Here is a 43,623-nt window from a genome sequence, read left to right on the forward strand (position 1 = left end):
GCCGCGGCCCCGCCCCGCGCCCCCCCCCCACGCTGCCCTCGGACTCAGCCGGTCGGCTTGACCAGCGGGAACAGGATGGTCTCGCGGATGTTCCTACCGGTGAAGGCCATGATGAGGCGGTCGATGCCGAGACCCATGCCGCCGGTGGGCGGCATCGCATATTCCAGTGCGGTGAGGAAGTCCTCGTCAAGCTGCATGGCCTCGGCGTCCCCGCCCGCGGCGAGCAGGGACTGCTCGGTGAGGCGGCGACGCTGTTCGACCGGGTCGACCAGCTCCGAGTAGGCGGTGCCGAGCTCGGTGCCGAACCCGATCAGGTCCCACTTCTCGGTGAGGAGCGGGTTGTCACGGTGCTGGCGGGTCAGCGGGGAGGTCTCCACCGGATAGTCCATGACGAACGTGGGCTGGACGAGCGTGTGCTCGACGAGCGCCTCGAAGATCTCCTGGACGAGCTTGCCCTGGCCCCACTTGGCATCCCAGTGGATCTCCCGGGCGTCCGCGAGCTTGCGTACGTACTCCAGGGGCGTCGCGGTGGTGATCTCCTCGCCCAGTGCCTCCGAGACCGACCCGTAGAGGGTTATCCGCGGCCACTTCGCCAGGCCGAGGTCGATCTCCTGCCCCTGGTGGACGACCACGGAGTGGCCGAGGGCCGCCACGACCGCCTTCTGGATCATCCGCTGGGTCAGGTCGGCCATGTCGTTGTAGTCGAGATACGTGCCGTAGGCCTCGAGCATCGTGAACTCGGGGTTGTGCGTGGAGTCCGCGCCCTCGTTGCGGAAGTTACGGTTGATCTCGAAGACCTTCTCGATACCGCCGACCACGAGCCGCTTGAGGTAGAGCTCGATCGCGATGCGAAGGTAGAGCTCCATGTCATAGGCGTTGATGTGGGTCTTGAAAGGCCGGGCCGTGGCTCCACCGTGGATCGGCTGGAGCATCGGCGTCTCGACCTCCAGGTAGCCCTCCTCGTGCCAGAAGTCGCGGATGGACCGCACCACGGCACTGCGGGTGTAGGCCAGCTTCCTGGCCTCGTCGTTGACGATGAGGTCGACGTAGCGCTGGCGGACCCGCGCCTCGGGGTCGGTGAGCCCGGCGTGCTTCTCCGGCAGTGGGCGCAGGCACTTCGAAGTGATCGCCCAGCGGTCGGCGAGGATGGACAGCTCCCCCCTGCGGGAGGTGATGACCTCACCCTCGATGCCCACGTGGTCGCCGAGGTCGACATCGCGCTTCCACGAGGCCAGTGCCTCCTCGCCCACCCGGTCCAGGGAGATCATGACCTGGAGATCGCCGGAGCCGTCGCGGATGGTGGCGAAGCAGAGTTTGCCACCGGTCCTGGACAGCATCACCCGGCCGGTGACACCAACCTTGTCGCCCGTCGCGGTGTCAGCGGAGAGATCAGCGTATTTCCGGCGGATCTCGGCGTTGGTCGCGGTGCGCGGGAAGTTCACCGGGTAGGGGTCGACGCCCTCGGAGCGGAGGCGGTCGAGCTTCTCCCGGCGCACGCGCATCTGCTCGGGCAGATCCTCGGCGGGGTTGGTCACTTCATCGGTCACAGTTCCAAAGGGTACCGATGTGGCGAACCTCATGAGGTCGCCGACCGCCGCGGGTCCTCCGGAGCGTCGCGGCGCCCTCCGGCCGTGACACCGCGCTCCGGGCGGTGTCACGGCACCGGGGTCACAACGCTCTCAGGTGGCGTTGCGGTGGTAGATCAGGCGCAGCCCGATCAGCGTGAGCCAGGGCTCGTGCATGTCGATCGAGCGCGCCTCGCCGACCACCAGCGGCGCCGCGCTGCCGGTGGCGACCACCGTGACGTCGTCGGGGTCGGCGGCGAGCTCGGCCGCCATCCGCTCGACGATCCCGTCCACCTGACCGGCGAAGCCGTAGATGATGCCGGCCTGGAGCGCCTCGACGGTGTTCTTGGCGATCACGGAGCGGGGGCGGACCAGCTCCACCTTGTGCAGCTGCGCGCCCGCCGCGGCGAGCGCGTCCACCGAGATCTGGATGCCGGGGGCGGTCACCGCGCCGACATACTCCCCCTTGGCGGAGACGGCGTCGAAGGAGGTCGCGGTCCCGAAGTCGACGATGACGCACGGCCCGCCGTACAGCTGGATGGCCGCCAGCGCGTTGACGATGCGGTCGCTGCCGACCTCCTTCGGGTTGTCCATCCGGACCGGCACCCCGGTGCGGACGCCCGGCTCGACGATCACCGCCGTCACGTCGCCGTAGTAGCGGCGGCACATCTCACGCATCTCGTTGAGCACCGATGGGACGGTGGAGCAGATCACGATGCCGTTGACGTCGGTGCCCTTGAGCAGCGGTGACTGCCCGAGCAACCCCTGGAGCACGACGGCGATCTCGTCCGCCGTACGCCGGGCGTCCGTGGCGATCCGCCAGTGCTCGATGACGTCCTCGCCCTCGAAGAGGCCGAGAACGGTGTGAGTGTTGCCGACGTCGATGGCAAGCAGCATCAGTTCCCCCGAAGGTCCAAGGCGATGTCCAGCGCCGGCGCCGAGTGCGTGAGCGCGCCCACGGCAAGGTAGTCAACACCTGTTTCGGCCACATCACGAGCGAGTTGAAGGGTCAGCCCTCCGCTGGACTCCAGCCGCGCCCTGCCGCCCACCAGCCGTACGGCCCGCGCCAGCTCCTCGACCGTGAAATTGTCCAACAGGATCTCCTCCGCTCCCTCGGCCAGCACCGGCTCGATCTGGTCGATCCTGTCGACCTCGACCTCGATCGGCAGGCCGGGGTAGGCGTCACGGACCGCCCGGAACGCCTCGGCGACCCCACCGGAGGCCACCACGTGATTGTCCTTGATCAGCGCGGCGTCCGAAAGTGACATGCGGTGATTGATACCACCGCCGCAGCGGACCGCGTACTTCTCCAGGGCGCGCAGTCCCGGCAGCGTCTTGCGGCTGTCCCTGATCCGGGCCCCGGTCCCCTCGACGGCCTGGACCCACCTACCGGTCAGGGTCGCGATACCGGAAAGGTGGGTGAGCAGGTTGAGCGCGGTGCGCTCGGCGGTCAGCAGATCCCTGGTGGGACCGGTGACGGTCATCAGCACGTCGCCCCTGGAGACGTACTCGCCGTCCTTGACCCTGCGCTCGGCCGTCAGGCGGCCTCCGCTGAGGTAGGAGAACGCGCCCTCGGCCACGGCCAGCCCCGCGACCACGCCGTCCGCGCGGGCGACCACGTCGGCGCTGTCGCGCCGGTCCGCCGGGATGGTGGCGACGCTGGTGACGTCACCCTCCGCCACGTCCTCGGCCGCCGCGACCTCAAGGACCGCGACCACCCCGACCGGGTCGAGACCCGCCTCGGTGAGATCGTTCTCCACCTGCGGCGGCAGCACGGTCGCTCGCCGCCCGTGCGGTACGTATGTCATGGTCGGTCCCTCCGCTGTCAGGGTCACGTCGAGGTGGCCCAGCCACAAGGCGTCGTCTCTCTCGGAAAAGTCCTCGCGCCAGTGCGACCCCCTGGTCTCCTGGCGGGCGCGGGCGGCCGCCACGAGCGCGGAGGCGACCGTCAGCAGGTTGGTGGTCTCCCACGCCTCGGTACACGGCTCGACCACCACCGGGGTCCATCTGAGGTTCAGCAGGGTCCTGGCGGCCTCTCCCAGCGACTCCCGGCTGCGCAGCACGCTCGCCCCCCGGCTCATGTGCCCCTGGATCCTGACCCGGGCCCTGGGGTCGATCAGGCCGGTGGGGCGGTCGTCGGGCACCGGTTCGCCGGCCGCGGCCCGCCCTTCGCGAACGTCGGCGTGGATGTCGGCGGCGATGCGACCGGCGAAGACCAGGCCCTCGAGCAGGGAGTTGGAGGCCAGCCGGTTGGCGCCGTGCACGCCGGTGCACGCGACCTCGCCGCACGCGTACAGACCGGGCACGCTGGTGCGGCCGTGCAGGTCGGTGCGGACGCCGCCGCTGGCGTAGTGGGCGGCGGGGGCGACGGGGATGAGCTGGGTGACCGGATCGACGCCGTGCTCCAGGCAGACCGCGTGGATCGTCGGGAAGCGGGTGCGCCACTTCTCCTCGCCGAAGTGGCGGGCGTCGAGATACACGTGGTCGGCGCCGGTGGCGCGGATCCGTCGCATGATCGCCTTGGCCACGACGTCACGGGGGGCGAGATCGGCCAGCTCGTGGACGTCCCGCATGAACCGGGTGCCGTCCGCGTCGACCAGTACCGCGCCCTCGCCCCTGACCGCCTCGGAGATCAGCGGCTGCTGGCCGCTCGCGTCCTCGCCGAGCCAGAACACCGTCGGGTGGAACTGGACGAACTCCAGGTCCCTGACGACGGCCCCCGCCCGCAGCGCGAGCGCCACCCCGTCCCCGGTGGAGACGACGGGGTTGGTGGTGGCGGCGTAGACCTGGCCCATGCCGCCGGTGGCCAGCACCACCGCCCTGGCCGTGACCGCGCCCACCCCGTCGCGCTCGCCCACGCCCATGACGTGCAGGGTCACCCCGGCGGCGCGCCCCTCGGCGTCCTTGAGGAGGTCGAGCACGAGGGCGTGCTCGATCACCTCGATCCCAGACCGCCTGACCGCCGCCACGAGCGCCCTCTGCACCTCGGCCCCGGTGGCGTCGCCGCCCGCGTGCACGATGCGATCGCGCCGGTGGCCGCCCTCCCTGGTGAGCTGGAGTTCCCCGGCCTCGTCGGTGTCGAACCTGGCGCCCATCGCGATCAGGCCGCGCAGCGCGTCGGGCCCCTCGGTCACCAGGACCCGGACGGCCTCCTCGTCGCAGAGGCCCACCCCCGCGAGGAGCGTGTCGGACAGATGCTCGGCGGGGGTGTCCCGCGGGTCGAGCACCGCGGCGATGCCACCCTGGGCCCAGCGGGTGGACCCGGACGACAGGACGTCCTTGGTGACGACCAGGATCTTCGCCTCGGGGTCCAGGCCGGCGTAGCGCAGTGCCAGGGTGAGACCCGCGATGCCGGAGCCCACCACGACCACGTCCGCCTGGACCGTCCATCCCGGAGCGGGAGCGGTCAACCTCTGGGGTATGGCCGGGATGCTCATTGCCGCCTCCTCGCGGAATCATAGAGGCCGTTCATTTCGTCAGCGTGACGATAACGCCATCCCCGGCGTGGCTGTTCCCCGGGGTGGGCATTCCGCCCGCCCTCCGGGACCGCCGCGCCCCTGGGCCGTGGGCGGCGGGAACGGGACCCCTCGTCGGGGGAACTCCGCCGCCGGGGCCGAGGGCACCGCGGACACGACCTCCGCGACCCGTCGCCCGCCGAGCGCGCGGCGGGACTTCACGCGGGGAACCGGGCGGCACCGCGTACGAGGGCCTCCAGAGCTCAGCGAAGGGTGAGCGTGACGTTGTCGATCAGCCGGGTGGACCCCACCCGCGCGGCCACCGCGAGGACCGCCTCGCCCGTGTGGCCGTCGCCGACCTCGGTGAAGGTCGCCGGGTCGACCAGGACCAGATAGTCGACGGCCAGCGACGGCTCGGCCGCCAGAACGGCGAGCGCGGCCCGGCGGATCTCCGCCGGCGTGCGCTGCCCGGCCCCCGCGTGCAGCGCGCGGGACAGGGCCAGACCGGCCACCCGGTCCTCCGGCGACAGGTAGCGGTTGCGGCTGGACAGCGCCAGCCCGTCCGGCTCGCGGACCGTCGGCGCCCCGACGACGGAGACCGGCAGGTTCAGATCGGCGACCATCCGGCGGATCATCGCGAGCTGCTGGGCGTCCTTCTGCCCGAACACCGCCACATCCGGCTGGACCAGGTTGAACAGCTTCAGCACCACGGTCAGCATGCCGTCGAGGTGCCCCGGCCGGAACTCTCCCTCGACGATCGAGCCCATCCTCCCCGCGGAGACGCCGACCTGCCTGTCCGGCAGGTACATGTCCTCGACCGACGGGGCGAACACCAGGTCCACTTCCTCGGCCGCGCAGACCTCCAGATCGGCATCGAACGTACGGGGATAGCGGGAAAAATCCTCGTTTGGGCCGAACTGAAGCGGGTTCACGAAGACGCTCACCGCCACGTGGGCCGCCCTCTGCCGGGCCAGCCGGATGAGCGAGCGGTGTCCCTCGTGCAGCGCGCCCATGGTCGGCACGAGCGCCAGCGCGCTCCCGCCCACGGAGGCGCCCGCGCCGATCCCCAGGGCTTCTCGCGCCTTGAGCAGCCCTGCGCGGTCGTCCGCCACGATCAATGGAACCTCCCGGGGGTGCTCCGGCCTGCCGGCCGGAGAGGGGGCGACGTTCATCGGAATTCCTGGAGAGTGGAGACCCCCGACCTCAAGCGTACGGAGGGAGAGGACGACACCTACCGGCTCCCCCCGTGGACCGCCCCCTCCGTCAGGCCGGTCTCAGGTCCACACGTTGCCCCCCAGGGCGTCCAGGAGGCGTTCGGCGGCCTCGGGCTTGAGCAACCCGGCCGCCAGGGCCCGATCGGCCGTGAGCCTGGCCAGCGCCACGTAGGCGTCCGCGGCCTCCGGGGCCGCGAGGATCAGCGCGTCCACGTGCCTGCGGACGGTACCCGCGTCACCTCGCACCACCGGGCCGGTCAGCCCCGAGATGCCGAGCCTCAGCACGTTCTCCAGCGCCGCGCCGAGCAGCGGGCCGAGCATCCGCCCCGGCTGCTCCACCCCGATCTTCTCCAGCAGTTCGGAGGACTCCGCGATGAGCGTCACCATGTGGTTGGCCGCTCCCGCGAGGGCCGCGTGGTAGAGCGGCCTGTCCTCGTCGGCGATCCAGACCGGCTCGCCCTCCATCTCGATGACGAGGGCCTCGGCCACCGGGCGGAGCCCTTCGGGCGCGGTCACCCCGTAGGAGATGCCGGTGAGGCGGCGCAGGTCGTCCTCACGGCCGGTGAAGGTCATCACCGGATGCAGCGCCAGCGGCAGCGCTCCGGCCTTGATCGCCGGATTGAGCACGGCCAGGCCGTACGCGCCGCTGGTGTGCGCCACCAGCTTGCCCCGCAGGTCCGCACCGGTCTCCACCAGGCCGGAGACCAACTCGGGCAGCGCGTCGTCGGGGACCGTCAGCAAGACGAGGTCCGCTCCGGCCACCACGTCCTGGGGCCGTACCGGGACGAGCCCGAGGCGCTCGACCGCACGCTCCCTGGAGTCGTCGGAGACACCGCTCGTCGCGACGATCCGGTGTCCCGCCCTGACGAGCGCCGCGCCGAGCGCAGAGCCGACCTTGCCGGCTCCGATCACTCCGACGGCCAGCCGTGCCGGGCGATCGACTGCGTCCATGACGTCACGTCCTTCGACCATGTGGGGCTTCGTGCCTGATTGACCAGCGTAACGGGCCGCGCCGCCGCAACCGCGTCAAGACGCGTGTTCCGGCGCGACGGCCCTGTTTCACCCCGGGAGCCCGGAAGCGGGCCCCGGGAGCGCATGAGACCCGCCGGGAGTCCGGCCCACCCGGTGATCGAGGTGACAGCGCGTCGACCTCCCGCCGGGATCCCCGAACCGGGCGACACACACCGTACGGGGCCCGCCCGGAGCCGTAGAACCCGGCCCACCCGGCGATCCAGGTGGCGACGCGCCGACACGGCGTCAACAACGATCGTGCGATCCGGTGACAGAATGCAGTCATGTACCCAGCCGAAGCGTCAGCGCGAGTTGATCTCGTTCCTCCGCCTCGGCGGGTAGCGTCTGAGAGTGTGTGGCTCACCTGGCGCGCCGCGATGGAGCACGCGCTCTACGGCGAGAGCGGCTTCTACCTCCGCGAACGACCCTCCAGTCACTTCCGGACCTCGGTCGGCGCCTCCCCCGTCTTCGCCGAGGCCGTGCTGCGCGAGCTGACCTCGGTCGACGAGGCGCTCGGCGGCCCCCAGGTGCTCGACCTGGTCGACATCGGCGCCGGTGAGGGCCTGCTGGCGGCCGGGGTGCTCGCCGCCGCACCGCCCGCGCTGCGATCGAGGCTCCGAGTGACCGCGGTGGATCTGGCGGCCAGGCCGCCGGCGCTGCCCGAGGAGATCGTCTGGGCGAAGGCCGCGCCGGACGGGATCTGCGGCCTGGTGATCGCCAACGAGTGGCTGGACAACGTTCCCGTCGACATCGTGGAGCAGACCGCCGACGGCCCCCGGCTGGTCCTGGTCAACGTCACCGACGGTGAGGAGCGGCTCGGCGGCAGACCGGCCGAGGCGGATCTCGCCTGGCTGGCCCGCTGGTGGCCGATGCGCACCACCGGTGAGCGGGCCGAGATCGGCAGGCCACGCGACCGGGCCTGGGCCTCGGTGATCGTGCGGTTGGCACGCGGCCGGGCGATCGCGATCGACTACGCCCACTCCCTGACCGACCGGCCGCCGTACGGCACGCTGGCCGGATACCGCGACGGGGCGATGGTCGCGCCGGTGCCCGACGGCTCGTGCGACATCACCGCCCACGTGGCGCTCGACGCCTGCGCGGCCGCCGGCGAGAGCGCCGGGGCCGTCACGACGGCGCTGACCACGCAGCGGGAGGCGCTGCGCGCCCTTTGCGTCACCGGGAACCGCCCGCCGGTCGAGCAGGCCAGGATCGACCCGCGCGGCTACCTGCACGCCCTCGCGCGGGCCTCCGAGGAGGCGGAGCTGATCGCTCCCGGCGGCCTCGGCGGCTTCGGCTGGCTCTCCCAGACCCGCCTCTGAGTGGGCCGGACGAGGATTCTTCCCGCCTCGTAGGGTCGGTGCCATGAGCACTCCCTCGACGCACGCCGTTCCCGCCGGGCCCACGGCCTCTCTCCGACTGGCCGTCCAGAACTCCGCCGCCTTCTGGACGGCTCTCGCCCGCACCCGGGGAAGCGAGCTGATCCGCCGCCCCGGCTTTCTCGGCTCGGACGGACGGGAGCGCGGCGGGCTGCGGATCCTGCTGCTCTCCCCGGCCCCCGGTCCGGACGATCTCGCCGAACTGACGGACCTGGCCCGGCGCCGGCTTTCCGACGGGGTCATCGTCGAGGACCCGTTCGGCTCGGTCGACATGAGCGCTCTGGGCCTGGCCCCGGGGCGGCTCCCCATCATGATCCGCCACCCCGGTCCGCTCCCCGCGCCACCGGCCGTGGAGATCACCCACGTGGAGACGGCGGCACAGCTGCGGACCGCGGAGAACATCGTGGTCCACGGATTCCCGCTGACCAACTTCCAGCCCTACCGCCCGGGTGACGCCTTCTCCGAGGACCTGCTGGGCCACCCCGGCGTCGATCTGTTCCTCGCCGCACGGGACGGGGTGCCCGCCGGAGCCTGCATGACCGTCGTCGACGGCACGGTCGGCGGGACCTACTGGGTGACCACCCTGCCCGGCCACCGCTCCCGCGGAGTCGGCCGGGCGCTCATGCACGCGGTCCTGGCACACCTGGGGGACCTCCCCGCCACCCTGACCGCGGCCAAGGCCGGCAAGCCGCTCTACGACTCCCTCGGCTTCGACACCATCACCGATGCGACCTGGTGGATGTGACAGGGCAACGGAACCCCGCTTGGGAGCCGAGCCGCGGTACCGGTCAAAAGTACGGCCGAGACGGTGCGAACCCTGCTTTTGACCGATGCCCGGTACCGGACCGGGTCCGCAGAATGCCTCCATGCCAAACGAAGACCCCCCTACGGCGCCGAATGTCGAGGGCCTGACCGGGCGCTACGGCAACGGGCCGGACCCTCGGAGGCGAGCCGACGGCCCGGGATTCCCCGGCCGCCCGCGTATCTCCGCGCTCGACGTGCTGCGCGGGTTCGCGCTGTGCGGGATCCTGCTGGTCAACGTCAAGCCGATAGCCAACGTCGACGTCGGCCATGTCGTCGTGGACTCGCCGGCGAGCCTGGAGGACGCCTGGCTGGGGCTGCTCGTCGATCAGCGCTTCTTCCCGATCTTCTCCCTGCTGTTCGGCGTCGGCTTCTCACTGCTGCTGAACTCCGCCACGGAACGCGTCGCCGGCCCCCGGCTGCTCCTGCTCCGCCGGCTCCTGGTGCTGCTCGGGGTGGGCCTGGCGCACATGTTCCTGCTGTGGCGAGGCGACATCCTCACCGTCTACGCCGTCATCGGCCTGCTGGTGCTGCTGCCCTCGACCTGGCTGCCCCGGTGGGCCGTGGCCGGTCTCGCCCCCGTGCTCCTCGCGGCACCGTTGATCGCCGGCCAGAACGGGATAGTTCTGGTCCCCGGGCTGTTCCTGCTGGGCTCGGCCCTGGTCAGGTACGGGGTGATCGACCGGATGGAGCGGTCCACCCGGGTGCCGGCCGCGCTGGGCCTGGTCTTCGCGGCGGGGGCGGTGCCCGCCCTGTGGTGGCAGATCGGGTCGGCCGGCGACGCGAACGCCCCGGGTTCCGGCCTCGCGATGGCCGTGACCGGGTTGCTGCTCGCCGGAACGTACGTGTGCGCGCTGCTGGTCCTGCTCAGGACTCCGCTCCGACCGGCGCTGCGGGCCGTCTTCGCGCCGCTGGGCCGGATGGCGCTGACCAACTACCTGACCGCCACGATCCTCGTGCTGGCGGTCGGTCGCGTCCTTGGCGGCTCACCGGAAAGCTGGTCGTCGGCGACCGTGTCACTGATCGCCGGCGCCATCCTCTCCGCCCAGTGGCTCCTCTCCGCCCTCTGGCTGCGCCGATACCGCTACGGCCCCCTCGAATGGCTCTGGCGCTGGGCCACCTGGGCCCAGCGCCCGCCCTTGCGCCGCTCCCCCTGACACCACCGCGCGGCGAGCCGGTTCAGACCCGTACGTCGAGGGCGGTGAGGCCGCGGATGATGTAGCCAGGGCCCCAGCCGGGCTCGGTGGCGAGTTCCAGCTTCGGTGCCTTACGGAGCAGGGCGCCGAAGGACTCGATCAGTTCGATCCTGGCCAGGGGGGCGCCCAGGCAGAAGTGGATGCCCGCGCCGAAGGAGATGTGCGGGTTGTCCACCCGGCCGGCGTCGAAGCGGTCCGGGTCGGCGAAGACCTCGGGGTCCCGGTTGGCCGAGCCGAACAGCAGCGCCACCTCGGTGCCGCGCGGGATGTCCACCCCGCCGACGGTGATGTCCTCCAGGACCCAGCGCTCGAACATCTGCAGCGGGGTGTCCCAGCGCATCATCTCCTCGATCGCGGTGGGCAGCAGGCCGTGGTCGGCGCGGAGCCGCTCCAGCTCGGCCGGGTTGCGGAAGAGCGACCACCAGCCGTTCCCGGTGACGTTGACCGTGGCCTCGTGCCCGGCGTTGAGCAGCAGCACGCAGGTGCCGACCAGTTCCTCCTCGGTGAGCTTGTCGCCCTCCTCGGCCACCAGGGCGAGCGCGCTGATCAGGTCGTCGCCGGGGTTCGCCCGGCGGGCGCGGGCCAGCTCGACGAGGTAGGCGGAGAACTCCTCGGCCGCGCGTACCGCGGTGCGCTGGGCCTCGACGGAGGGGTTCAGCTCGTACATCCCGCAGATGTCGGCGGACCAGGGGCGGAGCAGGTGGCGGTCGGCCTCGGGCACGCCGAGCATCTCCGCGATCACGGTCACCGGGAGCGGCTCGGCGACCTCGGAGATCAGGTCTCCGCCGCCGCGCTCGACGAAGCGGTCCACCAGCCCCCCGGCGATCTCGGCGACCTTGGGGCGGAGCGCCTCGACCATGCGCGGGGTGAACGCCTTGGAGACCAGGCGCCGGAGCCGGGTGTGCACCGGTGGCTCGACGTCGAGCATCCCGGCCCTGACCACCCGCCAGAACGGGTCCTGGAACTCGGGGTCGTCGGGCCTGCCGAACTCGGCGTGGGTCGCCATGTGCAGGTAGGAGCGGCCGAGCCGACGGTCGCGCAGCAGCGCGTTGACGTCGGCGTGCCGGGCGACCAGCCACTGGCCGGTCGGTTCAAAGAAGCTGACCGGCCGCTGCCGCCTCAGCTCGTCGTAGACGTCGTACGGATGGGCGACGAATTCCGGATTCCAGGGATCAAAGCGCACATGGACATCGTAATGTCGCCCCATGTGTCAATTGCCTGGTCCGGCCCCTGGAGCTGGGCCGACGCTCGACAGCCCGGCCACCGCCCCGCGACGGATGCGCTACGCCTCGGCCGGCTCGTCCGACTTCTCGGACCGGGCCGCCTTGGTGCGCAGCCGGATGTTCAGCAGCTCCACGATGAGCGAGAAGGCCATCGCGAAGTAGATGTAGCCCTTGGAGATGTGCTGCCCGAGGCCCTCGGCGATCAGCACGACGCCAATCAGCACCAGGAACGACAGGGCGAGCATCTTGATGCTCGGGTGCTTGTCCACGAAGCGGCTGATCGGGCCTGAGGCGAAGAGCATCACCAGGACCGAGACGATCACGGCCGCGACCATGACGCCGAGCTGGTCGACCATGCCGACCGCGGTGATGACCGAGTCGAGGGAGAAGATGATGTCCAGCAGCATGATCTGGACGATCACCGAGCCGAAGGTGGCGGCCGCCTTGGTGCCGCCGTGCCCGCCCTTGCCCTCCACATTGTCGTGGATCTCGATGACGCTCTTGCCGAGCAGGAAGAGCCCGCCGCCGAGCAGGATGAGATCTCGTCCCGAGATCTCCTGCCCCAGGACCTCGAAGAGCGGCGCCGTGAGTCTCACCACCCACGACAGTGCCAGCAGCAGCAGCAGCCGGCTGAGAAGGGCCGCGAGGAGACCCAGCTTGCGCGCCCTGTCCCGTTGCTCGGGCGGGAGCTTCCCCGCGAGGATCGAGATGAAGATGATGTTGTCGATGCCTAGCACGATCTCCAGAGCGACGAGGGTGACGAACCCTATCCAGATCTCCGGGTTGGTCACCCAGTCCAACATCTGAGCCTCCAGCTCGCCTTACTTGATCACTACCGGCACGACGAGATCCGTCGCTCGGCGTTATTCACCCACTACCAGGACAAACATCACGCGCCGCCGGATGCCACCCGGCTCACTGCCCAGACGAACGGGATCCGTCGTGAGTTCCCGAACCCAAGGGACATCACTTGCGAATCCCCGGCAGAGGTCGGTTATAGTTCCCCCGTAGGTCATGAGTGCCAGTGACAAGCCCCGGCTCGCTGGCCGGCAACCCTCGCGTCCGCGGCGGGGTGCCCCGGGTGAGGACCTGGTCCGGCACGAGGTGTGCCGGGCAAGCGCGGGCTCCAGGCACCTGTGCCACGGGTTGGGGTCCGATGACCTCGAAGGAGCCCTGGCGTGTCCATACTGACGATCTCCACCGCCGCAGCCGCCGACGCGGCCGCCCCCGGCACCGTCCCCGCGACCCGTACGTCCGGCGACCGGCCGATCCCCGCCGTGCTCGGTTCCGACCTGGAGGTCCCGGTCAGGGGCGGCAGGCTCGTCCGCTACGCCAACCTCGACTACGCCGCGAGCGCCCCCTGTCTGGAGCCGGTGAGCGCCGCCGTCGCCGCCGCGCTCCCGGCGTACTCCAGCGTCCACCGAGGCGCCGGGTACGCCTCCCAGCTGACCACGGCCCGCTACGAGCAGGCCAGGCAGACGGTGCGCGCCTTCGTCGGTGCCCGTCCCGGCGACTCGGTGATCTTCACCAGGAACACCACGGACGCGACCAACCTGCTGGCCCGCAGCCTGCCCGAGGGCACCACCGCCGTGGTCTTCGACACCGAGCACCACGCCTCGCTGCTGCCCTGGGAGCGTGCCCTGCGGCTGCCGGTCCCCGCCTTCCCCGGCGAGGCGGTCCGCGCCGCCGACGAGGCCCTGGCCTCGGTCGAAGGTCCCAGGCTGCTGGTCGTGACCGCCGCCTCCAACGTCACCGGGGAGCTGTGGCCGATCGCCGCGCTGGCCCACATCGCCCACCGCCACGGCGCCCGCGTCCTCGTCGACGCCGCGCAGCTCGTCCCGCACCGCCGCCTCAACCTGACCGCGCTCGACCTGGACTACGTGGTCTTCTCCGGTCACAAGCTCTATGCCCCGTTCGGCGCCGGCGCGCTGATCGGCCGTTCCGACTGGCTGGCCGACGCCGAGCCGTACCTGCGGGGCGGCGGGGCGGTGAGGGCGGTGAACGACGACGGGACCGAGTGGCACGACGACCCCGAGGCCCGCCACGAGGCCGGAACCCCGAACGTCCTGGGTGCCATCGCGCTGGCCGCGGCCTGCGACGCCCTGACCGCCACCGGCTGGACCCCGCTGGTCCACGAGGAGGAGCGTCTCCTCGACCGGCTGCGCGCGGGCCTCGCCTCCGTCCCCGGCGTGCAGGAGCTGTCCCTGTGGGGCCCCGACCACCCGCGCGTCGGCATCGTCTCCTTCGTGGTGAACGGCCGCACCGCCCGCGAGGTCGCCGAGTCCCTGTCCGGTGATTACGGCATCGGCGTCCGGGACGGCAAGTTCTGCGCCCACCCCTTCGTACGGCACCTGCTGGACGCCAAGGACGGCGGCTGCGACGACCCCACCGCCTCCGCGGTGCGCGCCTCCATCGGCATCGGCACCACCTCCGAGCACGTCGACCGGCTGATCGCCGCCCTGCGGGATCTTGCCTCGCGCGGCTGACGTGACAGCATGGACATATGACTGAGCCTCGCCGTGAACTGAACGTGGGGATGGGCGCGGGCGCCGCCGCCGTGCGGGAGGCGCACGGCAAGGAGCTCGCGACCGAGGACATGGTCCTCAACATCGGGCCGCAACATCCGTCCACGCACGGCGTGCTGCGGCTGCGGCTCACCCTGGACGGGGAGCGGATCAGCTCGGCCGAACCGATCGTGGGCTACATGCACCGGGGCGCGGAGAAGCTGTTCGAGGTGCGTGACTACCGGCAGATCATCGTGCTGGCCAACCGGCACGACTGGCTGTCGGCGTTCGCCAACGAGCTGGGCGTCGTCCTCGCGGTGGAGCGGATGCTCGGCATGGAGGTGCCGGTCAGGGCGGTCTGGACCCGCACACTGATGGCCGAGCTCAACCGGGTGCTCAACCACCTGATGTTCCTCGGCTCCTACCCGCTGGAACTCGGCGCGATCACCCCGATGTTCTACGCGTTCCGGGAGCGCGAGACCCTCCAGGCCGTGATGGAGGAGATCGCCGGCGGCCGGATGCACTACATGTTCAACCGGGTCGGCGGCCTGAAGGAGGAGCTGCCCGAGGGGTGGCTGGGCCGGGTCTCGACGGCCGTGGCCGACGTGCGGCGACGGCTGCCCGACATCGAGGGCCTGATCGCCGGAAACGAGATCTTCCTCGCCCGTACCCGCGGGGTGGGCGTGCTGGACCGCGAGACGGTCATGCAGTACGGCGTGAGCGGCCCGATCGCCCGTGCCTCCGGCGTCGACCTCGACCTGCGCAGGGACGAGCCCTACCTCGCCTACGGCGAGCTGCCGGTGAAGGTGGTCACCCGCTCCGCCGGGGACTGCCACGCCAGGTTCGAGGTGCTGCTGGAGCAGGTGAAGGTCTCCCTGGACCTGGCGGACGCCTGCGTGCGGCGGCTCCGCGAACTGCCCCAGGGGCCGATCAACCAGCGCCTGCCCAAGGTGCTGAAGGTCCCCGAGGGCCACACCTACGCCTGGACGGAGAACCCGCTCGGCCTCAACGGCTACTACCTGGTCTCGCGCGGGGAGAAGACACCGTGGCGGATGAAACTCCGGTCCGCCTCCTTCAACAACGTCCAGGTGCTGCGCGAGATGCTCCCCGGCAACCTGGTCTCCGACATGGTCGCCATTCTGGGCTCGTTGTTCTTCGTCGTCGGCGATATCGACAAGTGAGGCACGGTCAGGAGCGCATGATCGAACCCGGCGGAGACCAGCGGAGGACGACTCCCCCGACGGCACCCGCGTCCCCCGCCGATCCCGGCGACTCACCGGCCGTCGGCAGGCCACCGCGGGACCGGTACGTCGACTGGTTGCGCGCGTTCAGCCTGCTCGTCGTGGTGGTCTGGCACTGGGCTTTCACGATCCTCCAGTGGGGGCCGGACGGCCCCTCGCCGACGAGCCCGCTGGGCTTCACCTCGGGGCTGTGGATCCTGACCTGGCTGCTGCAGGTGTTGCCGCTCTTCTTCTACGTGGGCGGGTACGTCCACCTGCTGTCCTGGAACCGCGCCTGCGAAGGCGGGATGGGCATCGGCACCTTCGTGTGGCGGCGCATCCGCGGCCTCGCGATCCCGACACTGGCGCTGGCCGGAACCTGGATCGTGCTGGGCGCGCTCGTGACCTGGGCGTTCGGGATCAGGTGGATGAACCGGGTGGTCCTGCTCGTCATCAGCCCGCTCTGGTTCATCGGCGTCTACCTCGTGCTGATCGCCCTGCTCCCGGTCGCGCTCTGGCTGCACCGGCGCTTCGACGTGCTGATCCTGATCTGGCTGGCCGGGGCGGCGCTCGTCGTAGACGTGCTGCGGCTGCGCTACGGGTACGAGGCCGTGGGCTGGCTCAACATGATCATTGTCTGGGGGCTGGCCCACCAGGCCGGGTTCTTCTACGCGAGGGTGGTGGCACTTCCCCGCCGCTTCGACATCGCCATCCTGTGGACCGGGCTGTTCGCGCTCTTCGGCCTGGTCTACTCGGACATCTACCCGGGCTCGATGGTCGGCGTGCCCGGTGACAAGCTGTCCAACATGGCGCCGCCCACCTTCGTCATCGTGGCGTTGCTGATCTTCCAGATCGGCCTGGTGGAGGTGCTGAGGCCGGCCATGGAGCGCCTGCTCGACCACCCCAGGTGGCAGCGCGTGAACGAGACGGTCAACCGGTTCGCGCTGCCGCTCTTCCTGTTCCACACGACCGGCATGGCCATCTGGGTGGCGCTGACCTGGTGGCTGGCGGGCAGCAGGCCGGGCAGCCTGGTCCGGCCCGACCTGCTCTGGTGGCTGGAACGCCCCCTGGCCGTCGCCGGAGCACTGGTGTGCACCCTTCCGGTCATCATGCTCTTCGGCCGGAAGTGGGCCAGGAGGCGCTGACGCGTCCCCTCAGCGGTCGTCGTCCGCGGAGTCCTTGGGCACCTTGCAGCAGTGCTCCAGGTACAGGGCCGCGCAGACCAGCAGCACGCACACCAGCGCCGACCCGCCGGTGATGAAGAAGTCCTGACGGGGCACCCTCTGGTCGAGCAGTTCGGCGGTGTAGAGGGTGAACCCGGCGAAGAGTCCCGCGAAGACCGCCCCGGCGTACGCGGAGGCCTTGGCCAGGGCCGCCAGCCGGGCCACCGCCAGGGCATCGACGGGCTTGGTGTCGGGTCTGCGCTCGATCCTGGCCTTCGTCATCCACCCGCTGTAGGCCTCGCCGATCGCCAGCACGAGCACCGTGGGGATCGCCGTCCACGGCATGGTCGGCAGGGACACGTAGAGCGGCTTGAGCAGCGCCCAGGTGAGGATGGTGACCACGACGAAGAGCCCGACGAGGACGCCGGGACGGCTGGGCCTCACCCGTCCCCCCGCAGGACCAGCTCGGGGCGGGACCGCACGTAGTCCTGGTCGAGACCGGCCAGCAGATCGGCCACCCGGCGCCCGGACAGGACCGCGTCCGGATCGGCCCGCACCCACGGGACCAGCACGAACGCCCGCTCGTGCGCTCTGGGATGCGGCAGGGTCAGGTCTGGGTCGTCCATCACGACGTCTCCCACGGTGATCAGATCGACGTCCAGGGTGCGCGCTCCCCAGCGCTCCACCCGGACCCGGCCGAAGGCGTTCTCCACACCTTGAGCACGATCGAGGAGGGCCCGGGGTTCCAGCGCGCTCTCGGCGATCACCACCGCGTTGAGGTAGGCACCCTGCTCCGGGCCGCCGACCGGGTCGGTCTCGTAGACCGGCGACACCGCGACGAGCGTGAGCCCCGGCTTGGCGAAGAGGGCGTCGAGCCCGCCCCGCAGAGTGCCGAAGCGGTCGCCCAGGTTACTGCCGAGCGCCAGGACCACCCTCATACCCGGCCCCGGGTGATCGTCACGATCACGTCGTCGAACGGCAGCGGGATCGGCGCGGCGGGCTTGTGCACGCTCACCTCCGCCGACCGGACGAGCTCGCGGGCCAGGCAGACATCGGCCAGGCGCTGGGCCAGGGTCTCGATCAGGTCGACCGGCTCGCCCGCCACGACCCTCGCCAGATCCTCGGCGAGCTCGCCGTAGTGGACCGTCCCGCCGAGGTCGTCGCGGGCCGCCGCGGGCGCCGTGTCGAGGAAGAGCGTGACGTCGACGACGAACTCCTGGCCGAGCTCCCGCTCCGCCGCCAGCACGCCGTGCCGCCCGCGCACCCGCAGCCCCTTCAGGCTGATCCGGTCCGCCACCTGGCCCGACGGCAGGCCGTACGTCGTACTCGCCGGATCCCCCAGCGGGTCCTGGAGCGGATCGCCGATCAGGTCCGCGACGTCGTCGTTGATCCGCAGGGGCCGCTGGTCCTGGGATCCGTCACCGGCCCGTACCCCGGCCACCCGGGAGGCGTTCCCGTCGTCGGGCCATTCGCCGGTGCGCTCGCTCACGCCACCTCCTCTTCCTCTTCGTCGTCGTCACCCTGCAGCACGGGCGAGCCGTGGTGCAGCCAGAGCCGCCATCCCGCGGACGTGCGCACGAAGGTGTTGCTCGCCACCACCTTGCCCGCGGCGAAGCTGGAATCACCCTCGTCTCCCGCGGTGAGGATGTTCTCCTCACAGGTGAGGATGGCGACGTCACCCAGGACCATGACGCGGACGTCGGTCAGCACGAACTGGATGTAGGGCGTGTTGGCCATGATGAGCGCCCATGAGCGCAGCACCTCCTGCCGGCCGTTCACGATCGGCCACCCGGGGTGCACGCAGCTCACCTGCTCGCCATCGATGTCCTCGGCCCAGATCTCGGTCATCTTGTCGAGGTCGGCGTCCTCGATGGCGGTGTAGAACGCCTGGTTGACCGTCTCGACGGCGGTGGTGTCGACGCTCATGGTCTCGCTCTCTGAACTGCGGCGGCCACACGGACGGCGTCCGCGTTCGGGCGGACATCGTGCACACGCACGCACCAGGCCCCCGCCTGGGCGACGAGGGCGGTCACGGCGAGCGTGGCGTCGTCACTGCGGCTGAAAGGACGCGGTGTGCCGTCCGGGGTGGCCAGCAGGCGACCCAGGAATCGTTTCCGTGAGGCCCCGACGAGCAGCGGGCGGCCCAGCTCGGCGAGCCTGTCGAGGCCCGCGATCAGAGCCCAGTTGTGGTCGGGGTTCTTGGAGAAGCCCAACCCCGGGTCGAGCACGATCTGTTCCTCCGCAACCCCCTCGGCCAGCACGGACTCGACCCGCTTGGTGAGCTCCTGGCAGACCTCGGTCACCACGTCGTCGTACACGGCCCGCTCCTGCATGGCGTGGCTGTGCCCCCGCCAGTGCATCACCACGTACGGCACGCCGGAGGCGGCCACGACCCTGGGCATCGCCGGGTCGGCCAGCCCTCCGCTGACGTCGTTGACCAGTTTCGCCCCGGCCTCCACCGCCACCTGGGCGACCTCGGCCCGCATGGTGTCGACGCTGACGGCGACCCCCGCGCGGCTCAGCTCCCTGATGACCGGCTCGACCCTGGCCACCTCCTCCTCCAGCGGCACCCGCGCGGCGCCCGGCCTGGTGGACTCGCCTCCCACGTCGACGATGTCGGCCCCCTGCTCGACCAACTCCAGGCCGTGGCGCACGGCCTCCGCGGGGTCGAACCATCGGCCGCCGTCGGAGAAGGAGTCGGGAGTCACGTTGACCACGCCCATCACGAGACACCGGCCCACGTCCGGCAGCCCGGGCACACTCCACGTAGTCATGCGGACAAGCCTAGGCGTTGCGTACCGTCCGCCCGTCTCGCGGGTCCGGCTTGTGCCGCCACGGATCCGTACACCCGTCACGGAGCGGACGGCCTTTGGTCGGGGTGTCCGGCCTGCATGCGTCCTCCTCCGGGGGGACCCTGGGCGTGTCCGCCGCGATCCGAAGATCGCAGAGCACCCGGCCCTGCCGGGTATGGCGATATTAGCCGGATCAAGGTCAGCTTGGGGGATTTCTCTGGGCGACAACGCGGAACCCCGCCCGGGCCGCCGACGGGCGGTCCTGACGGGGTCGTCGCGGACGCTCTGGGAGATGGGGATCAGCGGATGATCAGGGCCATCGCCTCGGCGCGGGTCCTGTCGCTGTTGCGGAAGTCCCCGCGCACCGCCGAGGTGATCGTCTTGGCGCCGGGCTTGCGGACGCCCCGCATGGTCATGCAGAGGTGCTCACACTCGATCACGACGATGACCCCGCGCGGCTCCAGCACCTCCATGAGCGCGTCGGCGATCTGGGAGGTCATCCGCTCCTGCACCTGGGGACGCCTGGCATAGACGTCGACCAGGCGGGCGAGCTTGGACAGGCCGGTGACCTGCCCCTTCTCGTTGGGGATGTAGCCGACGTGGGCCACACCGTGGAACGGCACGAGGTGGTGCTCGCAGGTCGAGTAGACCTCGATGTCGCGGACCAGCACCATCTCGTCGTGGTCGACGTCGAAGACCGTGGTCAGCACGTCCTCGGGGGTCTGCCCCAGTCCGGCGAACTGCTCCGCGTAGGCACGGGCGACCCGGGCCGGGGTGTCCCGGAGACCGTCGCGGTCGGGATCCTCACCGATGGCGATGAGGATCTCGCGGACCGCGCTCTCCAACCGGACCGTGTCGACCGGTAGTGGCTTGACACCCACGCTCAGTTCCCGTCCCTCTGCACGGGGTCGGGCTGGCCCGAGCCGTTGGGGAGGACACCGTTACCCTCGGTCACCTGCTCACCGGGGGGAAGCGAGCCGTTGCCGGACTGCTCCTTGCGGGACAGGATCGGCGGGCGGTTGGAGGGCAGCCGCTTGCCGTAGCCGGAGTAGGAGGGCCTCTTCTCCTTGACGACGACCGGGGCGAAGATCTGCAGAACCTGCTCGCGGGAGAGGGTCTCCTTCTCCATCAGCTCCAGCACCAGGTTGTCGAGCACGTCGCGGTACTCGACGAGGATCTCCCAGGCCTGGTCGTGGCCCGACTCGATGAGGCGGCGGACCTCCTCGTCGATCGTGGAGGCGATCTTCTCGGAGTAGTCGCGCTCATGGCCCATCTCACGGCCGAGGAAGACCTCGGCGTTGCCACTGCCGAACTTACGGGCGCCGAGCTGCTCGCTCATGCCGTACTCGGTGACCATGCGGCGGGCGATGGAGGTGGCCTTCTCGATGTCGTTGGAGGCGCCGGTGGTGGGCTCGTGGAAGACGAGCTCCTCAGCCGTGCGGCCACCGAGCAGCATCGCGAGCTGGTCCAGCATCTCCGAGCGGGTCGCCAGGAACTTGTCCTCCATCGGCAGCGTCATCGTGTAGCCGAGGGCGCGTCCGCGGGACAGGATCGTGATCTTGTGGACCGGGTCGGAGTTGGGCAGCGCGTGCGCGACCAGGGCGTGACCGCCCTCGTGGTACGCGATGATCTTCTTTTCCTGGTCCGACATGACCCGGGACTTGCGCTCCGGACCGGCCATCACGCGGTCGATGGACTCCTCAAGGAGCTCCATCGTGATCAGCTTCTGGTCGGCCCGCGCGGTGAGCAGCGCGGCCTCGTTGATCACGTTGGCCAGGTCGGCACCGGTGAAACCGGGCGTCCTGCGGGCGATGATGTCGAGGTCGACGCCCTCGGCGAACGGCTTGCCACGACCGTGCACCTTGAGGATGCCCTTGCGGCCCTCCAGGTCGGGGCGGTCGACGGTGACCTGGCGGTCGAAACGGCCGGGACGCAGCAGCGCCGGGTCGAGGATGTCGGGCCGGTTGGTCGCGGCGATCAGGATCACGCCGCCCTTGACGTCGAAGCCGTCCATCTCGACGAGGAGCTGGTTCAGCGTCTGCTCGCGCTCGTCGTGACCACCGCCGAGACCGGCGCCGCGGTGGCGGCCCACCGCGTCGATCTCGTCGATGAAGATGATCGCCGGGGCGTTCGCCTTGGCCTGCTCGAACAGGTCGCGGACTCGCGAGGCGCCGACGCCGACGAACATCTCCACGAAGTCGGAACCGGAGATGGAGTAGAACGGCACCCCGGCCTCACCGGCGACGGCCCTGGCGAGCAGGGTCTTACCGGTTCCCGGCGGGCCGTAGAGCAGCACACCCTTGGGGATCTTGGCGCCGATCGCTTGGAACTTGGCCGGGGCCTGCAGGAACTCCTTGATCTCCTGGAGTTCCTCGATGGCCTCGTCGGCACCCGCCACGTCGGCGAAGGTGGTCTTCGGAGTGTCCTTGGTGATGAGTTTGGCCTTCGACTTGCCGAAGTTCATCACCCGGGAGCCGCCACCCTGCATCTGGTTCATGATGAACAGGAAGATCAGCACGATGATGACGATCGGCAGGAAGCTCACCAGGAGACTGAGGAGGAAGTTCTCCTTGGGCACGTCGACGGTGTAGCCCTTGTCGAGCTTCTTCGCCCCGACGGCGGTCTGGAGTTGGTCGGCGAGCTGAACGCCCTGGCCGGTCACCCACGAGGAGTAGTAGCGCTTGCCGTCGGTCAGCGTGACCTCGATGCGCTGTTCCTTGTCGATGATCTTCGCGTTGGAGACCTTGCCCTCGTCGATCCAGCTGATGATCTGAGAGGTGTCTCTCTTCTCGAAGTTGCCGTCGCCGCCCCACATGGTGGTGACGAGAAGCAGCAGAACGACGATGCCCAGGATCCACAGCAGTGGCCCACGTGTAAATCGCTTGAGATCCATCCGATGCGGAACCCCGGCGGGCCCGTCCCTTCCTGACCAGAGCCTGGCAACCCCGGGCGGACCCGGGGTTCGCGGTATCCCTAACCGCTCCAACTGACTGTCCGAAAGCGGCGGAGGCCACCTCTTCGGTCGTCCGAAGGTACACCGGCGTGGCGCGCGGGGTCACCGCGCGGACAGCACCGGCTTTCTCTACCAACGTACGTCAGGTAGGTCCGTGTTCCCCGCCGCTATGGGCAATGTCGCGTTTGTGAATGACACACTTCGCGCAGGGCGTACTTTTCAGTCCGCTCCGTACACGTGCGGCGCGAGAGTCCCGATGAAGGGGAGGTTGCGGTAGCGCTCGGCGTAGTCGAGGCCGTAACCGATGACGAACTCGTTGGGAATGTCGAAACCGATGTACTTGACGTCGATCGGCACCTTGACCGCGTCCGGCTTGCGCAGCGCGGCGCAGATCTCCACCGAGGCGGGGTTGCGCGACTTCAGGTTGTGCACCAGCCACGACAGGGTCAGGCCCGAGTCGATGATGTCCTCGACGACCAGCACGTGGCGGCCGGCGATGTCGGTGTCGAGATCCTTGAGCACCCGCACGACGCCCGACGACCTGGTGCCCGCCCCGTAGGACGACACCGCCATCCAGTCCATCTGCACCGGCACGTGCAACGCCCTCGCCAGGTCCGCCATCACCATGACCGCGCCCTTGAGCACGCCCACGATCAGCAGGTCCCGGCCCGCGTAGTCCTCGTCTATCCGGCTCGCGAGCTCCTTGATCTTGGCTTGGAGCTCTTCCTCGGGAATGAGGACCTTCGAGAGGTCCTTGCCCATGTCGGCTGCGTCCACCTGGGATTTTTCCTTACGAAACGGGGCTGACTGACTGTCTGGCGAGTATCAGGGTGTCATACCGGCGGATCGCCCCCACCCCCCCGGGCACCTCTATCCGCCGCTGTCCCCGCCACTGGGTGACCAGACGGTCCACCTGCAGGACGTGCGAGGCCGCGAGGGTGCCGGGCGGTGCCCCCGCGTCGATCGCCGCTCTCCGCAGCACCCTGCGGCGCACGGCCGCGGGAAGGTGTTCCAGGTCCCGTACGGCCATCGTCACCGGCCCGATATCGCTAAGAGCGCAATCTCGTACCGCGACACGGGCGTAGACCTCGGCGGCCCAGGCGTCGAGCGCGTCGGCGTCGTCACGGCAGAGGTCGGCGGTCCTGGCGAGCGCCTCGGCGACGCCGGGGCCGAGCTCGTCCTCCAGGGCGGGGAGCAGCCGCTCGCGGACCCGGACCCGGGCGTAGCGGGCGTCGAGGTTGTGCGGGTCGTCCCACGGGGACAGGCCGAGCGCCGCGCAGGCCGTCACCGTCGTCGCACGGCCGAGCCCGAGCAGCGGCCGCCGGTAGATCCCGGTCCGCGCGGGCATCCCGGCCAGCGACCGGGTGCCGCTCCCCCTGGCCAGCCTGAGCAGCACGGTCTCCGCCTGGTCGTCCCTGGTGTGCCCGAGCAGCACCACCGCCGCCCCGAGGCGCTCGGCGGCCTGTGACAGGGCCGCGTACCTGGCCGCTCTGGCCGCCGCCTCAGGGCCTCCCGAGGTGCCGACGGAGACCGCGAGCGCCTCGGCGAGGTCGAGCCCCAGACCGGGCGCGAGCCGTACCACGTCGGCCGCGCGCTCCCCGGAGCCCGCCTGCAGGCCGTGGTCGACGGTCAGCAGGCCGGCGCGGAGCCCGGCCCTGGGCGCGGCGAAACCCAGCGCGGCGGCCAGGGCCAGGGAGTCCGCGCCACCGCTGCACGCGGCCAGCACCAGCTCGCCCGGTTCCAGGTCGCCCAGCGCGTGCCGTACGGCACGGCGGACGTCGGCGACGGCGGGATGCGGACCCATGCTCGCCATTGTCCGGCCTCGGACGGGGGTGTGGCGCCGCGCGCCCCCCCTCGGGCTCTTTCGAGCCCTAGCCGGAAGTGCCGCCGGCCTCGGAGATGGCCGGGGCGTCGATCACCCTGGCGATCCACCGCTCGGGCTTGGAGATCTCTCCCTGGGTGGGAAGGGTCTCGGGCGAGGTCCAGACCTTGTTGAAGCCGTCGATGCCCACCTGGCCCACGACGGTGCGGACGAAGGCCGACCCCTCGGCGTACTGCTTCATCTTGAGGTCGAGGCCGAGCAGCTTGCGGATCGTGCGGTCGAAGCGGGAACCGCCCTCGCGGCGGTGGTGGAACTTGGCCCGGATGTCGGCGACCGAGGGGACCACCGAGGGGCCGACCGCGTCCATGACGTAGTCGCCGTGCCCCTCGACCAGGGTCATCACCGCGGTGAGCCGGTCGAGGATCACCTTCTGCTCGGGCGTCTGGATCGCGTCGATCAGGTTGCCCTCGCCGCCCCTGATGACGTCCGTGAACGTGCCGGCGGCCGAGCGGAGCCGCTCCAGCAGCGCGGGCAGGTCGATGTCGGAGGCCAGCAGGAAGTCCGTCGTCTGCGTCCTGACGTACTCGCGCAGCCAGTGGACGCCGGTGAACTGCACCCGATGGGTCTCCTCGTGCAGGCAGACCCAGAGGCGGAAGTCATCGGGGTTGACGTTGAGCTCGTGCTCGGCGTGGACGATGTTGGGCGCCACCAGGGTGAGGCGCCCCGTGGCCGCCTGGCCGGTCGGGTCCGGCGGCAGGAACAGCTCGTACTGCCCGAGGACACGGGAGGCGAGAAAGGCCAGCACCGCGCCCACCTCGATCCCGGTGACGCGCGAGCCCATCGCGCCCACGATCGCCGGCGTCTGGCCGGCGCGGGCGGCCATCCGCTCGGTGAGCGGCTCCAGCACCACCCGGAACCCGTCGATGTTGGCCTTGATCCAGCCGGGCCTGTCGACGATGGTCGCGGGCTGTGGCGCGGTCTCGGTGTCGATTCGGGTGAACTCGCGGACGTGCCCCTCGGCCTCACGCGAGAGCCGCCGCAAATCGGCGACGGCCTGCCGGGCCTCCTCTCGGCTCACTTGCGGCCCGGGGCGCACCAGGCGCGTTCCGGTCGCTACGGCAAGATCCCAGTCGATCACCTGCATACCGTCCACCGTACGTGCTCCCTTCCCGGGCCGCGCACCCGGAACCTGTGATCAACTGGCGGCCACCACCGCCGCGAGCCTGTCGAGGGCCGCCTCCGCCTTGCCCCAGCCGGGTGGCACGTCGTCCGCCATGAAGGCGAAGGTCACCAGGCGTCCGGCGCGCGTGGTGGTCATGCCCGCCAGCGTGTTGACCCCGTCCAGGGTGCCCGTCTTGGCGCGTACGAGCCCGTAGGCGGAGCGCGTCTTGTCGAACCTGTGCCCGAGGGTGCCGCTGAAGCCGGCGATCGGCATGCCGCTGACGATCGGGTTCAGACCGGGATTGGCCGGGGAGGCCGCCACCGCGACCAGGCGGGCCAGGGCCTCGGGGGTGATGCGGTTTCTGGGGGACAGCCCGCTGCCGTCGAAGACCAGCACGCCCTTGCCCGCGCCGAGCCTGGCCAGCACCTTGGCGACGGCCCGGGCGCCGCCGTCGAAGGAGGCGGGCTCGCCCTCCTTGATCGCCACGTGCCTGGCCAGCGCCTCGGAGAGGTCGTTGTCGCTGAGCGTGAGTGCCCGCTCGACCAGGGCGTAGACCGGTGCGGACTCGACCCTGGCGATCTCCTGGGCACCGGCCGGCGCCGTGGACCGCCTGGCGGACTTGGAGACCGTGATGCCGTACTTCGACAGCAGCGACACGAACGCGCCGTGCGCCGCGCGGGAGGGGTCCGAGGTTCTCTGGCCGCCGCTGGAGACCCTGCCCTCGTCGACCATGAGCGCGGTGACGGGGGCCACGCTGCCCTCGGGCACGTAGCCCGGCTTCCACGACGCGGCGGTGCGCGGCCCCACGTAGAGGGAGTCGTCGTAGGCCACCGTCACCTTGGACGTCCCCGCCGCCTTGAGCGCCCTGGCGGTGCGCGAGGCGAGGGTGGCGAGCGAGGCGGGCTTGGGATAGACCTGGCTCGCCGCCGTTCTCGGGCTCGCCAGGGTGGGGTCGCCGCCGCCGACGAGGACGATCGAGCCCGGCGAGGAGCCCCGCACCACCCGGGTGCTCAGCCTGGTGTCGGGCCCCAGCGAGGCCAGCGAGGCGACGGAGGTGACGACCTTGGTGGTGGAGGCGGGGGTGATGCCCTTGGCCTCGTGGCTGCCGAACAGCACGGCGCCCGTCTCCGCGTCGACGACCACGGCCCCGACGCTTCCTCCCAGGGCGGGGTCCCCCAGCGCCTCGGTCAACCGCCCTGCCAAAGTACTCTTGGCGGGGAGAGGTCCGTTCCCCCCCGCGGCCAGCACCGGACCCGCGGTGATGACCGGGACGGGGGGCGGCGCCGCCGGCGCGACACGCTCGGACTCACCTTTGACCAGCGCACCGCTGGTGATCAGGTGTGCCCCGGCCGCGACGACGAAAATCTGCAGCAGGACGAGAGTGACCAAGGCCACCCACCGCTCACGCCGCATTACGTCGCCGACCTCTCATCATCAGTACCCAAAAGGCATAAAACGCCTACGAGACATTAACGCCCAACCGGGGGTGCCCGGGGGTCTGAGTGGAGGAAACGCGGTGGAGTTCGACGTTCTCGTTGAGATTCCCAAGGGGCAACGGAACAAGTACGAGGTGGACCACGAGTCAGGCCGCATCAGGCTCGACCGCATGCTCTTCACCTCCACGCAGTACCCCGCCGACTACGGCTTCATCGAAGACACGCTGGGCGAGGACGGTGACCCCCTCGACGCCCTGGTGCTGCTCCAGGAGCCGACCTTCCCCGGCTGCCTGATCAAGTGCCGCGCGGTCGGCATGTTCCGCATGACCGACGAGAAGGGCGGCGACGACAAGGTCCTCTGCGTCCCCGCCACCGACCCCCGGATGGAGCACATCCGCGACATCCACCACGTGCCGGAGTTCGACCGCCTGGAGATCCAGCACTTCTTCGAGGTCTACAAGGACCTGGAGCCCGGCAAGTCGGTCGAGGGCGCCAACTGGGTCGGCAGGGTGGAGGCCGAGGAGGAGATCGTCCGTTCCATCAAGCGCGCCCAGGACGAGGCCCCCGGCAAGCACTGAGCCGTCACGGGTGACGGCTCAGTGCCACTGAGCCGTCACGCGGGGCGGGTCGCGCCGATGAGGTCGCTGCGCCACATCGGCGCGACCCGGACCACGTCCCCCGTCTGCGGGGCGTGCACCATCAGCCCCCGGCCGACGTAGATCCCCACGTGGTGGATGTCTCCGGGATTCCCCGTGGCCTGCCCGTAGAAGAGCAGGTCGCCCCGGCGGAGCTCGCTGAGCCGCACGTGCGGGCCCGAGGTCCACTGGGTGCCGGTCCAGTGGTCCATGACGATCCCGACCCGCTCCCAGGCCCGCATGGTCAGCCCCGAGCAGTCATAGGCGGCCGGTCCGTCGGCCGCCCACACGTACGGCTTGTCGAGCTGGGTGAGCGCCCAGTCCGCGGCGATGTCGCCCCTGGCCGACTCGGCGGTCACGTTGAGCGCCCAGCGCGACACGGGCTCCCCCGAGGCCACTCCCATCCGAGCCGCCTCGCGGCGCATCGCGGCCGCCTGGTATCGGGCGCGCTCGGCGTTCTCCCTGGCGATCCTGGCCTGCTCCAGAGCCACCTCGCGCTCCCTGGCGAGTTTCTCGGCCGTACTCCGCGCCTCGTCGGCCAGCTTCTCCAGCCGCGCCTGCTCCTCCTCGATCCGCCGGGTCTCGTCGACCTGTCTGGCGACGGCCTCCTCCGCGGCCTGCTTCGCCTCCTCGGCCTCCGCCTGCGCCTCCCGCTGCCCGGCGTACGCGTCCTCCGCCTGGGCCTGCAGGATGGCGAAGACCTCCTGGGACTCCCGCAGTTGCTTGAGCGTCTCGGCCTGTCCCCCGCCCATGTGGGCCAGAATGCTGGCCCTGCGCAGGTAGCCGTCGTCCGTGGGACCGCCGTTGCCGGTCATCATGGCCATCATGGGCTGGGCGATGTCCAGTCCCCCGTAGCTCTGGGCGGTGATCGCGGCCACCGCCTCGCGGGCCTTGGCGACCTGGGAGCCGGCGGCCTTCGCCCGCTCGGCCGCCTGGACCGAGAGCTCCTTGGCGCGAGCCGTCTTGACGAGCTCCCCGTTGTACGACTCGACGAGCCTCTCCGCGGTGGTGACCAGCTCCTCCAGCCTGGCCCGTGCCTCGGCGACCAGGACCGTGGTCTCGCCGAGCCGCTCGCCACGCTCGCGGGCCATGGCCCGCGCCTCGGCGACCTCGTCGGCCGACGGGCCCGTCACGCCGCCGGGCGCGGCATCGTCGGCCGGCCCCGACCGGCCGGGCACGGCGCCGGCGGGGAGTCCCTGCCCGGCGATCAGGCAACAGGCCAGGCCCGCCACCGCGGCGGCATGGCGGCGCCGTCTGACTGAATGCATGCGTCTCCCCCCGGAGTCCCCCTTGAACACCGCTTGCCGCGGTCTCACCGCGGAGCGCGGCGCGTCGCCGCTTGCCAGGCGGCCTACCTCAACATTCCCATTCGTCACTCTACGCACACATGACACTCACGCCGCGTAGTCACCGCCCGCCACAATACCGCCGCTCGCGGGGGGCTCGGCCCGTACCGCCGAAGGGATGCCGAAAGCGTCTCGACGCTCAGACGGCCGGCGTCCTGCCGCCCGGAGGCCGCCGCTCGACGAGGGGTGTGACCGGCCCTTGCGGTGAGGTGGAAGGCCCGGAGAACGCGGGAGAGCCGGGCGGCGGGGGATGCGATCCGGGAAGTGCCGGCCGGGAGGCGTCCGGGGACCGCCGCTGAGCGGCCCCCGGATGGCCGAGGACTCCCCGCGGCCCGGGACGCGGAGGTCTCAGGTCTCCCTGTGACGGCCCGGGGCCTGTGGACGGAGCCTGCGGGTCGGCGGGCGGCGGCACGGGGCCGGCATACGGCGGCCGAGGATTAGCCCGCGGCGGCCGGGGGTCCGCCTGCGACGGCCTCGGGGCACCCTGCGAGGGCCGGGGGGTCACGCGGGGCGGCCCGTGCTCTCCTCGCGGGGGCCTCGGACCGCCCGGGTCCGTCGATCGGTGTGTGTCACGGCAGGGACGGAGGGGCCGGTGCCCGTGGTGGTCGCGGTGCGGGGGGCGCCCGTCCGGCGCACCGGCCCCGGGAGCCCCCGGCAGCACCGGTCCGCCGGCTGAAGACCCGTCGGCTGAAGGTCTGTTGTCCGGCGGTGCGGGCCGGGGCTCCGCCGGACGGCCGGTCGGGCCCGGCGTCGGCCGGTCGATCTCGGAGCCGGGCCCGGTGACGCCGACCGGCTCCGTCACTCCGAGCGAGCCGGTCCGCCCGACGGCCGTTTCCGCGCGGACGGGTTCCGGCGCCGGCGGCACGTTCACCCGCCGGCGCTCCCCTGACCGGCCGGGCTCCTCGGGCCCGCGGTACTCCTCCGGCCTCTGGCGCCCCTCCGGCCGCCGGGCGGCCGGAGGCTCCGCCGACGCCGAGAACATCCCCGAGGCGGCACCGGGGCTCGCCTCCCCGGACCGGAGGGTGGTCTGGGTGAGGAGCAGAGCGAGCAGCGCCGACGCGGCGACCGCGGCCGCCGTACCGGCCATCACGTAGGGCCGGCGACGACCTCCGCCTGCCGTGCCGGCGGGAAACCCGGCAGCGTCGAGGGGGCCGACCCGGTGGGCGACGTCGTGCCGGTAGGGGACCCGCCCGGGGTCGGTGAAGCAGTCCATCACCCGCGCGCGCAGCGTCGGCGGCGGCGCGACCACCGGAAGCAGGTCGAAGACCTTGGCCGCGGAGACCTGCCTGACCCGGTGCGGGGCGCAGGTGTCGCACCGGTTCACGTGGCGGATCACCCGCTCGCGCGCCCGCGCGGTGAGCGCGCCGGCGAAGCCGGTCAGCATGCGGGCTCGGCTCGCGCAGTCGTGGGGTCCCTTGCGGACGAGGACCTCCGCGGTGACGGCGTCGCGCAGCCGCTCCCTCGCCGATTCGTACCGCGCGGCCGCGACCTTGGCGGTGACGCCCAGGACCGCGGCGAGGTCGACGGGCCCGAATCCGTGCCGGCAGCTCAGCTCGAGGACCTCCCGGTCCTCGGACGGCAGGCTCCGGGTGGCGTTCCACGCCATCACCCGCAGGTCCGCCTCGCCGACACCCTCAGGAACGGGGACCCGCGGGTCGGGCTCCCCGGTGGGATCGCGCCGTACGCACTCCCCCCGAGCGAGTGCGTACAGCCACGCCTCCAGCCGGCGGGAGTCGGCGAGCGCGTGAATATGGGCCTCGGCCGCGACAAAGGTGTCAAGGAACGCCAGTTCCGCGTCCGCCGAGACGCCGAGCATTGAATGGCAGTATCGGTAGACGCTTTCCGCATACGAGTCGTAGAGGCGGGAAAGGGCCGCAGGTTCCCTCGCGCGCAACGCTTCGACCAGGACACCGTCAGTCACGCAACCGAAGGTAAACGATTGGCGACCGTAAGTTCCAGCCGTTTCTACGCGGTGACTCCAACTGTCTCGGCGGAGTCAACGAAATTGGTGAACCACCCCTGGTGACTCGTAATCATAAACATTGAAAAATAGTCATTTATCGCGCTTATCGGTATGGCACGGAGAGGATTTCCGATCACGGGTGGGCGGCGCTCGCGAGCGGAGCCTGCCTGCCCCGGTCCTTGGCGAACGGGGGCATCCTCGGCTTGACCGTGTGCAGGGGCAGCGCGCCGCCGAGGGCGAGCTGTTCGAAGGGGCGGCTGCTCGACCCCCAGGTGCGCGCGGTCACCTCGGCGGAGGCGATGTCGCGGGTGTTCTGAACACTCTTGATCTGCAGGATGAACCGGCGGTTCTCACCCGCCTGGAGGTTGTCCACGAACGTGCTCCCGCCGCCGAGTAGCTTGCCCCGCTTGTCGCGCAGGAGCGCGGTGACGGCCAGGCTGCGGGTCGGCATCACGTACGGGGTGCCGACATAGCCGGTGACGAGATAGTTGCCGTCGGCGGTGCGGTCGGTCAGCACGCCGCGGACCGGGAAGGGCTGGAAGGCCGAGACGATCCGGCCGGCCAGATGCCAGCGTGCCGGGCGGTACGCGATGCTCACGTCGGCGGGCCTGTCCTGGGTCACCACCTGGCCCGTGAAGGGCAGGGTTCCGGCGGGAGGCACCGCGTCCAGCGGCTGTTCCAGCCGGACCACCTCCTTGCCCTCGGCGTTCTTGGCCACCACGGTGGCCACGATGTGCTCGCCGAAGTGCCACGGATTGGTGTTGGCCAGCACTCCTGCCCAGTTCACCACATACCCATCGTCACCCTTGATGATGGACGATGCCTGCTCCCTGACCGCGATCGGCTGGAGCGCGGCGGCCCGCTTCTTCTCCACCTCCTCATCGGTGCATCCGGCACTTCCGATGAGGAGAAGGAGGGCGAGGGCGCCGACGATTCGGGTGCTGTGCGTCACCTAGCCGTGATAACCGGTGGCGACACCGCTCCCACTCCGACGCGCCGGGAACGACCCGAGTCTTTACCTCTGGCGGACCACCCTGGTCTCGTCCCACACCGGCTCGGACGATTCGTAGACCTTTCCATCGGCACCGAAGACCAGGTACCGGTCGAAGTCGTCGGCGAACCAACGGTCGTGGGTCACCGCGACCACGGTCCCGTCGAAGGCGTCCAGCCCTTCCTGGAGAGCCTCGGCGCTGGCCAGGTCGAGGTTGTCCGTCGGCTCGTCCAGCAGCAGCAGGGTGGTGCCGGACAGTTCGAGCAGCAGGATCTGCAGCCGGGCCTGCTGCCCCCCGGAGAGCGTCTCGAAACGCTGTTCGGCGATGGTTCCGGCCAGCTCGTAGCGGGACAGCGCCTTCATCGCCTCGTTCTTGAGCCGGGCGTGCTCGGTCATGACGATCTCGCAGGGCGTCCGGCCGATGAGCTCAGGGCGAGCGTGCGTCTGGGCGAAGTGCCCGGGGACGACCCGGGCGCCGAGCCTGGCCACCCCGGTGTGCCTGACCTCCTCCCCGGCGATCAGGCGCAGGAAGTGCGACTTGCCCGAGCCGTTGGAGCCCAGCACCGCGACCCGCTCGCCGTACCAGATCTCCAGGTCGAACGGCTTCATCAGGCCGGTGAGCTCAAGCCGCTCGCAGATCACCGCCCGCTTGGCGGTCCGGCCGCCCTTCAGCCGCATGCTGATGAACTGCTCCTTGGGCGCCGCCTCCGGCGGCCCGGCCTCCTCGAACCTGCGCAGCCGGGTCTGGGCCGAGTGGTAGGCGGCGGCCATGGTGTCCATGTACTTGGCCTTCTGCTTGAGCATCAGGACCAGCCGCTTGATCTTGGCGTGCTCCTCGTCCCAGCGCTTCTTCAGCTCGTCGAGGCGCTCGTTGCGCTCCCTGCGCGCCTGTGCGTAGCCGCCGAACCCCCCGCCGTGCACCCAGATGTTGCCGGACTCGACGGTGATGATCCGGTCCGCCGCGTTGGCCAGCAGCTGCCGGTCGTGGCTGACCAGCAGCACGGTCTTCGGGGTCTCCCTGAGCGCCTGCTCCAGCCAGAGCTTGCCCGGCACGTCGAGATAGTTGTCCGGCTCGTCGAGCAGCAGCGTCTGGTCGGGGCCGCGCAGCAGCGCCTCCAGCACCAGCCGCTTCTGCTCACCGCCCGACAGCGTGTTGACCTCGCGGTACTTGCAGTCGTCGTACGGCATGCCGAGCGCGGCCATCGTGCAGGTGTCCCAGAGCACCTCGATGTCGTAGCCGCCGGCGTCGCTGTAGTCGGTGATGGCCTGCGCGTAGCGCATCTGGGCCTTCTCGTCCTCGCGCTCCATCATCACCAGCTCGGCGGCCTCCAGCTTCGCCGCCGCCTCCCGCACCCGCTGCGGGGCGACACTGACCAGCAGGTCGTGCACGGACCGGCCGTCCCGGATGCTGCCGATGAACTGCCGCATGATCCCCAGGCCGCCGGAACTGGCGACGCTCCCGTCGACAGGCTGCAGGTCGCCCGCGATCAGCCGCATCAGCGTCGTCTTGCCCGCCCCGTTGGGCCCGACGAGCGCCGCCTTGACCCCCTCGCCGACCCGGAAGGACACGTCGTCCAGCAACGGCCGCCCGTCCGGCAGAACGTACGTCAGATGACCGACTTCAACGTGCCCCACGACAATTCCCTCCATAGGTCCTCGCGCAGGGTACCTGCCATTTCAACCACCGGGCATCCTGATTTCCCGGTTGCGGCACGACGTGGTGATCCGGTCACCGGCGTCCTCTGCATTCGGTCTCTGCGGCGTTCGCGAACTCACGGGTTCGACCCTGTGGGCCTAGCAGGTAGTGACATCCGAGAATCGACCGGGCCGCCGGGGCGCCGACACGAACCATTCGTAGTCGATCTTTTACGGAGCGCAATGAACTTGCTATAGATGCATAACTATGCATCTATGAGGGCGACTCCACCCCTGCTGTTACCGTTACTTCGTTCCAACGCCGTTGGCGAGTTGCTCGCCTGGTTGTACCTCCACCCGGAAAACGAGTATTCGACGATCGACCTCGCCGTACGGACAGGCGCGTCCCAGTCGACAGTAAGCCGTGAGGCTGACCGGTTCGTCGCTGCCGGACTGACCCGGGAAAGACGACACGGCAACCTCCGTCTCATCCGTGCTGACACCGACACGATCGTTGCCAAACCGCTCACCGACCTGTTGGCGGTGACCTTCGGACCGCTCGCCGTCCTGCCACCCCTTCTCCACTCGATCTCCGGCATCGACGAGGCGTACCTGTACGGCTCCTGGGCCGCCCGGTACGCGAACCAAGCCGGTCCGCCACCCCGTGACGTCGACGTCCTCATCGTGGGATCCGCAGACGACGACGAACTCTACGACGCGGCGAGGACAGCCGAACGGGTCCTCGACCGTGAAGTGAACATCAACCGGATCTCGCCGACCTCTTGGAACGTCGATCTGGACGACCCGTTCGTGGCATCCCTCCGTAGCGAACCTCTCTACCCCCTGATTCGGAAGCGGAGCACCTCATGAGATGGATGCAGGGACGCGATCGGATCGATGCGATGCTGGCCTCAGGCCAGTTGGAACGAGTGCCACCAGGCAGAGAACATGCGGATACCCTGCTCACTCAGGCCGAACGACAGATCCGACAGGTGCGTACCGGCTTCTCTACGACGCCTCCAGAAAAGCCCTCGCGCCCATCCTGGAGAACCAGGGGCCGCGAGCCACCAGCAGGGGCGGACACCTCGCGGTGCTGGACGCGGTCACGGCTCAGCTGGACCCTCCGCTCGGGCAGGCACTCCGTTCCTTCGACCGGATGCGCCGCCGTCGCAACAGCGCCGAATACCCTCGGCCCGACACTCCGGCGATCACTCCCGAGGACGTCGTCCAGGACCTGGGGAAAGCCACGGAGTTCCAGGTACTCGCCGCCAAGGTCCTGGACCAGATGAGCCCGTACTGAAACGGCTGACCAACAGGTCATCGGACACCGACTTCAACGGGTTTATGTTGCTCAGCCGGATCGACAAGGTCACGGCGGAGTCCATGGCCAGGATGTTCAACAGCGATGGCAGCCCACATGAGGAGTCCAGGGAGCAGCGGCTCTTCCAAGCGATCTACCAGCTCATGGGCGAGCAGGCTCTCAGCCCGGAGGTACGCGCCGCCCTGTTCCGCGCACTGCCCCTGATCGAGGGAGTGGCCGTGCGTCCGGATGCCGTGGGCGCCGAGGGCCGGCACGGGGTGGCCTTCAGCTACACCGACGACCGGGCGCGCTACGAGCTCATCCTGAGCCCGGATGATTTCCGCTACCTGGGAACGTACGGGGTCACTGTCGCAGACCGCACGATCAGGTCCACGGGCTCGGGCCCGGTCTTCCTACCGGCGGGCACCCCTCTCGTGCTCAACGCCCAACTGGAGACCCACCTGGTCGACAAGGCCGGGCAACGACCTTAGGACATCCTCGCCGATCGACCCCCTTCCAGGGCAGGAAGGGGGTCATATCCTGCATGTGGGCTGACCGGCCTCAACGTGCCCCACGGCGATTCCTCTTCAAAGGTCCTCGCGCGGCGTATCCGCCCGATTTCGGCTACGGGCATCCCGATATTCGGTGTGGTCTGCGCGTCCGTCCGTGACAGGCAGGGCGGGGCCGAGAAAATGCGTGGGAAAGTGTCGGCGCCCGGTGATAGAAAGCAAGTTCGACTTTCATTCTCGACCTGCTTGGGAGCGAACCTGTGACCACCAGCAGTTCGGAGTTCTCCGTCTCCGGTCGCCCGCATGACAGGCGGGGTCCGGTGCGCTGGTTCTGGTCCCATGTTCGCCGCCACCCGCTCCAGCTGACCGGATTCCTCGGCGCATCGCTGATCATGGTCGTGCTCAACGCCACGGTACCCGGGCTCACCGGCGCGGCCTTCGACGCGGTGCTGGGCGCGGGCGGTGGCGGGGCGCGGGAACTGGGCCTGATCTCGCTGGGACTGCTGGCGATCGTGCTGGCCCGCGGCGCCTTCGACCTCGTGGCGCGCCTGGCCAGCGAGGTTCTGGCCAAGCGGCTGGAGCGGGACACCAGGGACGAGCTCTACGTCAGCCTGCTCGGCAAGAGCCAGACCTTCCACAACAGACAGCGGGTCGGCGACCTGATGGCACGGGCGGCCAACGACATCCGGCAGCTCTCCATCATGATCAGCCCAGGCATCGACCTGATCGTCGACTCCAGCCTGACCGGTCTCGTGCCCCTGGTCTTCATCGCCGCGATCGACCCGCGGCTGCTGCTGGCGCCCGGCGTCTTCGCGGTCGTCTTCGTTCTCGCGCTCTGGCACTACATGAGGCAGCTCAATCCGGTGGCGACCCGCATGCGCGAACAGTTCGGCGATCTCAACGCCGGGCTGAACGAGGCGGTCCGCGGCATCGAGGTCATCAAGGTGTCCGCGCAGGAGGACCAGGAGCGGCGGCGGTTCCGGACACGCGCGCGGCGTTATCGGGACTCCTTCGTCCGCAACGGCCTGGTCCAGGCCCGTTACCTGCCGACCCTGCTCTTCGCGTTCGCGATGGCCGCCTCGCTCTGGCACGGCCTCTACCTCCAAGCCGCCGGCGCCATCACGATCGGCGAGCTGGTCGCCTTCATGAGCCTGATGAACATGATCGGCTTCCCGACCAACATGTCGATCTTCACCTTCTCGCTGGTCCAGATCGGCATCGTGTCCGCCCGCCGGATCCTCGGCATCATGAACACCGAGACCGAACTGGGGCAGCGTGCCGACGGCCACGCCGCACCGATCAGCGGGGCGATCCGCTTCGAGAACGTGACGTTCGGCTACGGGGAGGACGATCCGGTGCTGCGCGGGGTGACGTTCACCGTGCAGCCGGGCGAGACCGTGGCGATCGTCGGCGAGACCGGCTCGGGCAAGAGCACCCTGGCGAAGCTGGTCCCCCGGATCTACGACGTCACCGCGGGCCGGATCCTGGTGGACGATGTGGACGTGCGCGAGTGGGACCTCGACTCGCTGCGCTCCCAGATCTCCACCATCGAGCAGGACATCGTGCTGTTCTCCCGGTCCGTGGCCGAGAACATCGCCTTCGGGCTGGGCCAGCAGGCGGAGCGGAGCGCCGTCGTGAAGGCGGCCGAGGAGGCCCAGGCCGCCGAGTTCATCGGCGAGCTCGACGACGGCTACGACACGGTCATCGGAGAGCGCGGCATCACCCTCTCCGGCGGCCAGCGTCAGCGCCTGGCCATCGCACGGGCACTGCTGACGGATCCGGCGATCCTGGTGCTCGACGACTCGACGAGTGCGATCGACTCCGCCACGGAGGACAGGATCCAGCAGGCCATCGGCCGCGTTCTCGACGGGCGCACCACATTCCTGATCACCCACCGGCTCTCCCAGATCCGCTGGGCCGACAAGGTGCTGCTGCTCCGCCGAGGCGAGCTGGTCGACTATGGCACGCACGACGAACTGCTCACCCGCAGCCGCCTCTACCGGCGGATCTTCGCCCACTACGACGAGGTCGACCTGACCGACACCACCGACCCGGCCGTGGTCCTCGCGGGCGAGCAGGGAGGGCAGGGCTGATGGGCTTCATCATGGACGGCCTCGACGCCGAGGACTACGACCGCACCTACAACGATCGTGATCTACTCCGCCGGATCCTGTCCTATTTCCGGCCGAAGCTGGGCTCGATGGTCCTGGTCGCGGCCATGATCGTGCTCTCCTCACTGACCCAGGCGGCCATGCCGTTGCTGGTCAGCTGGGGCGTGGACGGGATCGAGGACGGCATGATCGCCGACGTGGGCCGGCAGCTCACCGTCGGCCTGCTGCTCGCCGGGGTGCTCGGCTGGCTGTTCAACTTCATCCGCCAGTGGTACAGCGCGAAGGTCACCGGAGACGTCGTGCTGCGTCTTCGCGAGGACGCGTTCGACGCCGTACTGGAACGCGACCTGTCGTTCTACGACGAGAACCCGTCGGGCAAGATCGTCAGTCGGGTCACCTCCGACACCGATGACTTCGCGACCGTCTCCACCTTGACGATGGACCTGATCAGCCAGGTGTTGATGGTGGGTTTCGTCACGATCCTGCTCTTCCTGCGCAGCGTCGAGCTCGCCCTGCTGACCCTTCTCGTGGTGCCCGTGGTGGTGGGCATCGCGCTGCTGTTCCGGCGGATCGCCCGCAGCAGCACCCGCAGGGCGCAACGCTCGCTGAGCCGGGTGAACGCCACCCTGCAGGAGACCATGGGCGGAATCAGCGTCGCCAAGAACTTCCGCCAGGAGCAGCGGGTCTACGACGAGTTCCGGCCCATCAACGAGCAGAGCTACCAGGTGACGCTCAGGCAGGGTTTCGTCTTCTCCGGCATCTTCCCGGTGCTCTTTCTGGTCGCCGGACTGGCCACGGTCGCGCTCATCCAGCTGGGTGGTACCACGGTGCTCGGCGGCGGCCTGTCCGCCGGCGACTGGTACCTCTTCCTCCAGGGCGTCGCGCTCTTCTGGTTCCCGCTGACCTCCATCGCCGCGTTCTGGTCCCAGTTCCAGCAGGGCCTGTCCGCGTCCGAGCGGGTCTTCGCCCTGATCGACGCGCCGCCCCGGGTCGTGCAGACCGACCCCCAGCCGGTGGGCAGGCTGGCGGGCCGCGTCGAGTTCCGCGACGTCCGGTTCGGTTACGAAGCCGACAACCCCGTCCTGCGGGACTTCAACCTCACCATCGAGGCGGGCGAGAGCGTCGCGCTGGTCGGTCACACCGGTGCGGGCAAGTCGACGCTCAGCAAGCTGATCACCCGGTTCTACGAGTTCCAGGACGGCCGGTTGAGCATCGACGACCGTGACATCCGCACGCTGGACCTGGCCGGGTACCGGCGGCAGATCGGCGCGGTTCCGCAGGTTCCGTTCCTGTTCAGCGGCACCGTCGCCGACAACATCAGATACCCGAGGCCGGAGGCGGGCGACGAGGAGGTGCTCGCCGCCGCCACGGCGGTCGGCGGCGGCGACTGGATCGACGCCCTGCCCGACGGCCTGCGGACCGACGTCGGCGAACACGGTCGCGCCCTGTCCATGGGCCAGCGCCAGCTCGTCGCGCTGGCCCGGCTGCTCATCCAGGATCCGGCGATCGTGGTCCTGGACGAGGCCACCGCCAGCGTCGACCCGCTGACCGAGGCTCAGATCCAGGAGGGTCTGGACCGGGTGCTGGCCGACCGCACCTCCATCGTCATCGCACACCGGTTGTCCACGATCGAGCACGTCGATCGCATCATCGTGCTGGATCACGGCCGGATCGTCGAGGAGGGCGACCACAGCACGCTGCTGGCTCGCGGTGGTCACTACTGCCAGGTCTACAACACCTACTTCAGGCACCAGTCCCCCGACTACCGTCCCGGCTCCGGGTTCGTCTCCGTCACCGGCTCCGCCTGATCGAGGCCGCTCGAATCGGGGCCCCGATTCGAGCGGCTCGCCGGGACATCCGGCGGAAGGGGGTGTTCAACCCGGCCGCCTTCCCGGTGGCGCCCGCCCAGCTCCGCGACGAAGGCCGTGAGCAGGCGAGCGAACTCCCGTCTTTCGTGCTCGGACCAACCGCGCATCGCCGCGCCGAAGACCTCACGGCGGAAGCGATGGACCCGCTCGGCGTGCCCAGCGCCCAGTTCGGTGAGCTCCAGCGTGCTGCGGCGGCCGTCAGCCGGGTCGGCCACCCTGCGAAGCAGTCCCGCCTCGACGGCCCTGGCCACCAGACGGCTGGCACGAGGTTGGTCGACGCCCATCCGACCGGCGACGGAGGTCACCGTCGCGGCCTCCGCCCCTTCCTCCACAGCGTCGATCACCCCGAAGAGTGCGGGGTCGAGCTCGACGTCACCCGCGAGACGCTGGAGGGCGCGGCGGGTCTGGCTGCGCCGGATCGCCACCATCGCCCGCTCGACGGCGGCCACCTGAGGATCTTCCATGCCCCAATGATACATGTATTAATACATGTTATTGTCAAACTACATGTATCTGCCAAGGAAAGGCGGCACCGTGAACACCTCCGAGATCACCGGCCAGAGACGCCCCATCGGCTACTGGATCAAGCACCTCCACGGCCTCGTCGAAGGCTCCCTCGACGGCCTCCTCGCCGGCCAGGGGCTGACCCGCCGCCACTGGCAGGTGCTGAACGTCGTCGCCACCGACTCCCCCACCCTCGCCGGCCTCGACACCGCCCTCGCCCCCTTCCTCGACGACCGGCGGCCCTCCCTGCGTCCACTGGTGGACGACCTGCGCGGGCGGGGCTGGCTGAAAGGGCCGGAAGGAGAGGGGCGGTTGGCCCTCACCGCCGCCGGGATCCGGGCGCACCAGGAGTTGCGACGGCAGGTGAACGCCGACCGCGCCCGCCTCACCGAGGGGATCGGCGCCGAGGAGTACCTGGCCACGATCGACGTCCTGACGCGGATGTCGGCCAACCTGACGGGCCCGACGGAACCCGCAAAACCAACCACTAATTCCGGAAATATCGTCTGAATAATATTAGGCAACGCCTAAATATCTATTTTTGCCACTCCGAAGGGAGGCAGAAAGTCAATCTCCACGAGATGGCAGAATTACTTATGCCACCTTAATACTGTCTGTTTTCGCCGTCCGCGGGCTCCATACGAAGTGATGGTGTTGCGATGAGTGATGAGCCGCGATGAGAGCGACGGCCCGCTTCGGCGGCCGCCTGACATCTCCCAGCGGACCGCTGTCTTCCCCAATGGGTCGGGACAGCACGGGGAGACCCCCACCACCGGAGCTGGACACACCCGTGACACCGGCAGGACCGAGGAGGCGATCGCCGCCTACCGGCACGCCGCGGAAGCCGGGAACCCCGATGCCTGCTGGCGGCTGGTCGAGTTGTTCCAGCGGGTGGGCCGCACCGAGGAGGCGATCACCTGGCTACGGGCCCGCGCCGAGGCAGGCGACGTCGACGCCCTGTGGAAGGCGGTCGAGCTGCTCCAGGAGTCGGAGCGGACCGAGGAGGCGATCACCTGGCTACGGGCCCGCGCGGAGAGCGGTGACACTCACGCCCTCGGGCGGCTCACCGTCCTGCTGTACCAGCTGGAGCGGGCCGAGGAAGCGATCACCTGGCTACGGGCCCGCGCCGAGGCAGGCGACACCCACGCTCTGGCGCACGCGGTCGACCTGATGTACGAGACCGGCCGCGCCCGGGAGGCGATCGCCTGGCTGCGGGCCCGCGCCGAGACCGGCGACGTCCACGCCCTGATATGGGCGGTCCTGCTGCTGTGTGAGACCGGTCATGCGGACAGAGCGGTTCTTGCCTACCTGAGCACCGCCGAGTTGGGCCGCCCCGACGTTCTGGCCCAGGCGATCGGTCTGCTGAGACGGCTCGGCCACACCGACGAGGCCGAACGGCTCCGACGGTGCGGGATCACCCCCGGCAGGACATGACCCCGTGTCGGCCGAGGACCGGCTTCACGTCCACGACGGGTGTTCCGTCCAGCACCTTCACGCACCCGCGACCCGTCCATCGCGGGTCTGCACCAGGTGCCAGAGGGATCCAACCCGCGCACAAGTGCACTGGATCATTCTCACGTCATGAACATCGCAAGAATCTCCCTCATGACGCTCGCGGCCGGCGTTCTCGCGGGATGCACCTTCACCCTCGAAACCGATCAGGAGAACGGCTCATCGCCCCAGAACCCACCGAAACCCCCGGGAACCTTCGCGACGCCGTTCCCCACCGCGATCGGCGCACTGGATCTCCAGTCGGTGACCCCCGCCGAGGAACGCTTCAAGCTCCCGGACGGTCCGCACCACAAGATCCTTGGCACCCAGCTCACCACGTTCTACCAGGACGCCCCGCGCCTGAGATCCTTCTACGCCACCGGGGCGCAGGCCGAGGTGACCGACCCCAAGGCCGCCGTGGACTGGCTGACCGCCCAGGACCGCGAGCGGGAGAACCCGCAGACGGACTGGGTCTACGTGGGGACCGGTCCGCTCCCCGGCGCGGCCTCCTGCCGGAACACCGACGACGGGACCTACTGCTACTGGGCCGACGCCGACACGGTGGGCTTCCTTGAGATCCCGCGCAGCCTCGCCGGGAAGATCACGGAGAGCTTCGCCATGATCAGGGGCGCGCTGGAAGGAGAGCCCTCCAAGAGCCGGTGACCGGCGGGGGCTATGCCGGTCTGTGGGCTGTTGCGTTGTCTCCGTACTCTCGTTGGGCTCGCGCAGCAGCCGGGCACGACCGGCCCGGCCCCGGCGATGTCGTCCGGCCGCGGCCGCCGGAAGTCGAGCGACACCGGGTGGCCGAGCGACCGATACAGGTGCGGCGGCTCGCCGCCGGCCTGGAAGGCGGGCACCGGCGGACCCCGCCGGACATACCCATCGCCGATGGGAGCCGGTACGGTTTGACCATGGCTGTGCGGTCGTTGGGCTACCGGAGCGATCTGATGTTGCTCGGGCTGCAAGGCGGCGTCATCGACCGGCGCGACGGTTACCTGGCTGTCCGGACGCCCGCCAACCCGACCTATCACTGGGGGAACTTCATCCTGCTGGACACCCCGCCGGCCCCCGGAACGGTGGCCTCGTGGGTGAGCACCTTCCACCGCGAGTTCCCGGACGCCGGCCACGTCGCCCTCGGTGTCGACGGTGTCACCGGCGACGCCGGTGAGCCGGAGGAACTGGCGGCGGCGAGTCTCGACGTCGAGCGGAGCACGGTGATGACGGCCGGTTCGGTGCACCCGCCACCCCGCCCCAACCGTGACGCTCACTTCCGCGTCCTGGACGGCGACGAGGACTGGTCCGCCGCACTGGCACTGCAGGAGGCCACCAACCCCGGTCCCGACGTCGAGGGATACCGGGTGTTCGCGCAGCGCAATCTGGCGGCCATGCGCCGGCTGCAGGAACGCGGATGCGGCGCGTGGTTCGGAGCCTTCGTGAACGACCGCATGGTCTCCGGGCTCGGCCTGTTCACCGACGGTTCGGGGCTCGCACGCTACCAGGCCGTCGACACCCACCCGGCATATCGAAACCAGGGCCTTTCCGGAACCCTCGTGTACACGGCCGGCCGGCACGCTCTGGAACATCTGAACGCGCACACGCTCGTCATGGTGGCCGATCCGAGCTACGTCGCGATCCGCGTGTACCGCTCGGTCGGATTCACCGACGCCGAGACACAGGTCCAACTGGAGCCGAAGCCGTCAACGACGACTCCGGCCTGAGGATCGCCGCGGCCCTGCTCCGAGGCGACGAAAGCCGCCGAGGCGATCTCCTCAAGACCACTCTCATCCGCGTCCTGCATCTTCACCGAGGCCACCAGCTCGCGAACGTCGTGATGACCTGCAGGCAGGACTTCGACCTCGGTATCGGCATGGGCAAAAGCACGGGGTCTCGGTGGCGAGTGACGCAATGCGGTCGTCGTCGCGGGTCAGAGTCGCGCGAGATCGGCGAGGCTCCTCAGTGATTCGGGCAGGGCGGTAAGCGGGTTGCCGCGCAGGTCGAGCCAGCTGAGTTTGGTGAGGTTGCTCAGCGACTCCGGCAAGGAGGCCAACACGTTCTCGCATAGGTCGAGCCAGGTGAGGTTGGTGAGGTCACCCACCGATTCCGACAAGGAGGTGAGCCGGTTGCCGCGCAGATACAGCTTGGAGAGGTTGGTGAGGTCGCCCAGCGACTCGGGCAGGGCGGTCAACCGGTTGTGCGCCACATCGAGCCTGTCGAGACTGGTCAGCCCGCCCAGCGACTCGGGCAAGGAGGTCAACGCGTTCTCGGACAGGTGGAGCCCGGTGAGGTTGGTGAGGTCGCCCAGCGACTCGGGCAGGGCGGTCAACCGGTTGTGCGCCACATCGAGCCTGTCGAGACTGGTCAGCCCGCCCAGCGACTC

40 protein-coding genes and 1 riboswitch are annotated in these 43,623 nt (G+C 70.0%); of the genes, 16 read left to right on the top strand and 24 right to left on the bottom strand.

Annotated features, from left to right (window positions below; genetic code table 11):
* Positions 1–44: 44 nt before the first annotated feature.
* From lysX to AB0J58_RS18475, 5 genes are all read right to left on the bottom strand, one after another.
* Positions 45–1,547 (bottom strand): bifunctional lysylphosphatidylglycerol synthetase/lysine--tRNA ligase LysX, encoded by a 1,503-nt coding sequence (gene lysX, locus AB0J58_RS18455; protein WP_364217009.1) that lies wholly within the window; start codon positions 1,545–1,547, stop codon positions 45–47.
* A gap of 132 nt (positions 1,548–1,679) precedes the next feature.
* The gene (locus AB0J58_RS18460) at positions 1,680–2,462 is read right to left on the bottom strand and encodes a type III pantothenate kinase (protein WP_364217012.1); all 783 of its coding nucleotides are present in this window, start codon (positions 2,460–2,462) and stop codon (positions 1,680–1,682) included.
* The gene (locus AB0J58_RS18465; protein ID WP_364217014.1) at positions 2,462–5,002 is read right to left on the bottom strand and encodes an L-aspartate oxidase; all 2,541 of its coding nucleotides are present in this window, start codon (positions 5,000–5,002) and stop codon (positions 2,462–2,464) included. The genes AB0J58_RS18460 and AB0J58_RS18465 overlap by 1 nt, the downstream gene beginning before the upstream one ends.
* A gap of 281 nt (positions 5,003–5,283) precedes the next feature.
* Positions 5,284–6,192 (bottom strand): pantoate--beta-alanine ligase, encoded by a 909-nt coding sequence (gene panC, locus AB0J58_RS18470; RefSeq protein WP_364217017.1) that lies wholly within the window; start codon positions 6,190–6,192, stop codon positions 5,284–5,286.
* A 102-nt stretch (positions 6,193–6,294) separates the two neighbouring features.
* The gene (locus tag AB0J58_RS18475; RefSeq protein ID WP_364217020.1) at positions 6,295–7,185 is read right to left on the bottom strand and encodes a DUF2520 domain-containing protein; all 891 of its coding nucleotides are present in this window, start codon (positions 7,183–7,185) and stop codon (positions 6,295–6,297) included.
* A 413-nt stretch (positions 7,186–7,598) separates the two neighbouring features.
* On the opposite strand from AB0J58_RS18475, the gene AB0J58_RS18480 reads away from it, so the two are divergent.
* The 3 genes from AB0J58_RS18480 to AB0J58_RS18490 all read left to right on the top strand — a co-directional run bounded on the left by AB0J58_RS18480 (position 7,599) and on the right by AB0J58_RS18490 (position 10,579).
* On the top strand, positions 7,599–8,564 hold the full coding sequence (locus AB0J58_RS18480) for an SAM-dependent methyltransferase (protein ID WP_364217023.1): 966 nt from the start codon (positions 7,599–7,601) through the stop codon (positions 8,562–8,564).
* Between the two features lie 43 nt (positions 8,565–8,607).
* The gene (locus AB0J58_RS18485) at positions 8,608–9,366 is read left to right on the top strand and encodes a GNAT family N-acetyltransferase (protein ID WP_364217026.1); all 759 of its coding nucleotides are present in this window, start codon (positions 8,608–8,610) and stop codon (positions 9,364–9,366) included.
* Positions 9,367–9,487: 121 nt separating this feature from the next.
* Complete coding sequence (locus tag AB0J58_RS18490) at positions 9,488–10,579, top strand: DUF418 domain-containing protein (protein WP_364217029.1); 1,092 nt, start codon at positions 9,488–9,490, stop codon at positions 10,577–10,579.
* A 22-nt stretch (positions 10,580–10,601) separates the two neighbouring features.
* On the opposite strand, the gene AB0J58_RS18495 is transcribed toward AB0J58_RS18490, so the two are convergent.
* Complete coding sequence (locus AB0J58_RS18495; protein ID WP_364217032.1) at positions 10,602–11,801, bottom strand: cytochrome P450; 1,200 nt, start codon at positions 11,799–11,801, stop codon at positions 10,602–10,604.
* A 99-nt stretch (positions 11,802–11,900) separates the two neighbouring features.
* A complete protein-coding gene (locus AB0J58_RS18500; RefSeq protein WP_364217035.1) occupies positions 11,901–12,644 on the bottom strand; it encodes a TerC family protein in 744 nt (247 codons plus the stop codon).
* Positions 12,645–12,851: 207 nt separating this feature from the next.
* Positions 12,852–12,967, top strand: a riboswitch (SAM riboswitch).
* Between the two features lie 52 nt (positions 12,968–13,019).
* Between AB0J58_RS18500 and AB0J58_RS18505 the strand changes: the two genes are divergently transcribed.
* From AB0J58_RS18505 to AB0J58_RS18515, 3 genes are read left to right on the top strand one after another with little or no spacing between them, the layout of a single operon-like run.
* Positions 13,020–14,327, top strand: a complete 1,308-nt coding sequence (locus tag AB0J58_RS18505; protein ID WP_364217038.1) for an aminotransferase class V-fold PLP-dependent enzyme — start codon at positions 13,020–13,022, stop codon at positions 14,325–14,327.
* A 17-nt stretch (positions 14,328–14,344) separates the two neighbouring features.
* Positions 14,345–15,526: an NADH-quinone oxidoreductase subunit D gene (locus tag AB0J58_RS18510; protein ID WP_364217041.1), complete on the top strand. Its 1,182-nt coding sequence runs from the start codon at positions 14,345–14,347 to the stop codon at positions 15,524–15,526.
* 17 nt (positions 15,527–15,543) lie between these two features.
* Complete coding sequence (locus AB0J58_RS18515) at positions 15,544–16,710, top strand: acyltransferase (protein WP_364217044.1); 1,167 nt, start codon at positions 15,544–15,546, stop codon at positions 16,708–16,710.
* 9 nt (positions 16,711–16,719) lie between these two features.
* Here the strand turns inward: AB0J58_RS18515 and AB0J58_RS18520 are convergent, their stop codons facing one another.
* The 11 genes from AB0J58_RS18520 to dacB form a co-directional block, all read right to left on the bottom strand.
* Positions 16,720–17,172, bottom strand: coding sequence for a DUF3180 domain-containing protein (locus AB0J58_RS18520; RefSeq protein WP_343962191.1), 453 nt, complete (start codon positions 17,170–17,172; stop codon positions 16,720–16,722).
* Entirely contained in the window at positions 17,169–17,666 is a 498-nt protein-coding gene (gene folK, locus AB0J58_RS18525; protein ID WP_364217047.1) for a 2-amino-4-hydroxy-6-hydroxymethyldihydropteridine diphosphokinase, read from the bottom strand. The genes AB0J58_RS18520 and folK overlap by 4 nt, the downstream gene beginning before the upstream one ends.
* On the bottom strand, positions 17,663–18,025 hold the full coding sequence (gene folB / locus AB0J58_RS18530; protein WP_364217206.1) for a dihydroneopterin aldolase: 363 nt from the start codon (positions 18,023–18,025) through the stop codon (positions 17,663–17,665). Before folB ends, folK begins: the two co-directional genes overlap by 4 nt.
* A gap of 188 nt (positions 18,026–18,213) precedes the next feature.
* The gene (locus tag AB0J58_RS18535; RefSeq protein WP_030905684.1) at positions 18,214–18,654 is read right to left on the bottom strand and encodes a nuclear transport factor 2 family protein; all 441 of its coding nucleotides are present in this window, start codon (positions 18,652–18,654) and stop codon (positions 18,214–18,216) included.
* Positions 18,651–19,502 (bottom strand): dihydropteroate synthase, encoded by an 852-nt coding sequence (gene folP, locus AB0J58_RS18540; protein ID WP_364217050.1) that lies wholly within the window; start codon positions 19,500–19,502, stop codon positions 18,651–18,653. The genes AB0J58_RS18535 and folP overlap by 4 nt, the downstream gene beginning before the upstream one ends.
* 317 nt (positions 19,503–19,819) lie before the next feature.
* The gene (gene folE, locus AB0J58_RS18545) at positions 19,820–20,401 is read right to left on the bottom strand and encodes a GTP cyclohydrolase I FolE (protein WP_343962184.1); all 582 of its coding nucleotides are present in this window, start codon (positions 20,399–20,401) and stop codon (positions 19,820–19,822) included.
* 2 nt (positions 20,402–20,403) lie between these two features.
* The gene (gene ftsH / locus AB0J58_RS18550) at positions 20,404–22,413 is read right to left on the bottom strand and encodes an ATP-dependent zinc metalloprotease FtsH (protein ID WP_364217053.1); all 2,010 of its coding nucleotides are present in this window, start codon (positions 22,411–22,413) and stop codon (positions 20,404–20,406) included.
* A 279-nt stretch (positions 22,414–22,692) separates the two neighbouring features.
* Positions 22,693–23,250: a hypoxanthine phosphoribosyltransferase gene (hpt, locus tag AB0J58_RS18555; RefSeq protein WP_343962180.1), complete on the bottom strand. Its 558-nt coding sequence runs from the start codon at positions 23,248–23,250 to the stop codon at positions 22,693–22,695.
* Between the two features lie 13 nt (positions 23,251–23,263).
* Positions 23,264–24,277 (bottom strand): tRNA lysidine(34) synthetase TilS, encoded by a 1,014-nt coding sequence (gene tilS / locus AB0J58_RS18560; protein WP_364217056.1) that lies wholly within the window; start codon positions 24,275–24,277, stop codon positions 23,264–23,266.
* Between the two features lie 67 nt (positions 24,278–24,344).
* Positions 24,345–25,439, bottom strand: coding sequence for a zinc-dependent metalloprotease (locus tag AB0J58_RS18565; RefSeq protein ID WP_364217208.1), 1,095 nt, complete (start codon positions 25,437–25,439; stop codon positions 24,345–24,347).
* Between the two features lie 51 nt (positions 25,440–25,490).
* On the bottom strand, positions 25,491–26,852 hold the full coding sequence (gene dacB, locus AB0J58_RS18570) for a D-alanyl-D-alanine carboxypeptidase/D-alanyl-D-alanine-endopeptidase (RefSeq protein WP_364217059.1): 1,362 nt from the start codon (positions 26,850–26,852) through the stop codon (positions 25,491–25,493).
* 121 nt (positions 26,853–26,973) lie between these two features.
* Between dacB and AB0J58_RS18575 the strand changes: the two genes are divergently transcribed.
* On the top strand, positions 26,974–27,471 hold the full coding sequence (locus tag AB0J58_RS18575; protein WP_030905709.1) for an inorganic diphosphatase: 498 nt from the start codon (positions 26,974–26,976) through the stop codon (positions 27,469–27,471).
* 35 nt (positions 27,472–27,506) lie between these two features.
* On the opposite strand, the gene AB0J58_RS18580 is transcribed toward AB0J58_RS18575, so the two are convergent.
* The 4 genes from AB0J58_RS18580 to AB0J58_RS18595 all read right to left on the bottom strand — a co-directional run bounded on the left by AB0J58_RS18580 (position 27,507) and on the right by AB0J58_RS18595 (position 33,463).
* Positions 27,507–28,796, bottom strand: a complete 1,290-nt coding sequence (locus AB0J58_RS18580) for an NlpC/P60 family protein (RefSeq protein WP_364217062.1) — start codon at positions 28,794–28,796, stop codon at positions 27,507–27,509.
* A 217-nt stretch (positions 28,797–29,013) separates the two neighbouring features.
* Positions 29,014–30,795 carry a sigma factor gene (locus tag AB0J58_RS18585; protein WP_364217065.1) on the bottom strand — a complete coding sequence of 594 codons (1,782 nt, stop codon included), beginning with the start codon at positions 30,793–30,795 and terminating at the stop codon, positions 29,014–29,016.
* A 175-nt stretch (positions 30,796–30,970) separates the two neighbouring features.
* On the bottom strand, positions 30,971–31,789 hold the full coding sequence (locus tag AB0J58_RS18590) for a hypothetical protein (protein WP_343966705.1): 819 nt from the start codon (positions 31,787–31,789) through the stop codon (positions 30,971–30,973).
* 63 nt (positions 31,790–31,852) lie between these two features.
* Entirely contained in the window at positions 31,853–33,463 is a 1,611-nt protein-coding gene (locus AB0J58_RS18595) for an ATP-binding cassette domain-containing protein (RefSeq protein ID WP_364217068.1), read from the bottom strand.
* Between the two features lie 333 nt (positions 33,464–33,796).
* Between AB0J58_RS18595 and AB0J58_RS18600 the strand changes: the two genes are divergently transcribed.
* The 5 genes from AB0J58_RS18600 to AB0J58_RS18620 all read left to right on the top strand — a co-directional run bounded on the left by AB0J58_RS18600 (position 33,797) and on the right by AB0J58_RS18620 (position 39,191).
* Positions 33,797–34,333 (top strand): hypothetical protein, encoded by a 537-nt coding sequence (locus AB0J58_RS18600; RefSeq protein ID WP_364217071.1) that lies wholly within the window; start codon positions 33,797–33,799, stop codon positions 34,331–34,333.
* Between the two features lie 220 nt (positions 34,334–34,553).
* Complete coding sequence (locus tag AB0J58_RS18605) at positions 34,554–34,763, top strand: hypothetical protein (RefSeq protein ID WP_364217074.1); 210 nt, start codon at positions 34,554–34,556, stop codon at positions 34,761–34,763.
* A 44-nt stretch (positions 34,764–34,807) separates the two neighbouring features.
* The gene (locus AB0J58_RS18610; RefSeq protein WP_364217077.1) at positions 34,808–35,254 is read left to right on the top strand and encodes a hypothetical protein; all 447 of its coding nucleotides are present in this window, start codon (positions 34,808–34,810) and stop codon (positions 35,252–35,254) included.
* Between the two features lie 278 nt (positions 35,255–35,532).
* Positions 35,533–37,365, top strand: a complete 1,833-nt coding sequence (locus tag AB0J58_RS18615) for an ABC transporter ATP-binding protein (protein ID WP_364217080.1) — start codon at positions 35,533–35,535, stop codon at positions 37,363–37,365.
* Positions 37,365–39,191, top strand: coding sequence for an ABC transporter ATP-binding protein (locus AB0J58_RS18620; RefSeq protein ID WP_364217082.1), 1,827 nt, complete (start codon positions 37,365–37,367; stop codon positions 39,189–39,191). Before AB0J58_RS18615 ends, AB0J58_RS18620 begins: the two co-directional genes overlap by 1 nt.
* Here the strand turns inward: AB0J58_RS18620 and AB0J58_RS18625 are convergent.
* Positions 39,146–39,715, bottom strand: coding sequence for a MarR family winged helix-turn-helix transcriptional regulator (locus AB0J58_RS18625; RefSeq protein ID WP_364217085.1), 570 nt, complete (start codon positions 39,713–39,715; stop codon positions 39,146–39,148). The two genes, AB0J58_RS18620 and AB0J58_RS18625, sit on opposite strands and share 46 nt — an antisense overlap.
* 70 nt (positions 39,716–39,785) lie before the next feature.
* Here AB0J58_RS18625 and AB0J58_RS18630 point away from each other — a divergent pair, with 70 nt between their 5' ends.
* From AB0J58_RS18630 to AB0J58_RS18645, 4 genes are all read left to right on the top strand, one after another.
* Positions 39,786–40,265 carry a MarR family winged helix-turn-helix transcriptional regulator gene (locus tag AB0J58_RS18630; RefSeq protein ID WP_364217088.1) on the top strand — a complete coding sequence of 160 codons (480 nt, stop codon included), beginning with the start codon at positions 39,786–39,788 and terminating at the stop codon, positions 40,263–40,265.
* 156 nt (positions 40,266–40,421) lie between these two features.
* Entirely contained in the window at positions 40,422–41,189 is a 768-nt protein-coding gene (locus AB0J58_RS18635; protein WP_364217090.1) for a tetratricopeptide repeat protein, read from the top strand.
* Positions 41,190–41,336: 147 nt separating this feature from the next.
* Positions 41,337–41,909: a hypothetical protein gene (locus tag AB0J58_RS18640; RefSeq protein ID WP_364217093.1), complete on the top strand. Its 573-nt coding sequence runs from the start codon at positions 41,337–41,339 to the stop codon at positions 41,907–41,909.
* 248 nt (positions 41,910–42,157) lie between these two features.
* Complete coding sequence (locus tag AB0J58_RS18645; protein ID WP_364217096.1) at positions 42,158–42,964, top strand: GNAT family N-acetyltransferase; 807 nt, start codon at positions 42,158–42,160, stop codon at positions 42,962–42,964.
* Positions 42,965–43,170: 206 nt separating this feature from the next.
* Here the strand turns inward: AB0J58_RS18645 and AB0J58_RS18650 are convergent.
* The coding region (locus AB0J58_RS18650; protein ID WP_364217099.1) for a leucine-rich repeat domain-containing protein at positions 43,171–43,623 on the bottom strand (453 nt) is incomplete at its 5' end.

The sequence above is a fragment of the Streptosporangium sp. NPDC049644 genome, assembly GCF_040675205.1.
GTDB classification, from domain to species: Bacteria; Actinomycetota; Actinomycetes; order Streptosporangiales; family Streptosporangiaceae; genus Streptosporangium; species Streptosporangium fukuiense.

Excerpts from the sequence above, each read along its gene's own strand:
- AB0J58_RS18460 (WP_364217012.1), bottom strand. The coding sequence starts at position 2,462 with ATGCTGCTTGCCATCGACGTCGGCAACACTCACACCGTTCTCGGCCTC.
- AB0J58_RS18465 (WP_364217014.1), bottom strand. The coding sequence starts at position 5,002 with ATGAGCATCCCGGCCATACCCCAGAGGTTGACCGCTCCCGCTCCGGGA.
- panC (WP_364217017.1), bottom strand. The coding sequence starts at position 6,192 with ATGAACGTCGCCCCCTCTCCGGCCGGCAGGCCGGAGCACCCCCGGGAG.
- AB0J58_RS18475 (WP_364217020.1), bottom strand. The coding sequence starts at position 7,185 with ATGGACGCAGTCGATCGCCCGGCACGGCTGGCCGTCGGAGTGATCGGA.
- AB0J58_RS18485 (WP_364217026.1), top strand. The coding sequence starts at position 8,608 with ATGAGCACTCCCTCGACGCACGCCGTTCCCGCCGGGCCCACGGCCTCT.
- AB0J58_RS18490 (WP_364217029.1), top strand. The coding sequence starts at position 9,488 with ATGCCAAACGAAGACCCCCCTACGGCGCCGAATGTCGAGGGCCTGACC.
- AB0J58_RS18500 (WP_364217035.1), bottom strand. The coding sequence starts at position 12,644 with ATGTTGGACTGGGTGACCAACCCGGAGATCTGGATAGGGTTCGTCACC.
- AB0J58_RS18510 (WP_364217041.1), top strand. The coding sequence starts at position 14,345 with ATGACTGAGCCTCGCCGTGAACTGAACGTGGGGATGGGCGCGGGCGCC.
- AB0J58_RS18515 (WP_364217044.1), top strand. The coding sequence starts at position 15,544 with ATGATCGAACCCGGCGGAGACCAGCGGAGGACGACTCCCCCGACGGCA.
- folK (WP_364217047.1), bottom strand. The coding sequence starts at position 17,666 with ATGAGGGTGGTCCTGGCGCTCGGCAGTAACCTGGGCGACCGCTTCGGC.
- AB0J58_RS18535 (WP_030905684.1), bottom strand. The coding sequence starts at position 18,654 with ATGAGCGTCGACACCACCGCCGTCGAGACGGTCAACCAGGCGTTCTAC.
- folP (WP_364217050.1), bottom strand. The coding sequence starts at position 19,502 with ATGACTACGTGGAGTGTGCCCGGGCTGCCGGACGTGGGCCGGTGTCTC.
- ftsH (WP_364217053.1), bottom strand. The coding sequence starts at position 22,413 with ATGGATCTCAAGCGATTTACACGTGGGCCACTGCTGTGGATCCTGGGC.
- tilS (WP_364217056.1), bottom strand. The coding sequence starts at position 24,277 with ATGGGTCCGCATCCCGCCGTCGCCGACGTCCGCCGTGCCGTACGGCAC.
- AB0J58_RS18565 (WP_364217208.1), bottom strand. The coding sequence starts at position 25,439 with ATGCAGGTGATCGACTGGGATCTTGCCGTAGCGACCGGAACGCGCCTG.
- AB0J58_RS18580 (WP_364217062.1), bottom strand. The coding sequence starts at position 28,796 with ATGCATTCAGTCAGACGGCGCCGCCATGCCGCCGCGGTGGCGGGCCTG.
- AB0J58_RS18610 (WP_364217077.1), top strand. The coding sequence starts at position 34,808 with ATGTTGCTCAGCCGGATCGACAAGGTCACGGCGGAGTCCATGGCCAGG.
- AB0J58_RS18620 (WP_364217082.1), top strand. The coding sequence starts at position 37,365 with ATGGGCTTCATCATGGACGGCCTCGACGCCGAGGACTACGACCGCACC.
- AB0J58_RS18625 (WP_364217085.1), bottom strand. The coding sequence starts at position 39,715 with ATGGAAGATCCTCAGGTGGCCGCCGTCGAGCGGGCGATGGTGGCGATC.
- AB0J58_RS18635 (WP_364217090.1), top strand. The coding sequence starts at position 40,422 with ATGAGCCGCGATGAGAGCGACGGCCCGCTTCGGCGGCCGCCTGACATC.
- AB0J58_RS18640 (WP_364217093.1), top strand. The coding sequence starts at position 41,337 with ATGAACATCGCAAGAATCTCCCTCATGACGCTCGCGGCCGGCGTTCTC.
- AB0J58_RS18645 (WP_364217096.1), top strand. The coding sequence starts at position 42,158 with ATGGCTGTGCGGTCGTTGGGCTACCGGAGCGATCTGATGTTGCTCGGG.